Origin of the sequence: Dyella sp. AtDHG13 (assembly GCF_003201105.1) — a bacterium.
GTDB classification, from domain to species: Bacteria; Pseudomonadota; Gammaproteobacteria; order Xanthomonadales; family Rhodanobacteraceae; genus Dyella; species Dyella jiangningensis_B.
The window spans coordinates 1-57,671 of sequence record NZ_QICJ01000014.1 but is presented as its reverse complement, the minus strand read 5'-3'; the positions used below and the strand labels follow the sequence as shown (position 1 = coordinate 57,671).

Sequence of the window (57,671 nt, the reverse complement as noted above, 5' to 3'; positions counted from 1 at the left end):
CATCCTCAGCGCCGTACTTACCATCGTGAGCTATGTTCCAACCGCCGGGAGCACCTTCAGTCTCGGTGTCATCAACACGTCGATCAGTCTGACTGCGATCGCAGCAACTGCTTACCTCGCGCTGGCTACCGAGACCGCCCGCCAGACGGCTGAACGCGCGCAAGCGCACCTCGCCCACGTGGCTCGGCTGACAACACTTGGCGAGCTTTCCGCCTCAATCGCTCACGAGCTGAACCAACCCCTGACGGCGGTCATCACGAATGCGAATGCCGCCACACGCTGGATCCGCAGTGAGCCGCCAAATCCGCAGAAGGTCACGAGTTCGATCGAAAGCATCGTCGAAGACGCACGGCGCGCGAGTGAGATTATCGCTCGAATTAGAGCCCTGACCACACGCGCTGAACCCCAAAACGCATGGGTCGACATCAACGCGGTGATACAAGAGGTGCTTGTCCTCATCCAGTCTCAGTTGAACGAAAACCGCATCGTGGTCCGAGCTGAACTTAACAACGGCCTGCCGAGCGTCTTCGGTGACCGAATCCAATTACAGCAAGTCGTTCTCAACCTCATCGTCAACGCCATCGACGCAATCGGTGCTGCGCAAGCAGACCTCCGAGAAATTCGCATTAGATCCCGCAAGACACGGCCGAGTGGCGTCGAGGTCAGCATTGAGGACACCGGCGGCGGACTGACTACGACTGATGTCAATCAGATCTTCGATGCATTCTTTTCGACGAAGACCGGAGGCATGGGCATCGGTCTCTCGATCTGCCGCTCGATCATTGAAGCTCATCATGGCCGCATCTGGGCCGAAAAGGGCGAGCCTTCAGGAGCCACCTTCCACTTCACGCTGCCTGGGACTCAGGAGGCAAACCAATGAACCTCGGCGCTCCAGCCACCCGCACTCAGAAATCAACCGTGGCGATCGTGGATGACGATCCGTCCGTCCGGAAAGCCATTAGCAATCTATGTGAATCCGAAGGGTTCGACGTCGTGGCGTTCTCCTCTACGGCCGAATTCTTGCGCTGGTCGATTCCGGAGACACCCGTCTGCATGGTCTTAGACGTCCGCATGCCGGGCGAAAACGGGCTGGATTTTCAAGTCGAGCTAGCGAAGTCTCACGCTGAAATTCCGATCGTGTTTGTCACGGCGCACGGTGACATTCCCATGTCTGTCCGCGCCATGAAGGCTGGCGCCATCGAATTCCTGACAAAGCCGTTCAGGGATCAGGACCTCCTCGACGCCATCAACGGCGGCATGGCGAAAAGTCGTATGCGCCGTAACGCGCTCGAGATGAATGCCGAATTGGAAGCTCGATACCAATCGCTGTCCAATCGCGAGCGAGAGGTGATGGATCTGATTACAAAGGGTCAACTCACGAAGCAGATTGCGGCAACACTCAACCTTAGCGAAATCACCGTTAAGGTCTGCCGCCGGCAAATCATGACGAAGATGCAGGCGAATTCCATGCTCGACCTCGGACGCATGTCAGAGAAACTGGAAAGGATGAGAAGCGGACCTGCGGAGCACCAGTAGAAGAAGCCACGGTCGGATCGCTGCTGCTCGATATACCCGAGGATAGTTGTGCGACGAGCTGATTTGTCGCAACGCTCTATCGGAGTCGTACCTCCGAGAAGAAAAGGGCGGAGATCGTGCCCCACACCGCCACGTTAGGACATAGGGCCCAAGCGATCCTGGCGGTGTTCGCACAGCTCCACAAGAGCGCCGGCGATACTCTGAGATACGACGAGATCACCGATTATATTGGCGACGCTCACGTCCGAACACTCGGTCAGCAAGAGCTGACTCGCGAAGGCCTCGTTGTTGAACACCAATATACGCTTGAACTCACCTCGACCGGCCGAGCGGCGATCACCTCGCTATTCGGGCCGAGCGGCCGACTCGCTCCCAGGCTTTTGAACGGGATCGAAACAACGACCATCAACAACCATAAGATCAAGGCTTGGCCACGAGAACCTGATAATCCGAGCATCCGCTACGTCGTGAAGCGCTTTGCGTTAAAGCTCGCAATACTTCTCGTCTTTGCCCTTGCGCAAATACCGTCGCGATGGGGTTTCGGTTACGCCTTCGTCGCTTTGACGGCGTTATCGGGCATGATTTGCATTGGTCTGGCGCTCGTGCGTCGTGAGGCCTGGACGCTCGCGCGCCTGAACTACTGGCACGAAGCCGTCGCGTTTCTTGCTCTTGCATTGAGCGGCTGGACTACGATGCGCTGAACACCGGCGAATCCGCGCGGCGGACGGCCAAAGCGCCACGCCGAATATACCCGAGTATATTCTTCAGACACTTTTCGAGCGAAGAACGCCTCCGGGTATAAGTAGCGCAAACAACGATCGCACTCTATAGACACAGCAAATCTGCTTGGCGGGAATCGTCGATCCTCGTCCAGGCAGTTCTAGGAAACCGAACGATGCCGAACGACGGTAGTCGACAGCTTACGCCGCCACGGACGTTTCACCGAGCCTAGACAAGAGCTCGCTCGTGACGGCCGGCACGGCTGACACGAGGGCGCCATGGTCTTTCTTTCCAGGAGTGACGGCAAACACCGCCATTTCGATAGGAGCTTGGCGCCTCGTCTCGCCGGGCCAAGTTGGGCAGACCTCGCCGCCATCGCCCTTGTGGTAGTCATCGCATTGCTCGTCATTGTTGGGGTTGGCCAAATGCGCCAACCGCTGACGGCTCTCAATGCCGCGCCCGTCGACCTTCAGCTCCTGCACCTTCCTGAATATGCGCTTCTCTCGACCCTGCGCATGTTCGGGGCACTTGCGGCATCTCTGATATTCACTCTGACTGTTGCGACCCTCGCAGCAAAGAGCCGCAAAGCCGAACTGATCATCGTTCCTGCTCTCGACATTCTACAGTCGGTTCCGGTGCTCGGCTTTCTGACGTTCACCGTCATGTTCTTCATGAACTTATTTCCTGGGCGCCAGCTTGGGGTCGAGTGCGCCGCGATTTTTGCGATCTTCACAAGCCAAGCCTGGAACATGGCGTTCAGCTTCTACCAGTCGCTTCGCACGGTCCCGAAGGATCTCGACGAGGTGAGCCGGCAGTTTGGCTTTTCGTCCTGGCGCAGATTTGTGCGCCTCGAGCTTCCGTTCGCCATGCCAGGTCTGGTCTGGAACGCCATGATGTCGATGTCGGGAGGATGGTTCTTCGTTGTCGCCTCGGAAGCGATCGCGGTTGGCAACACGACGATCGCATTGCCCGGTATCGGCTCCTGGTTGGCGCTCGCAATTGAGCGGAAAGATTTCGGCGCTGTCGCCTGGGCAGTCTTCGCAATGGCCGTCGTCATCGTCCTCTACGACCAGCTCATATTCCGACCAATCGTCGCTTGGGCTGACAAGTTCAGATTCGAGCAAACCGCGTCGCGTGAACGACCACGCTCCTGGGTATACGACCTCGCACGCCGCACGCGCCTTCTGCCGTCGATCATCGAGCTTCTGCTGGTGGCTGGCCGAACCCTGAGTGCGCTGAGCTGGTCGGCCCCACCTGGACGTCAAACGCTTCGCGCCAACAAACACATCATTCGTGTCCCCGACGGCCTCTGGATCGGTTTCATCGCCGTGGTCTGCTCCGGCGCATCGCTCTGGCTGCTGCGCTTTATTTCGACATCCCTGACAGCGGCGGACATCATATCAATTGTTGGCCTGGGCTTCGCGACCTTGGTTCGTGTCGCCGTCCTCATTGCGATCGCCAGCATCATTTGGGTACCGATCGGCGTCTGGATCGGATTACGCCCGGCCTGGTCCGAGCGCCTGCAACCCGTCGCCCAATTCCTGGCCGCCTTCCCGGCCAATGTGCTGTTTCCCTTCGCGGTCGTGATCATCATCGGGCTGAGGCTTGATCCGAACATCTGGCTTTCGCCGCTCATGATTCTGGGCACGCAATGGTACATTCTCTTCAATGTCATTGCTGGAGCTAGCGCACTTCCTAACGATCTGAGGGAAGCGGCGCGGACGTTTAACATGCGCGGCCTGCAATGGTGGCGCCAAGTCGCCTTGCCCGGCATTTTTCCCTACTTCGTGACCGGCGCGCTCACAGCGTCAGGCGGGTCGTGGAACGCCAGCATCGTCGCCGAATCCGTTTCCTGGGGCGACAAACGTCTGCAGGCCACTGGTCTCGGCTCCTTCATCGCCGACGCGACCGCTGCTGGCGACCTGCCGCGGGTCGCCGTCGGCATCGTCGTGATGTCGGCCTTCGTCGTCACCCTCAATCGCACGCTTTGGCGCCCACTCTATCGGTACGCCGAGCGCCGGCTGCGGTTCGATTAAGAGGAGGATCAGTTCATGGTTGTCATTGAGAGCCGCAATTTAGTCGAAGTGCAGAAAGTTCGCCAGGTCTACGGAAAGTCCGGGGGACCCGATTTGCTGGTCCTCGACGACGTTGATCTCACCCTCAAAGAGAATGAAATCGTCGGGCTGCTCGGCCGATCCGGCTCCGGCAAATCGACGCTGCTCCGGTCCATTGCCGGCCTCGTGACGCCGACACAGGGCGTCATTGAGTTTCCCAAAATCGAAGACGGACAGCGCGCCACCGTTTCGATGGTATTTCAAACCTTCGCGCTTTTTCCATGGCTCACGGTCTTACAGAACGTTGAAGTCGGCCTCGAGGCGAAGAACGTGCCCCCGACTGACCGACGCAAGCGCGCGTTGGCGGCGATCGACCTCATCGGCTTGGACGGTTTCGAAAGCGCTTATCCGAAAGAGCTGTCGGGCGGCATGCGCCAACGCGTCGGCTTGGCGCGAGCATTGGTTGTCGATCCGGACATCCTGCTCATGGACGAACCATTCTCTGCCCTTGACGTGCTAACCGCGGAAACGCTGCGCACGGATCTTCTCGACCTTTGGTCCGAAGGGCGCATGCCAATCAAATCGATCCTGATCGTCACCCACAATATCGAAGAGGCGGTGCTGATGTGTGACCGCATCTTGCTCTTTTCCTCAAATCCCGGGCGCGTCATCGGCGAAATCAAGGTGGAGATTCCGCAGCCACGCAACCGACAGGACCCGACCTTCCGTGCGCTGGTCGAACAGATCTACGTCCGCATGACGCAAAAGAACGACGACAGTCAGCCCCGAGACGGCCTCTTTCCGGGATCCGGCATAGGGATGGCTCTTCCTGTTGTTTCGACGAATGCGTTGGCCGGTCTGATCGAGGCCATAAATGCAGAACCCAATAACGGCCGAGCCGATCTGCCCGAACTTGCGAGCGGTCTCCTCTATGAGACCGACGATCTATTTCCGATAGCAGAGGTTCTGCAGTTGCTCCGCTTCGCCGAATTGGTAGGTGGGGACATCAAACTTCTTCCGGCGGGCAGACGCTATGCACTGGCCGATGTCGATGAACGCAAGAAGATCTTTGCGCAGCAGCTTCTCAGTTATGTGCCCCTGGCCGCACACATCCGGCGCGTCCTCGACGATCGCCCAAGTCACAAATCCCAAGCCCGGCGTTTTCACGACGAGCTCGAAGACTTCATGTCCGAAAGCTACGCCAGCCGAACACTTAAGGCAGTGACGCAATGGGCGCGATACGCGGAGGTCTTTGCCTACCACGAAACCACCGATCTGTTCAGTCTCGATGACCCAACTTAGACGAAAACCGACCAGACACCGAAAACAACACAGAGTCGCACCTTGAATTTGGCGACGCATCCCGCACTTTGGGAGCATGTTATGACCAGCTATATCCGTATTGCGCGCAACTTAGCGACCGGCACTAGGCAAGCGCTATTTTCGTTCTTTGAGCCACAGTTACGCACGCTCTGTACAGCTCAGGTCAACACCCCGAATACAGTTCCACAACGGTGCGCGCGCGACGGTTTCGATTCCGCCCAGCGACTGGCGCGGTCCTCCCTTGGATCAGATTTCTACGACCGCGAGCCACCAAGACGTTCCGGCAACACGGGCCGGCGCGCCCGAGCAGGCCGTCGCCCCGTCCGATTACAGCTTTGGCTGGCAGGCGTCGTGCTGGCGAGTGCGGACCGTCTCTGTCATGCAACGCTGTGGCTGTACCGTCGCCGCTTGGTCGACGCACGCTTTACCAAGGCAACACTCCGCGCCTCGCATCGCATTCGCGCCTGGGGATTCAAGCTTGCATTTCGATGAGGCGCCGCAAGGCGGAAAGCTGCCATCTTGTGCGAGGTCATCATGGTTTCCAGGCCTGGTATTGGCACGCACGGGAACCTCGACCGCTCTTCTCGCGCAGGCGGTTCGCATACAGCCGCACAATATACCTCGGTATACGACTCGGTGCCCTCGGGAGGGCTAGCTAAATTGCGGGAAGGAATTGAAATCAATGCAACCCTATGAACGGTGGCACTCGACAGTTCATAGACTCTCTGAACGTTTGAGGCTGCTCGATACATGAGCAATCCGATAAACAATTCCAGCGGTCGGCGGGATGTCCCTGCAAACGATCGCCGCAACTCTCCGCGCCGGCGCACACTCCTCGCAGGCCGAATAATTTTCAATCAGCAATCCTCGGTCATCAATTGCATGGTGCGAAATGTTTCGGAGTCCGGCGCCCGTCTCGAAGTCGAGCCCTCGATCCACATCCCGGACAAGTTTGAGCTGGACGTACCGAGTGCCGGCATAACGATGTCATGCCGCATAATCTGGCGCCGCGGGAATCTCATCGGAGTTTCAAGAGAATGAGCACGCCTAAAGTGGTCTGATACGGGCGAGCAGGTAAGAGCGCCTCATCCCTCAGCGCCTGCGCATTCTCAGCAAGCCAGCGCAACAAGATGAAAGCGATCGCGATAGGGATTCGACAGTGAGTGCTACGCAAATAACGCTTGTTGCAAATCTTTTCACCATGATCGTCGTCGTTATTGCCGCCATAAAGCGCCCGATTCCAAGTTACATTGCCTTGGCTACATTGTCCGTCATCGTCTCGATTGTATGTGGGTACGAGGTAATTACGGGAAAGGCCACGATATTTGCGACGTTGGCCACCTTCGCTCTGGTTATCCTCATAATGATCCGAATAAGTCTAAATAAGTTGCGCCGGTAGGCAATCTCTTCTCGAATGCGGCCGGGTAGGCTGACGAGGCCGCCCCCAAGACGCGCAATATCACGGATCGGCGCCGACCGATTGGCGTGAAGGCGGGATGGGCCAAGAGGTCCGGGTGGCATGTCTCGTACGATGGCCATCCGATTTCTAGCCTCGCCTATCCTGCGGCCCCATCGCAATCAACAACGACTTCCCACAAGCCGCATCAACTCTCATCTTGCTCGTGCGCCATCGTGACGAGCCGGGACGAGCACCTCCACAATGTGACGGAGACATGCTCAGGCTTCCGCTCGATGCGCGACCGGTGACCAAATCCCCGGTCATAGTCTTGGATTTACGACGGAGGTGCAGATGGCCGAAGAGAAATTTCTGACCACCGAAGAGGTCTCCGAGCGATACCGCGGTCAGATCTCTGTCGGCACCCTTCGCAATTGGCGAGCACAGCGCGTCGGTCCGCCATACATCAAAATCGGCAAGTCGGTGCTTTACCCCGTGCCTGGACTCGAGGATTGGGACAAAAAGAATCTCGTGATCTGCCGTGCTTCGCATAAACTCATTGAGACAGAGGCTGAACGAAAGTGAATGTCACGCAACTTCACGATCTACCGACCCCAAACTCATACCCCCGCCCCCTCGAGCATTACTAGAAACTATCATTAATTCAACAGGTTACCACATGCGACGCGGTTGATGCACAACCACCCTTCCGGCGTGGCCGAACCCAGCGCGGCCGACCGCGCCATCACCCGCGAACTCAAGGACGCCCTGCAGCTGATCGGTGTGCGCGTGCTCGACCATCTGGTGATCGGCAGCGGAGAGCCGGTGTCCATGGCCGCGCAAGGCTTGATGTAAGCCCAAAAAAACAACGGCGCGGGGGGAGAGTCCGCGCCGTAGGGCCGTCTTGTGGGGAGAGAGGAGAGTAACGGCGTTCTCCTGTCCCCGTCGGCGGGGAGGTGCCTGGGGGACGGGGCGCAGTGTGGCGGTGCCGCATGACAGGGTCATGACGTGAATCGAGCCAAATGCCCGAGGCGGGCGAGCCGGCCGCGATCCGTCGACTTATGCACATTTGGCCTGAGACGGCACTTTCCGTTCACAAGCTCTTGTCACACTCACATGTGCAGCGTAATGCACTGACTGCAAACGACTTTTTTCATGACACCCTGATTTCCGCCGGGAAAACCGCGTAACGGCCCTCCGGTGGCCCGGTATTCCCCACAGAGTTATCCACAGATTTCCCCACCGCATCGCAGCACGCCGTTGCCGTGCACGACAGGCCGGCTGGACAGGCCTTCGTCTGATAGGATTACCGGTTCCATCGCCGTCCGACCCCAGAGCCTCGTCGTGAAAGAACAGCTGCGCGAACTGCTGCTGCAGGCCATCCGTACCCTGCAGAATGACGCCACCCTGCCCGCCGACCTCGACGTGCCGAACTTCGTGATCGAGCGTACGCGCAGCCGCGATCATGGCGACTTCGCCGCCAACGCCGCGATGCTGCTGGCCAAGCCTGCGCGCGCCAAGCCGCGCGAACTGGCCGAGAAGCTGGTCGGCGCCCTGCCCGCCAATGCGCTGGTGGGCAAGGTCGAGATCGCCGGCCCCGGCTTCATCAACTTCTTCCTGGCGCCCGGCGCCTATCACGCCGAAGTGGGCCGCGTGCTCGCCGACGGCAACGCCTACGGCCGCAGCAACGCCGGCAAGGGCGTGACGGCGGGCGTGGAATTCGTGTCCGCCAACCCGACCGGCCCGCTGCATGTGGGTCACGGCCGCAACGCCGTGCTGGGCGACTGCATTGCCCGCGTGCTCGATGCCGCCGGCTGGAACGTGAAGCGCGAGTTCTACTACAACGATGCCGGCGTGCAGATCCACAACCTGGCCGTGTCCACCCAGGCCCGCGCGCGCGGCCTGACGCCGAACGACGCCGGCTGGCCGGAAGACGGCTACCGCGGCGACTACATCGCCGACGTGGCGCAGGCCTACTTGAACGGCGACAGCGTGGAGGTGGAAGGCCACGTGGTCACCGGCGCGAAGAACGTCGACGACCTGGAAGCCATCCGCCATTTCGCCGTGGCCTACCTGCGCCGCGAGCAGAACCTGGACCTGGCCGCGTTCGGCGTCGGCTTCGACGTGTACTACCTGGAATCCTCGCTCTACACCCAGGGCAAGGTGGAAGAAACCGTCGGCAAGCTGGTCGCCCACGGCCATACCTACGAGGAAGGCGGCGCGCTGTGGCTGCGCAGCACCGACTACGGTGACGACAAGGACCGCGTGATGCGCAAGTCCGACGGCACCTACACCTATTTCGTGCCCGACGTGGCCTACCACATGACCAAGTGGCAGCGCGGCTACGTGAACGCCGTGACCGTGCTCGGCTCCGACCACCACGGCTCGCTGGCCCGCGTGAAGGCCGGCCTGCAGGCGCTGGACGAAGGCATCCCCAAGGGCTACCCCAACTACGTGCTCTACCAGATGGTGACGGTGATGCGCGGTGGCGAAGAGGTGAAACTCTCCAAGCGCGCCGGCAGCTACCTCACCCTGCGCGACCTGATCGAGGAAGCCGGCCGCGACGCGACCCGCTACTTCCTGATCGCCCGCAAGGCCGATTCGCAGCTGGTGTTCGACATCGACCTGGCGCGCTCGCAGAGCAACGACAACCCGGTCTACTACATCCAGTACGCCCACGCCCGCGTGTGCCGCGTGCTGGAAGAACTGGCCGAGCGCGGCCTGCCGCCGGTCGACACGCAGGCTGGCATCGGCCAGCTCTCGCGCCTGGACACCGAGCACGAACAGGCCCTGTTCACCGAGCTGTCGCGCTACCCGGAAGTGGTGGAAGCCGCCGCCGCCAATCTGGAACCGCACCTGATCGCGCAATACCTGCGCGAACTCGCCGGCGCGCTTCACAGTTACTATCACGAATACAAGTGGATCGTGGACGACGCCGAGCTGCGCAACGCGCGCATCACGCTGGTGCTCGCCACGCGCCAGGTCATCCGCAACGGTTTGGATTTGCTGGGACTCAGTGCCCCGGAGAAGATGTAAATGGCAGCACGCAAGGGCAAAGGCCGACAGGCCGTCCGCAACAACAGCGGCGGCATGCCCGGTTGGGGCTGGGCCGTTATCGGCATCCTGATCGGTGCCGTGCTGATGTTCGCCATGCGCGGCCACCTGCCCATGGCGCCCACCGCCAACGACGGCCCGCAGCCGAACGCGCAAGCCACCGCCCAGCGCGGCAGCGATGCCGGCGCCGCCGGCAACGAATCCACCTCCGCCACCGACAACAGCGCCGCCGCGCCGAAGAAGCCGCAGTACGACTTCTACTCCGTGCTGTCGGAGAAGGAAGTGCGCATTCCCGATGCCGTGATCAGCGCACAGGCCAAGGCCGAGCAGCAGCAGAAACAGCAGGCCGCCCAGCAGGCAGCGCAGGCCGCCGCGCAACAGCAGGCCCAGGCCGCCGCGCAAAAACCGGCACCGGGCCCCGCCGCCGTGAGCGAAGCCATCACCCCCGCACCGGAATCGGCCGTGCGTGCCCCGGCACCGACTACCGCCACGCCCGCGGCAACCGGCGGCAACGGCTACCTGCTGCAAGTCGGCGCCTTCCCCAGCCCTTCCGACGCCGAAACCCTCAAGGCCAAGCTGGCCATGCAAGGCTTCGTTGCCAACGTCTCCCCCGTCAACGTCAACGGCCAAACCTACAACCGCGTACGCCTCGGCCCCTTCCACTCCGCCACCGAACTGGAATCGGCCAAACAGCGCCTCGCCTCCGCCGGCATCAATGCGATTGCGTTGAAGGAAGGCAAGTAAGCAACACGCGTTTTCCAGGCGAACAGCAAAAAGGCCGTGTCTCGCGACACGGCCTTTTTGTTTGCATTGAGCAACGCAACTTGGTCGGCAAAAGCTTGCACGTGCAGCGAAGTGGGCGGCATCCAAGCCGCCCGTCTTCGCGGGGTCAGAATTGCCAGCGCACACCCATGCCCGCGCTCCAACCCTGTTCACCGGCACCGCCTGCATCGACCTGGTAGTCGGCATTGGCATAGACCGAAACCGCAGGTGTCAACGCTCCCGTGACGCCAGCCCCCAGCTGCCACGCCTGGCCCCAGCTGCCTGAGGTGAAGGTATTGCTGACACCCCAGGCGTCGCTGGCGACGGTGACGTTGCTCGCGCTACCCGAGCTCCATAGGTAGTTCACGCGCATCCACGGGCTCCAGCGCTGGCCGGTGCCGGTAACAAACGTCTTGCCCACGTTTGCTCCTACGCGACCCAGCCACGCACCAGTATTCCTCGATGTGACGCGCAGGCCATCGGCATCATTGAAATCGCCGGTTTTCAGGGACTGATAGATCACCTGTGCCTGCGGCTCCATGCGTACGTTGTTGCCGAACACAAACGGATAGCCGCCTTCCAGCGAGTACGTCCATCCGTGCGTCTTCATCGTGGCCATGTCATAACCGCGATAGGCCGTATCAACGCGCGTACTGTAGTAATTGCGCGCCACCACTCCATCCAGATAGAAGCCGCTTCCATGCACATACGTGCCCGTGGCCGCCACGCTGCTCGCATTCATGCGCATGGCACTGCTGCCATCGATCGCTTGCGGCGTGATATGCGACGTACCCGTGCTGCCGTACATGCCCAGTCGGAACGTCGACTTGTCGCCGTCCATCCGCAACCACGTGCCACCGATCTGGATACCGCGATCGTTCTGATCAAACCCGTAGCCGAACTGATCAAAGCTTCGATTGCTGTGGTACTGGTAGTTGCCGCCGAATACCCGCGCGTAGAACTCATCCGTATTGCCAGGTGTGGCGACCGCATCGCCATGGATCTCTCCGAGCCTGTCGTGCAGCGTGCCAACGTTGCGCAATCCATAGGACAGCATGGCGGTCGATGCACTGAGGTAGGCCGGAACCTGCGGCACAACTTCGGGCCGTGGCGCAGGAGCGGGGTCTGGGGTTGGGGTTGGAGTTGGAGCCGGTACCGGATCGGGCGTCGGATCCGGTGTGGGAGTGGGCGTTGGTGTTGGGGCGGGTGTAACCGCGTTCTGTAAACGGTAATCCCAGAAGCTGTTTCCCTGCCCCGCCACTACACGTTGTGCAGCATCAGACGTGCCTGGTTGATAGGCGACAAGGTCGTAGCGCCAAGGACCAATAGCAACGTAACCGCCGGCTAAGGCAAAGGATGCAACTGATGACGTACCCGCCACCTGCGCCAGCGAAATACCCTCGTTCGCCTCCATGACACCGTTACCGTTGATGTCAGTTGATGCACCCGTGCCCGAACCGCTTATCTTCAGATAAGTCGTGCCATTGGCATTGCCTTCTACCAAGACACGGTCCGTAAACTGATTGGTCAGCGGGCCACCGCCGTTTAGGACTGTGTTGAGGACGAGAGTACCGTTCTGGCCGACATAGTTGGACACCGTCCAATGTAATCATTGCTCCCATCTGAAATTTTAGGTCTGGTTTCAACGCTCACAACAAATCCCTAGGCGTCCCCTGAACCATGTATCAGCACACCGCCGCGCCTCGACAGGAACTATCAGAGGTGGAATCCATCGCACGGACGGTTCGTAATGGCCACTGGCGTGAGTCGTGTGCCTTGTGGGGTGGTCGTAAGTTCACCGATGCCATCAATGCAAAAGCCGCCGGCCCCTTGCCGCACTTCGTAGTCGTGGCCCGACTGCGGCGTGAAGGTTACGCGCGAGTTGCACATCCTGGAGTACATGCTGCCTACCGATTGCTGCATCATGCCGAATGTTATCGTCACGGGCGATTCGGCCGGCACGTATATCTCGGCGTAGTCGTCGTCGCCAAATGGAGCCTGTCGAGGCATACCGAGGCTGCGCTTACCCAGTTTGGCCCCAAAACCCCAATCCGCTAGGCGTCCGGAGGGCTTGGCCGCACTGGTCGGACAGTCGGCGGCATACACGCGAGGCGCCTGACCCACGACGCGCAGGCGCGCGCGCGGCCCCGTGGTCGGCTCTTCATAACGCGGCGAGATGTTCTTCACGGCGCTGCAACCGACACCCGCGCCGAGAGCGAGAAACGTGGACGTAATCAGGTGGATGAAAGGGCGAAGCAGGCGTGAAGTCATGGCGTAGCCTTAGGTAAGGGACGGCACGGGAGCATCTTCATGGCAGACGCTGGCCGAGGCGTGGAGCGGACGAACAAAATCCACCAAGCGGCGGAGATTCCTTAGTGCGTGGGCTGGTTTGATCACGGGTTGGTTTTTCCACCATGGCGTGGCAGAAGCACCATCCTCGCCGTGGCTGTCCGTGGGCACCGTGTCCACGGGCAGGCTGCCTGAAAGGCAGTGCGGCATAAGGATGGTTCTTAATCCGCCACCTTTGGCAGGCGTGATGCTCGTTGCTTGACATTGAAAAGCCGTCTATTTGGTCTGCATGCAGGCAAAAGTTGAACAGAAAAGAGACGGCTTTTGCTTTGGACGCTTTGGACGGGACACTGAAGTTGCAGAGATCAATGCGTCGAGATGCGACGCCCGTCTCCTGATCTGCCAAGCTCTTTTGAAAGCACCCCTTATATCGGCGTGTCGCGCGCTTCATCAAATCGAAAAGCCGTCTATTCTGCACGCTTCATTCAGTCCGCCTGAGTGCAAATCGCATCTGAACCGTACCAATTGTGTATGTCAACGCAAAACCGTCATTAACCTGCAAAGGCTTATCGCTCGGTACCTTCAGCATGACGGTTGACTTCAGCTCATACGGCTCAGATGCATAGTTAAACGCCACAAGGTCTGTAAGAGTACTGGGGTCATCCCTCTGGCAAAAAATGTCCTTCACAGGAATGCTCGAAGCAACAGGGCCACCAAATCTACATCCTTTTAAAATGTTGACCTTGCCCGGACGTCCATTTGGCAGCCAAAACGTCAACAAAAAGAGGTCGTCGGCGTTGGATCGACCAACTGTTACGCGGGCGTAGTTAGCAAAGTCCTTTTCTACCTGTACTTTGTCGACAATGTCATAACTGCCAAAGAACTGCGTCACACGGGCGTCATCAGTATTGACGCGCTCGGGTATTGCGCAGCCACTTAAGAGCACAGTAAGCACGCAGAACGTGGTGAGTTGTGCTCGACGGCCTAGGGAAGAAAGCATCATGCAGTTAGCTCTGAAGATCAATTCAAATGGCATCAGTGAGGCCGACTGAACATTTCGGGGAAGGCAATTGCCAATATTATAATCAGGAGAAAACACAGCAACCCAATGACGCGAGCTGCGACCAATAGGGATATGGGAGTAGAGTAACGCTGCAAAATCTCTCTGGGCAGCGTTTTCTTGTTAAAAAACAATTTCATGTAAACCAACTGCCCCCGAGGATCTAAGTTACTCGGGCCACCAATTTCTTTCCAATAGGAATGGAAATTACTTTTTATACCGTTGCTTATATGAAAGCCCAAGACAATATTCAGCACCACGCATATTATGAATACAATCGAAAATATTCGATGCATAATTATTATCATGGCAAGCATTTTCTCCGAACTTTCAGGATTGACACTAATGGCCTTCGCGAAAAATGAAAGCTCAACATCCCAAATTATTGATAATAATCCTGTCGTTGACGAGGGACCTGTACTTTAGGTGGCGATACCGGCTTATTGATTTCACCATAGTGAACGCCGCCGCCTACACCAGGACCAGCATCAATTGAAAAGCTGAAGTTGTATGGTGGCGAGTATGTCCCAGAAATGGTCAATCCTAAGGAGTCGTATATCGACGCGGAGCCCTTGAACTCCATCGGCACACTGGTTTTCCCGTTGTATCCAAACGTCAGAATATTGACATCAGCCGATGCGCGCCATCCATACGATACGGGCGAGACACCAATGCTGCTGGCGGCGTTGTAAAGCCCTAAGGTTCCTTGAACACCTCCAGCATATCCGGCCATTCCAGAAGCGGATATAGAAACGTCGCCTAACAGTAGCGAATTAAGGTACCAACCTTGCTTGGGGTTCCCTTGATTTGGTGTAGAGGCGTCAACAAACCCGTTCCATGTCGCTGCCGCCGGATCAATGTATTCATCGATCACATCTTGTTTGGCTTGTTCGGTGACGACTTGATTGGTTTTTAGTCCGAGCAAATCGTGTACTGTTTGGTTGAACAGATATCCCGCAGCACCAGTCAACGCGCCCTGACCTACGTTGCCATCGGTGATCCACGACGCTATCGCGCCAGCACCGGCATGACCCATCGTCTGTGTCCACTGGCCCCCTCCCATTTCATTCAAGTACGGGCTACTCCATTCCGCAAAGCCGCCGCTGATGGCGCCATTGAGGAAGCTGCCACCCGCAGCGCTGTTACTGATGCCACCCGCCGCCATGTGCAGGCCCGTCTTTTGCCAAGTACCGTCAGCCCAGTTATTGGCTACGCCTAGCTCGCCGGCGCCATAGAAGACGCCTGCACTGATCGCACCGGTATAGAAGCCCTTCCACGCAGCAGGCCCGATGTCGTAGCCCTGCACGCCAGCATTGACCGCACCGCTGACAGCACCGGTGATAGCGCCAGTCGCAATGACATTGCCGACGCCCGCAGCGGTGGCAGCGGTCGTGGCTGTGGCGGCCGTACCCGCCGCGAAGGTTCCGCCGCCGGCGCCCAGCGTGCTACCGACCGCCGCACTCGCGGTGCCGGCGGTGGCAGCGGTAACCGCCACCGTCACCACCATAGCCGCTGCCGGCGTCAGCCCTTCGTGGTGTTGGTGCTCATCGACATGCTGCTCATCCACGCTCTGGAAGTTGACGTTGGCGTTGTTCTTCGCCTCACCGATCCACTGCGTGCCTTCGCGCTGCTGCGCCGCGCGTGCGATGGCGTCGTTCTGCGTTTCGCCCTTCTTTTGTCCCACGCTGATGTTGATGCCATCGGTAGCGGCCATGGTGACGGGACCACTGATGCTTGTCTGGACTTCCGTGGTGTCCAGGCGCTGGCGATGGTCCTGCGCCTGATAGGCGACGTTGTGCTTGCTGGAATCGCGTGTGTAGCTTTCGCTTTGCGTGGCGGTTTCGAAGTTGATGGCGCCGCCGCTCACGAGAGCTGTGCCGGTGTCGCTCTTGATGTTGGCGGCCTGATAGGTCTGGTCGCCGCCGCTCACCACGACGATGGGGCCCTTGGCATCGAGGGTGCTGCCCTGGACGGTGACATCCTGGGTGGTGGAGGTTTTCTTCTGCGTGCCTTGCTTGGGGTTGGGCACCCATTCGATGCCGGAGCGCCGCACTTTTTCGCTGTGCTCGGTGGTGCGGGTGTCCTGCGCGGCGAGGAAGGCGACCTGATCGCCCGCTGTCACTGCGATGCCACCGGCGCTGCTTTCGAGCGTGGTGCCCACGCCCACGATATTTCTTCCCGCATCGAGGGCGATGCCGTCTTTGCCGCTAATCGTGGTGCCAACGGCGGTCGTGTCGTAGGTGGCATCGTGGGTGGTGGTTTCTTTCTTGTTGAGAAAGCCTTTCTTGGTGGTTTGGGTGTCGGTGGTTTCGCTGTGCGTGTTCTGGCCAGCCAGCAGGTTGATGTCGCGGTCGGCGTGCATCACCACGGCGCCGTCGCTGCTGGTGACGGTGGCGGCGAGGGCGTTGATGTCCTGGCCGGCGTTCATCGCGACGCCTTGAGCGCCGCTGATGGTGGTGCCGACCATGGTCGGTGTCGTCCGCTTCGTTGTGCGTGGTGGTTTTGGCGTTGCCGTGCTTGCTGCGGCTGTCGGTGGTTTCGGTGTGGGTGTTCTGGCCGGCACCGAGGTTGATGTCGCGCCCGGCGCTGATGCCTACGGCACCCTCGGCGTTGACGTTGGCAGCGGTGAGACTGATGTCCCTGCCCGCTTGCATGGTGACATCACCACCGCTGGTGAAGGTGCTGCCGCGCACGGTGTCGTCAGTGGTGGTGGTGGATGACCAGTTCTTGCCGTTCCGGGTAAATTGCCCCGAAGCGCTGTGGTCGGTGACCGTGGTGCTGACGATGTCGCGCCCGGCGACGACGCCGACACCGGTGCCCCCACTCACGGTGGCGGCGTTGAATGCGGCGTCGCGTCCCGCGTCGATGTAGGCGACCTTGCCGGCGCTTAATGTGCTTTGGTCGAAAATGGCATCACGACCGGCGATGACAGCGGCGTTGCCGTTGGCGCTCAAGCTGCCGGCAGCGGCGTGTGCCGTACTGGAGGACACGGCGGCGTTCTGCACGTAGTCCCGGCCGGCGACGATGTTGGCGTTGCCTTGGCTTTCGATCTTGCCCTGGTTGATCACGTCGTTGACGGCGACGATCTGCACGCCGCCGGTGCCGGCGGTGATGGTGCCGCCGTGGGCGGCAACGCCGTCGAACGCCGGCGCATTGATCACGCTGCCGCCCGCCACGATGCCCACGGCGTTGCCGCTGAGCGTGCCGAGGTTGAGCGTGTCGTTGCGCGTGGCGATGGCGAGCTGGTCGCCGGCCTTGATGGCGTGGCGGTTGATCAGCGTGTCGGCGCTGATCGTGACGTTCTGCGTGCCGGTGATGGTGCCGTCGTTGCGCACGGTGCCGCTGGCCTTGAGGTCGACGTTGTCGCCGGCGATGAGTGCGCCGTCTGAGCGCAGGCGCTCGGCGGTGTGCTTGCTCAGGTACACCACGGGCACCAGCACGTGCTGGCCGTCCACCACCTGATCCACCAGCCATACGATGTCGGAGGACAACGCGGCGATCTGCGAGGCGGTGAGCGGGGCGCCCAATTGCAGGCCCTGGCGGGCGGCCTCGGCGGCGGCGCCGTCCATCAGCGCCTGGTATTGCGCCAGGCCGTCGCCGCCGTTGATCACGCGGCGGCCGGTGAGTTGCAGTAGCTGGTCGAGCACCAGGTTCTGCTCGACGTAGGCGTCGCCCAGGCGCTTATGGATATTGCCGGGGTCCTGGCCCAGCGCGCGCAGCAGGTAGTCGGAGCTGGTGACGGCGCCGGTGGCGAAGCGCGGCGCGGTGGTGACGAGGAAGGGCGAGGCGGGGTCGCCGTTTTGGCTGTACCTGCCGCCGCTGGGCGCGACAAGGCCGGGCAGCGGTTGGTCGGCGCTGCCGATCACCTGCGCGCCGGCGCCGGCGACGGTGCCCGCGCCGTTGACGGCCTTGCCTTGGGTGCGGTCCACGCTGCCGATGCCGTTGACGGCTTGGCGTTGCACGCCGCCCACGTCGTTGCCGCCGCTGACGGTGGTGCCATGTGCGCCATCGGCGCCATTGGCGCGGCCGACTTGCGCGTTCGTGGCGACGTCCAGCGCGGTGCTGCCGGGGCCGGCGAGATTGTCGCCACTCCAGGTGGTGATGCCGCCGCTGGCAGCCACGGCGGTGTTGGTGACGTCGTGGCCGCTGAGTGAAACGTTGCGGCCGCTGATGGTGGCGGCTACGAGCACAGGGCCAGCAAAAGTCATGTCCTGCGTGACCGAGCCTTCTTCTTGTGCGGCGGGGTTGGTGGCCCAGCTGCCATCGGTCTTTTGGTATGCAGCAGGCGCGCCTTCTCGCGTCCACGCCGTGGTAGTGCGCTCACCCGTGTAGGAGCCCGTGATGGCGATGTTGTCGATGCGCGCGTCGGCGCTGCCGTCGTTGTGCTGGCCGTTGATGGTCAGGTCGCCGGTGGCCGCGATGGTGGAGGCGAAGTTGGTGAGGTGCGTGCCCAGGTCGATATCGAGATTGCCGCCCGTGAGGATCTGGCTGTCGGCGCTGGCACGGGTCACGCGCGTGCCGGTGAGGTAGGTATCGAACTGTTTGACGTCGGCCGCGACCGGCCCGATGAAATAGCCATCCTTGAGACCGAACTCGTTGACTGCGCGGTTGCGGTAGGTGGTATCCAACGCGGTCTTGAGCGCCGGATCAATGGCGGAAGCATCGTCGACATGCACCCAACCAAGCTTCGCAAAGAGGGCACGCTCGTCGGCCGCCGAGAGACCTGACGGTTTCGGGGGGTTCTGCCCCATATTGGCCAGCGCCTGCTGCTCTGCCGGGCTCAGCGAGGCGTAGACAGCGTCGTACTGCCGCTCGGAGCTGAGCGCGTACTGCTCGTCGGCGCTGAGCGTGTACTGCTCGGTTTCCACTACGCGGCGACGGTTGTTGATGGTGTCGGCGGCGATGCGGCCATCGCCATCGGCCTGGATGCGGCCGGAGACGTTGTCCAGCGTGGCTACGCGCGTACCGTCCGCGCGGCCGGCGATAGCAAGGTCGCCGCCGCTGTAGATATCGCCGTCGAGGTTGGCGAGGTGTTGGGCGATGCGCAGCTCCAGCGTTTGCGCGGCGCCGATAAAGCCTTCGCCATAGGCCTGCGCGGCATCGGCTTGCCCCAGGTCGCGGCCGTTGGTGAGGGTGTCGGCGTTGATGCGCACCGCGTTGCCGGTAATGCCCTGGCTGCTGGTGTTGGTGACGTCGGTGGCGTTGAGCGTCAGCGTGTCGGCCTCGATGGATGCGCCGGCCTGGTTGTCGATGCGGCCGGCGACGTTGAGCGTGGCGCGGGCGGTGCCGTCGGTGTTGCTGGCGTTGATGGTGCGCTGGTTGATCAGCTGCGCGGCGGTGACATCCAGCTCGCCTTGCGTCTGCAAAGTGCCCTGGTTGGTCAGGGTGCCGTCCACGGTGAGCGTCAGCGTGCCGTCGCTCTGCAACTGCTGGCCGGCGAGGTGGGTGTAGTCACCGAGAAAGTGCACATCCAGCGCGTCGGTGCCATGCAGCGTGCCCAGGCCGTTGAGAGTGGTGAGCGTGGCGTGCAGTTGGTTGGCGCCGATGTCGCCGCCGTCGTTGGTGAGCACGGGCGTGGTGAGCCACAGCGTGTCGGCCTGCACGTGGCCGCCGCTGTTGGTGAGCGTGGCAAGATTCAGCCAGGCGGTGCCGCCCGCGCCGAGCAACGTGCCGCCGGTGTTGTCCAGGGTGGCATTGGCGTTCTGAACACTTAAGTTGCGCGTGGCATACGTGGTGCCGCCGGTGTTGGTGAGCGATGCCACGCCATCCAGGATCAGGTCGCGCTGGGCGACCAGGGTGCCACCGGCGCTGTTGTCGACACCGGCCGCTTGCAGCGTGACGTCGCCACCGCGATTGCCCAGCGTGCCGCCACGGTTGTCGATGCCATTGGCCGAAGCCATGGTGAGGCCAGCATCGGGGCTGCCGCTGTTACCTGCGAGGATCTGGCCGCCGACGTTGCTGATGACGTTGGCGCTGATCGCGGCGGCTTGCGTGGCATCGATGCTGCCGCCGCTGTTGTCCAGCGTGCCCTGGGCGTTGAGGGTGAGCGAGCCGTTGGCTTGAAGCTGGCCGCCATTGCGGTTGAGCAGATCGCCGTGGCTAACGAGGTTCAGGCCGTGCCGCGCGAAGGTCGTGCCGCCGCTGTTGTCGATGAGGCCCGCCTGGAGGTTGGCCGTGCCTTCGGCGCCGATCAGGCCGCCGGCGGCGTTGGTCAGCGACTGGCTGATATCGACCGTGAGTACGCCGCTATCACCACGCTGCACCAGCTGGCCGCGTGTGTTGTCGAGCGTGGCGGCCGCCACGTTGACGAGCCCCGTGCCGTCGAGCACGCCGCCGACGTTGGTGAGCGTGCTCGCCGTGACGTTCAACGCATCGCGCGCCTGCACGTGGCCTTGCCTGTTGTCGAGGGTGGCCGCATCCAGCGTGACGCGCTGGCCATAGAGGCCGAGCGGCGTGGCCGAGGCGTCGGAGGAAAGCGTGTCGCGGTTGAACAGCGATTGCGCCTTCACGGCAAGGTCGCCGCCGGCCACCATGGCGCCGCCATTGTTGTCCAACGACCCGGCCACGTTGACGCCCATGGCCTGCTGGGCCTGCACGGTGCCGCCATGGTTGTTCATGGCGCCCGCCGTGAGCGCCAGCGCGCCATTGGTCACCAGCGTGCCCTGGTCGTTGATCAGCGCTCCATCGGTCGTGACGGTGAGTACGTCGCTACTCGCTGCCTGGATGACGCCCGCCGTGTTGTCGAGCGAACCGGCATGCAGCGTGGTGGTGCCGGTGGTTGCCAGCAGGCCGCCCGCACTGTTGTCGAACACGCCACGGATCGACAGAGCGGAAGCGCCGCTGCCCGCGGCCGAGAGAATGCCGCCCTGGTTGCGCAGCGACTCGGCGCTGAGCATCAGCGCGCCGTTGGTAAGCATCTTGCTGCCGCTGTTGTCGAGCGTGTCGCGCACGCGCACCGTCAGCGCGTCGCTGCCGAGTGCTTGCAGCGTGGCCCCTGCCGTGTGGTCCAGCGAGGTGGCGTCGATGCTGATGGTTTGCGCCTGGGTGGTGGCGCCACGCAGGTCGAACGCGCCGCCGGTGAGGGTGAGCGCGCCGTTGCTGGCCAGGGTGCCGCCTTGTCCGTGGAGCGTGCCGGCGGTGATCGTGGCGACGCCTTGACCTGCGTGCTGCATGGCGCCTTGCGTGTTGTCGAGCGTGGCCGCGTGGACAGTGAGGTCGCCGGTGGCGATCACCTTGCCTTGCTGGCTGTTGTCCAGCAGGCCGTCCGCAGTGAGGCTGAGCGCGGCATCGCCGTCCACCTGGATCACGCCGCCTTGGTTGATCAGGTCACCGGCGTGCACGGTGGTGGCACCCTTGGTGCTCAACTCACCGCGCGTGCTGTCGAACACGCCTGCCACGGCGATATCCGTGGCGCCGGTGCCAAAGAGCCAGACTTTGCCGCCGGTATTGGTGAAGGCGCCCGCGCTGAGTTGCAGCGCACCCTGGTCGTTGACGATCCAGCTGCCGCTGTTGTTCAGCGTGCCGCGCACGCGCAATGTCAGCGGCTCGCCGCCCAACGCATGCAGCATGGCGGCGCCCGAGTGATCGAGGGTGTCGGCGTTGACGGTGATGGTCTGCGCCTGGGTGGTGGCGCCACGCAGATCGACCGCACCGCCGGTGAGCACGAGCGCGCCCTCGCTGGCGATGGTGCCGCCTTGGCCGTTGAGCGTGTTGGCCGTGACGGCGGCCGTGCCCTGGCCGGTGTGCCAGATGCCGCCGCCCGTGTTGTCGAGCATGGACGCGTTGACGGTGAGGTCGCCGGTGGACGTGATGTTGCCCTTGGCGCTGTTGTCGAGCAGGCCATTGGCCTGGATGCGCAGCGCAGCGCCATTGCCCACCTGGAGCGTGCCGCCTTGGTTGACGAGGGTGCCGCCGTGAATCGTGGTGGCGCCCATGACGGTGAGTTCACCGCGCGTGTTGTCGAACAGGCGGGCGACCGTGATGTCGGTGGCGCCGTTCCCATTCGCGGTCAGGTGGCCGCCGGTATTGATGAGTGCGCCGGCGCCGAGTTGCAGCGCGCCGTTGTCGTTGACGATGTTGCCGTCGCGGTTGTTCAGCGTACCGCGCACGCGCAACGTCAACGGATCGCTACCCAGCGCATGCAGCGTCGCACCGCCCGAGTTGTCCAGGGCATTGGCAACGACCGTGATGGTCTGCGCCTGGGTCACGCTGCCGCTCAGGTTGACGGCGAGACCGGTGAGGTTGAGCGTGCCTTTGCTGAGGATGGTGCCGCCCTGCCCGTTGAGCGTGGACGCTTGAATGGCCAACGTGCCGTTGCCGCCGTGGCTGATGTTGCCCAGCGTGTTGTCGAGCGTGGACGCGGCGAGGGCGAGGTCACCGTTGCTGAGCACCTGGCCGTGTTGGCTGTTGTCCAGCAGGCCATCGACGGCGAGCGTCAAGGGTGCGCCGTCGGTGGCCCGCAGCAGGCCGCCCTGATTGAGCAGCGAGCCGCTGTGCACGGTCGTGGCGCCCGCGGCGCTCAACTCGCCACGCGTGTTGTCGAGCGCGCCGGCGCCGGTGATGCGCGAGGCGTCGCGGCCGGCCGCGATCAGATGGCCACCGATGTTGGTGAGCGCGCCGACGTCAAATTGCCATGCGCCGTTGGCGATGAGCGTGCCGCCGCTATTGTCGAGAAGACCCTGCACCGTGAGCTGCAGCGGCGTGCCGCCCAGACTGGTGAAGCTGCCGCCAGCCGTGGTGAGCGCATCGACGTTCGCCGCGATGCGCTGCGCCTGCGTGGTGCCGTTCGCCAGATCGAACGCGCCGCCCGCCAGGCTCAAACCGCCTGCGCTGAGCAACTCGCCGCCCCGCCCCTGGACCGCGCCGGCCTGGATGGCGAGCATGCCCTGCCCTTGCTGACGCACGCTGCCGCCGGCATTGCCCAGCGTGTCGGCTGCGATGGACACGTCGCCTGCGGTCTGGATCCGGCCGCCGTTGCCGTTGTCCAGCGTACCGGTGACGTCCAGCGTGTTGTCCGTGGCGCCGGAAGTGACGAGGAAACCGCCGCTGTTGTCCAGATTCGCCGCGTGGAGCGTCAGCTGCGTGGCGCTGAGGGTGGCGCCTTGGTGATCGATGGTGGCGGCGGTGACGTTGGCGGCGCCCCCGGTCACCACCGAGCCCTTCGCACCCAGCCAATCACCGGTGTGCAAGGTGAAGCCGTCGGCGCCGGCGTGATTGAGCGTACCGCGCTCGTTGATAAACGTGCCGGCGTTGAGCGTGAGTGCGCCGGCGTGGCTCGCGAGCGTGCCGCCGGTGTTGTCCAGCGTGCCGGCCACCGTCAGCGTCATGGGCGCAGCATCGGCCAGCGTGAGCGTGCCGCTACGGTTCGACAGGCCCTGCGCGTCAAGCGCGACAGCCTTGGCAAACGTCAGTTGTCCGCCGTCGTTGTTCACCTGATTGGCATGGACGGTGGACGCGCCATCGATGACCAGCGTGCCGCCACGATTGCTCAGGTTGCCGCCGGTCAGCGTCAGCGCGCGCAGGGCCAACTGGCCGCCGTCGTTGGCAAGGCCGGTGCCGCTGGAAAGATCGAAACCTGCTGCCGCGCGGATGTTGCCACCGTCGTTGTCGAGCAAACCGGCGATGTGCAGTACACCGTCGGCCAGCGGAACCGGTGGCACAACGGCAGGAACGTCGCCGCCGGTGGCGGGCGTTTCGCCGGAGCTGCCATTGCCAGGCGTACCCGTTGCCGGGGAAGAAGGATCGGATGGGGTACCACTTGATCCGCCGCTCCCGGCATCGGCCTGCACCATGCCAATGCGGCCGCCGTTGCGGTTGGACAGCGCACCGGCGTCCAGCGACATGCCCTGCGAGCCGGTCTGCTCGATGGTGCCGCCAGCGTTGCGCAGCGAGGCCGCGTCCACGGCGACACGCGCGGCATTCAAGGTGCCACCGCTGTTATCGACATCGGCCGGGGTGTAGATGGTCAGCTCGCGCGAGGCGCTGATCATCTTCGCGTTGCTGACACCGCCGCTCGCGGCAATCTGCGTATTCGCCTGCGATTGCAATGAGCCGGTGTTCTCCAGCCGGCCGTCGACGGTCACCACGAGATCGCCCGCTTGCGCGCCGATGCTGCCCGCGTTGCGCGCACCCACGCCGTGTTCGGTGCCCAGCAGCACGATCTTGTTCGCGTACATACCGCCCAACGCACTGACGTCCAGCGCAAAGGCGGGCTTGTCGCCGGTGCCGTTGATGGCGGTGACCTGCGTGTGGTCCGCGCTCACCTCGTTGGCGCCGGTGGTCACCTGCAACTGTGGCGACCAGATGCTACCGTTCACCTGCACGGCGCGAGCGATGATGTCGGTGTAGTCCGCGCTCGTTGCATCCAGGCCCTTGCCGTTGACCTGGACCGTGCCACCGGACACGCGGTAGCCATCGAGCGCGCCACCGTTGAGGATGGGTGTGCCGGTGGTAAGCGTGAAGCGGTTGGCGTTGATCACGCCGCAACCGTCGCACGAGATACCTGCGGGGTTGGCGACGATCACCTGCGCACGGTCGCCGGCCACTTCGATGACGCCATTGAGCGCGCTGGGATTCGGCCCGTTGACTTCGTTGAGGATCACCTTGGCGGTGCCGGTGGCGAGCCAGGGATTGCCCGCCACCGTGCCGGCCAGCTGGGTGGCCGTATTCGTACGCGAGTTGTTGAGCACGGCGCCGTCGCGGCCAACGTTGAAATCGCTGTACGTGTTGCGGCTGACGCCGGCTTTGCTCGGCGTGGTGATGTTGATCAACGGCGCGGCATTGGATGAGCCCATCACCGTGGGCCGCTGATTGCCCGGCGCATGCATGTCGGAGGTTATCTGCGCGCTGGCTACGGAAGCGATGCCTATCCAGCCGAACGCGGCCCACAGACCAAGGCTGACCGGTCGCACCGTTACCGCCACGAGGCCATCGCTTCGCGATGCGCCACGTCCCGGACGGCGAACCAGCTCCGACACGGCCTGGAGCAGGCCAAGGGCGCGGTTGAAAACGATGCGGTAGAGGTGCTTGTTCATCCGACACTTCCTTTGAAGACGGTGCAGCAGGCAGATAGCGACGAGAAATGGGAGGGCGCGCGGGTCAGAGCGACCAGCTCACGCTGAAACCGGTGGTGGGGTTGGCGGTGGGGAAGCCATGCGGCTTGCTGACGGGTGCGCCGACGAAGACATCCCACGCGAAACCCCGCCAGCCGCCGCGCAGGCCGAGCACGGCGCCGGCCAGCGTCTGGCCCAGCTCCCACGGCGTGGGTTGTCCGCCGACGTGGCCCACGTCGGCGCCCAGGTACAGTTCCTGCCCGGCGCCCACCATCCAGCCGAGGTCGTTGCGGATCAGCCAGCCGCGATCGCCGGTGAGCTGCAGCTCGCCATCGAAACCGCGCACGGTGTAGCGGCCGCCGATGGCGAAGCGGTCTTGCGGAACGAGCAGGTTCTGGTTCCATTGCGCACGCCAGCTGCCGATGTAGCGGAAGCGCTGGTTGCCCCACTGGAAGGGCGCGGTGAGCTGGGCGTCTGCGGTGACGATCTTCGGGCGCGAGGTGCCGTCGCCAAACATTTCCTCTGGCGCATGCAATGCGTTGAAGGCGCCGGTGCCGCGACGGTAGCCTGCGTTGGCGTCGAGCGTGGCGGTGCCGATGAACTGCTTGTAGTTGAATCCCGCTTCCCAGCCACCCTGGCGACGGCGTTGCACCAGCACTTCGGTGTCGTCGATGAAGTTGTTGGAATCGCGCTCCCATGCGCGCGCATAAGCCGTCAGCTTGATGGTGGCGTCGCGGTAGAGCAGGCGGCTGAGGCGCACGTCGGCGTTGTGGCTGGTGCCGCTGTAGACGTAGTCCTGGGCGTAACCGGCCACCGTCTGGTGATAGTTGTAGCTGCTCGCGGTGGCACCGAGCTGCCAGTAGCCGTAGGGCACGTCGTAATGCAGCGTGTAGCTGCGCGTGCCTTTGCGGTCGCCGTCCAGCACGCCCTGGCCGAGGTTGGCGTAGAACAGGTCGTTCCAGGTCAGCAGGTTGTCCAGCGACAGCGTGGTGCCGCCCTGAATCTTGCCGGTGGCCTGGCTGCCGGAGTCGTCCAGCGTGACGGCCAGGCGCATGGGCGAGGATTGTTTCCACGCGATGAGCAGGTCGCTTTCGCCGGCCTTGGCGTCGCCATCGGCGGGCACGATGCGGATGTCCGCGTCGGCCGTCGGCACGCGCTTGAAGTTTTCCAGTGCCTGCTCGATGTCGCGCAGGTTGAGCACATCGCCGGGGCGGGCCGGCAACGCATCCCGCCAGGAGGTGGCGCGGACATCGCTGTCCGGCGTAAAGCGGATCGCACGGATGCGCCCCGGCACCACGGTCAAGGTCAGCACGCCGGCGTGCAGGTCCTGCGGCTTCGCGAGCACGCGCGTGGTGACATAGCCACGCGCCACGATGGCGTTCTGCACGCGCTTCATCACCACGTTGACGCCCGCCGTGCCCAGGCAGCGCCCGACAGCACGATCATGGGGCGCATTGGCGGCTTTCAGCGCCCACTGGAACGCTGCCGCATCGTCACCCTCCAGGCGGATACGCTGGATGGGAAAACAGGGACTTTCGTTGCCGGGAATGACGCTTGCCGGTGCTTCGGCAGGCGTGGGCAGGCGCACGTCGGGCGTGTTCTGCTGCTGCTCGCGCAGTGCGCGCTCACGCTCTTGCTGGCGCAGGAGCTCCTGCGCTGACGTATCGAAGGTCTGCGCCGATGCCCATGCCGGGACCCACAAGCCGAGCAGCACAAGCCACGACCACCAGTGACATGATTTGTTCTCTTCCTGAACCACAAACACGCCTTTCCACAACGAGCACCGGCGGGCCGCGACGGTGTCACGGTCCGCTCGTGCATCAACTAGAAATGAAAGGCGCGTCCCTTCGGGACTGTCTTGTTGCAGCCACGCCTCCCCACGTACAGCACCTTCAAGCGCGGCGGTCCTGCCGGATCGGGGGGAGTGAAGCCGCAGCGCTTGAAGGCGGTGGGAAGCTTAGATACGTGGGCGAATGGGCCACATCAGACGGGTCTTATCTCGGCTGTCAGGTTTTCTCTTGTTTGTGTGAGTTTTTGGCTTGCCCGATGGCAGCGCCAGATGATGCCTGTCTGGCTGATATATGCCTAAGAGCCTGTTCAAAAACTTCGCAAAAATTCATTCCCCTCACCGTCATTCCGGCGCAGGCCGGAATCCAGTGACTTCTATGTGCGGCTTTCGCGGAAGCGCCAAAGGCTTTTGACGTCACGCGATAACCGACCACCACCGTTACTGGATTCCGGCCTGCGCCGGAATGACGGTGAGGGGGTATAGGCGTTCATGCGAGATTTTGAACAGGCTCTAAGACGGGAGGCGGTCACCGAACGCAAAAGGGCCACACAGAGTGCGGCCCTTTTACCTGCCACATGGCATCAACCCTTGCGCTTCAACCGAATCAATCCAGAGATGTCGTCATCGCCGTAACCCTGGCTCATCAGCTCCGCGTAGTCCGCCAGCGAGCGTTCGATCACGCTGCGGTTGGTGCCGGCGCTTTCGGCGATGCGGCGGACGATGCCGAGGTCCTTGTGCAGCAGGCCGAGTTTGAAGCCGACGCTGAACTCATTGCGCAGCATGGTGGCGCCGCGTTTTTCGAGGAACCAGTTGCCGGCCGCGCCGGCGCCGAGCGTGGGCAGCAGGCGTTCGGGGTCCAGACCCAGGGCTTCGGCGAGGGCGAGGCCTTCGCATACGCCTTGCGCGATGCCCGCGACGAGTACTTGGTTCACCGCCTTGGTGGCCTGTCCCGCGCCCACATCGCCCAGGTGCGTGATGCGCAACGCGTAGGCTTCCAGCACGGGGCGTGCGCGTTCGAGCACTTCCGCATCGCCGCCGACCATGACGGACAACTTGCCGTTCTTCGCGCCTTCCACGCCGCCGGACACCGGCGCGTCGAGGAAATGCGCGTCGACCGCCGCCAGCTTGGCCGCGGCCTGCTTGGCGGTATCCGGCGCGACGGTGGAGTGGTCCACCACGATGGCGCCTTTCTTCAGGTGCGGAGCGAGCGCATCGACGGTGCCGAGCACGTCGGCGTCGGCGGTGACGCACAGCGCGATCACGTCGCACTGCTGGGCGATGTCCGCCAGCGATGGCGCGGCAACACCGAGCTCCTTCGCCACGGCGTCGGCATTGGATTGCGTGCGGCTGGCGACGGCATGGAGCAGGCCGTGGGCCTTGAGGTGGCCGGCCATCGGCGTGCCCATGGCGCCGAGTCCGATAAATGCTGCCTTGAGTGTCATGGAGTTTCCTGCAGGGTCAATCTTCACTGTGGACGTCGTGCGTCACGAAGGGGTGCTCAGGCGTCGGCTTGTCGAACCACTGCGGTTCGTCCAGCGTGCTCTGCATGTCTTCCAGGCCGCTGCTCCAGTGCTGGCGCATGCTGTCGACGCTGAATTCGTAGTCCTTGTAATGCCCTTCGTACGGCTTGTTGCGGTAAATCAGGTGGAACAGGTTCACCACCGCGCTGTTGGAGTAGATCTCCGCCTGGCGGTAGGCGCGGTGCTTGCGCTGGTCTTCCGGCACCAGGGCCATCAGGTCGTGCAGTATGCGCTGCTGGCGCTGGCGTTGCGCCATGTATTCGGTGATCAGGCGCGTGCGGCTGGAATACTGGATGTCCTTGGCGCGCGAGGTGACCTCGGCCAGGTCGCACGGCACCTGTCCGCGCGCGCTCCACAGGTCGACCTGGAAGATCAGCGAGTCGCGACACGAGGCATCGGACAGCACCTTGTAGAGCGGCGTGTTGGAAACCATGCCGCCGTCCCAGTAGAACTCGCCATCGATCTCGATGGCCGGGAAGCCCGGCGGCAACGCGCCGGACGCCATGAAGTGCTCGACGCGCAGCGGGCCTTCGGTGTTGTCGAAGTAGGCGAAGTTGCCGGTGCGGATGTTAACCGCGCCCACCGACACGCGCATGGCGGTCTTGTGGTTGATGCGGTCGAAATCGACCAGGCGCTCCAGCGTGGTCTTCAACGGCGCGGTGTCGTACCAGCTTGCCGTGGTCGGCGAGGCGCGCCACGGCAGCAGCGGAAACGGGCGTGGCGTGAAGAAACCGGGCTGGCCTTCCGTCAGCGCGCGCCATGCGGCCCAGCCGCTCAGGCCGTTCTGCCAGGGCAACTCCCACGCGCCTGGGTCGAGCGGTGGCGTGGGCCATACGGGGAACAGGGGCTCGCGCGTGATCGTGCGCCAGAACTCGCGCAGGCGTTCGACGCGTTGCTCCGGCGGGTTGCCGGCGATCACCGCCGCATTGAGCGCGCCGATGGAAATGCCGGCAATCCAGTTGGGGCGGATGCCAACGGTATCCAGCGCTTCGTATACGCCGGCCTGGTACGCACCCAGCGCGCCGCCGCCCTGCAGCACCAGGGCGGTGGTTTGGTATTGCTCGTGCAGCTGTCGCAGCCGTTCGCGATCCGCCGGCTTCGATTCCGATGATTTCTTGCGGACGTCCATACGGAGCCTCGGCGCTCAATGGGCCAGATAGTCGTACACCACGGTGCCCAGGTCGAGGGTCAGGTCGGTGATGAAATGCATCGCCGACTCCACCTTCAACACCGGCAGCTCCGCCACCGGGGCTAGCGCGTGCGGGTGCAGTTCCAGCGCGCCCGGCCCGGTCCAGGCGCCTTTGAGGGTGACGTTGGTGGTGTAGTAGCGAACCAGCTCGCAGATGCGCGGCGTTCCGTCCACGTGCGGGATGATCTTGAGCAGGAAGTTGGGCGCGGCCAGCGAGGCCAGCACGGCCTGGTGATCCGCTGCGCGATGCTTGAAGCCCATGGTGCCCTTGGCCACGCGCACCTTGCCGTAATCGAGCGTGCCGACCAGCGTGTCGATCTCGGTTTCCAGCACAGGACTGGCGAGTTTCTTGGGAAAGCCCCACAGCTCGCGCCCACCGGCAATCGGCGGATGATCATTCAAGTACATCGAATGCACATAGCCGCCGTGCTGCCCCTCGAAACTGACGGGAATGACCTGGCCCGATTCGGTGTAGTCGCCAAAGCCGGTGGAGTCAGGCATGCGGATGAATTCGTACTTGACCAACGGTTCAGTCACCTGCAGCGGCTCAGGCACCACGGCGCGCAATGCATCCATGTCGGTGCGGTAGGTGATGACCAGAAACTCGCGGTCGACGAAACGGTAAGGCCCCAGCGGAAACGCGGGGCTGGTCAACGGCATGGCGAAGGCGTTGGCCTTCACGTCGGCAATCTTCATGGCAGCAGTGCTCCTGGCAGCCTGCCCGCACAGTGCGCCGTGGCCCGCGCGGACCGGTATCGGTGGGTACAGCAGGTCCACCCGTTCCGGCAAAGCCGGAACGGGGCACAGCGACTTACTGCATGTACCAGCCGTGGCTGACCACGATGGACTGGCCGGTGAGCGCCGCCGACGGGAACGTCGCCAGGTACAGCGCCGTCTGCGCGATGTCGTCCACGGTGGTGAATACGCCATCCACCGTGTCCTTGAGCATCACGTTCTTGATCACCTCGTCCTCGCTGATGCCCAGCTCCTTGGCCTGCTCGGGAATCTGCTTCTCCACCAGCGGCGTGCGCACGAAGCCGGGGCAGATCACGTGCGAGCGCACGTTGTGGGCCGCGCCTTCCTTCGCCAGCGTGCGGGCCAGGCCGAGCAGGCCGTGCTTGGCGGCGACGTAGGCGGACTTGAGCTTGGAAGCTTCGTGCGAATGCACCGAGCCCATGTAGATCACGACGCCGCCGCGATCATCCTTGTACATGTGCTTGAGCGCGGCGCGCGTGGTGAGAAAACCGCCGTCGAGATGGATGGCGAGCATCTTCTTCCAGTCCGCGTAGGAGAACTGGTCGATGGGGTTGATGATCTGGATGCCGGCGTTGGAGATCAGGATGTCCAAATGACCGAACTCGGCGACCACCTTGTCGGTGCCGGCGTTGACGGCCGCTTCGTCCGTCACGTCCATCGCAATGCCGATGGCCTTGCCGCCCGCCGCGTTGATCTCGGCGGCGGCCGCATCGGCGGCCTGCTGGTTGATGTCGGCGATGGCCACGGCCGCGCCATTTTTCGCATAGAGCTCGGCGATTGCCTTGCCGAGGCCACTGGCCGCGCCAGTGATGAGTGCCACCTTGCCGTCGAGACTTGCCATAACCACTCCTGTCGATGGGGAACGGGGAAAGCAGAAACGGAATCAGGTTGTGTGACCGATGCCGTCGTTGACGACACAGGCTGTCACAGCTCGTGGGTGGGCAGCCATGCGACGAATGGACAAATCAGCCAAGTCTCTCCTACTCCGTCATTCCGGCGTAGGCCGGAATCCAGTAGCCGACGCAATCGGCTTTCGCGAGTGGTTTATCGGATTTCTTCGCGAAAACCGTGCGATACCGCTACTGGATTCCGGCCTGCGCCGGAATAACGAGCTAAAGAGCGATGCGTTATGCCTTACCGCCTCAGCGCACACCCTCGGAAAGGTAGGTATAGCCGGTCAATCCTTCGTTCAATGTGACGAACAACTGTTCCGCCGCCTCGCCTTCCACGCCGGCAGCGGCGATGCGCTCGCGGTAGCTGCGGCGCAGAGCGTCCAGGTCGTAGCCCACGTAGTCGAGCATCAGGTCGGTGGTGTCGCCGCGGCGCTTGTGCGCGAAAACATACGAATCGCTATCGACGCGCACGTTCACCGCGTCGGTGTCGCCGAACAGGTTGTGGATGTCGCCCAGCGTTTCCTGGTACGCGCCGACCATGAAGATGCCGAGGCGGTAGCTTTCGTCGTCCTTCAGTGCGTGCAGCGGCAGGCTCACGTCCACGCCTTCGGCGTCGACGTAGTCGTCGATGCGGCCGTCGGAATCGCAGGTGAGGTCCACGATCACGCCGCGGCGGGTGGGTTCTTCGTTCAAGCGCGCGATGGGCGCGATCGGGAAGATCTGGTCGATGGCCCAGATGTCCGGCACGGATTCGAACACGGAGAAGTTGACGAAGTACTTGTCCACCAGCTTCTCGTCCAGCTCGTCCAGCGCCTGGCGATGCGAGCGCTCGGCCGGCAGCAGGCGCGTGCGCACTGCGTTGGCGATGGCGTAGTACATGTCGTCCAGGCGCGCGCGGTCTTCCAGGTTCAACTGGCCCAGCGCGTACAGCGCCTGGCCTTCGGCCAGGTGGTGCTGCGCTTCGTGGAACAGTTCCAGCGCGGGACGCTGGTCCAGTTCGTCCCAGGTTTCGCGCAGGCGTCGCAGCACGGCGGGCTCGTGCTCGTGTGCCGTGGGGATGTTGCCGGCCGGCACTTCTTCCACCTCGGTCACGTTCACCACCATCACGGCGTGGTGCGCGGTCATGGCGCGGCCGGCTTCGGTGATGATGTGCGGCGCGGGCAGGTTGGCTTCCGCCACGGCCTCGGCCAGCGACTGCACGATGGTGGAGGCGTACTGCTCGATGGAGTAGTTGATGGAGTTGTGGCTGCGCGAGCGCGAGCCTTCGTAGTCCACGCCCAGGCCGCCGCCGACGTCGACGATGTCCAGCGGCACGCCCAGGCGCTTGAGTTCCACGAAATAGCGCGTGGCTTCGCGCATGCCGTTGGCGATGTCGCGTACGTTGGAAATCTGCGAGCCCATGTGGAAGTGCTGCAGCTTCAGCGTGTGCTTGAGGCCGGCCTTTTCCAGGCGCTCCACCAGCGTGAGCACCTGGCTGGGCGAGAGGCCGAACTTGCCCTTGTCGCCGCCTGTGTTCTGCCACTTGCCCGCGCCGATGGAGGCCAGGCGCACGCGCACGCCGAGCAGCGGCTCGACGTTCAGGGCCTTGGCTTCGGTGAAGACGTGGTCGAGCTCGGAGAGTTTCTCGATCACGATATGCACGCGCAGGCCCAGCTTGCGGCCGATCAACGCGAGGCGGATGTATTCGCGGTCCTTGTAGCCGTTGCAGATCACGATGCTGCCGGGGCGCGCCATCGCCAGCACGGCCATCAGCTCGGGCTTGGAGCCAGCCTCGAGGCCAAAGCCGTGTTCGCCCGCGGCCACCAGCTCGCCGGCCACGCCGCGCTGCTGGTTCACCTTGATCGGATAGACGGCCGTATAGCCGCCCTGGTAGCTCCACTCGCCGATGGCCTTGGCGAAGGCGTCCTGCAAACGCTTCAAACGATCGGCGAGGATGTCCGGGAAACGGACCAGCAGCGGCAGCCGCAGACCTTCGGCGCGGGCGCGGTCCACAATGGCCGGCAGCGACAGGGCCGGGCCCTTGGCACCGTGCGGGCGCATCACGATGTGGCCGGCGTCGTCCACGTCCACGTAGCCGTCGCCCCAGTGCGGGACGGCGTAGGTATGGCGGGCAGCGTCGATGTTCCAGTGCTTCGACATGGAGGGTTCCTTGTTCGGCGGGTATTACACCCTGGACATGTCGTCGCAGCGGCGGAGCCTTGACGAAACAAAGTCAGCCGGCCGGAAGCCTCGCACGCCGCGGGGCCGGACTGACCTGGGAACCGGAAACCGCGTGGCGCGGCGGTTCGGACGGCTATTGTAACGGCCTCTTGTGACAATGTGCCGAAGATCGCCCCGGCCCCCGGCCGCCCCGGGGACCCCGTTCGGCTACAATTCCCGTTCTTTGAACCCATCGATCGTCAGGAACATCCCCATGTCGCAGCACCCCAGCTGGTTCACCGAAGCCCACCAGGCCTCCGGCTCCTCCATCGGCTACCGCGTGGAGAAGCTGCTGCACGCCGAGAAAACCCCGCTCCAGACCATCGAGATCTACCAGACCACCGATTGGGGCAATCTGATGGTGATCGACGGCTGCGTGATGCTGACCAGCCGCGACAACTTCCTCTATCACGAGATGATGACCCACCCGGCGCTGTTCACCCATGCGCGCGCCAAGCGCGTGGTGATCATCGGCGGCGGCGACTGCGGCACGCTGCGCGAGGTGCTCAAGCACGAGGAAGTGGAACACGCCGTGCAGGTGGAGATCGACGAGCGCGTGACGCGCCTGGCCGAGCAGTACTTCCCGGAACTGTGCGACGCCAACAACGATCCGCGCGCCGAGCTGCTGTTCATCGACGGCATCAAGTACATGGCCGAGGCGGAGCCCGAATCGCTGGACCTGATCATCGTCGACTCGACCGATCCGGTCGGGCCGGCCGAGGGCCTGTTCAACGCCGCCTTCTACGCCAGCTGCTACAAGGCGCTGCGCCACGGCGGCATCCTGGTGCAGCAGTCGGAATCGCCGATTGCCCATCTGGAGCTGATCAAGTCCATGCGTTCGGCCATGCGCACCGCCGGCTTCAGCGCGGTGAAGACCCTGCCGTTCCCGCAGCCGTGCTACCCGACCGGCTGGTGGAGCTGCACCATGGTGCGCAAGGGCGGCGACCTGGCCGGCTTCCGCGAGCGCGGCGCGCTGAGCAAGAACTTCCCCACCCGCTATTACAACGCCGATATCCACAAGGCGGCGCTGGCGCAGCCGGAATTCATGCGCGAAGCGCTGGGCGAATAAGCCACTCCTGTGTCACCGGAAAACCGGCGTGGCCTCCACGCCGGTTTTTTCTTGCCTCCCCAACCCCTGGCAGAACCTGCCGACGGTCAGAACAAGGTCTGGCGAGGCTTGGGCAGCAGCACCAGCACCAGCGTGGCCAGCGGCCCGAACACCAGCGACAGCAGGAACCACAGCAGGCCGCTGCGGTTCTTGCCCTGGGCCAGGCCGGCGTTGATCAGTGCCAGCGTGCCCCAGCCCACGAACCAGGGTGCGGCGCGGCCATCGGCCAGTACGGAAAGATTGTTCACGTGGTTTTCTCCTGTGCTGCGCAGGATGACGTGTCACCCCGGGGCGTCGCGAAGCGGCCATGCTAACAAGGCAGGACGCGTTCTCCCGCCCTGTGCGTCCCGCGGATCAGGCGAGCTTAATCCTTGGGCGTTATCCTGATTGTTGGCTTTGTGTAAGGACCACTCGATGCTTGGACGGCGCCTTCTTTCGTTCGCCCTGTTGCTGGCCGCGGCTTCTGGCCCGGCGCTGGCAGCCAAGACCCCTGCCAATCCCGATGCGCAGCAGGCCGCCCGCCACAAGGCGCTGCTGCAATACCAGAAGGATCTGGTCAGCGTGACTGCCACGCAGGCGGACCCGATTCCCCTGATGGGCGCCGCCCTGCTCGCCCGGCCGCTGCAGGACCAGCCGGATTTCAACAGCTACCACACCCTGATCGACCGGGCCGCCGCGGCCCAGGGCGCGGGCCCGGAGATCAGCTGGGTGCAGCTGAGCGACTGCGACGCCAAGGCCCAGGACTGCCCCAATACCGATGCGCTGGCCAAGCTGGTGCAGCAGGCGCCGGACAACGCCGCCGTGTGGCTGCTCAAGCTGGGCCAGGACATCCGCGACGGCAAGAACGACGACGCCCGCCAGGATCTGGCCAAGGCCGCCGCCGCCAAGGTCTACGACGACTACACCGGCGCCACCCTCAAGGCGCTGTCCAACACGGTGACCACCTTGCCCCCGCCGACCAACGTCGTGGGCCCGCTGTCGTCCATGAACGGCGCGGACGTGCAGCTGGCCCTGGTGTTCGGCCTGGCTGAAGGCCAGCCCCAGCCAGCCCTGCAGGCCACCTCCCGTCTGTGCGAAGAAAATGCCGACAAGCCCAGCGTGAAGGCCGACTGCCTCAAGCTGGGCAAGCTGCTGGAATGGGGCTCGAGCCCGCTGGCGCGTTCGCTGGGCCTGCACCTGCGCGAGGTGCTGGACGATGACACGGCCCAGCAGGAAGACGCCAAGCGCCTGCGCCGCAACTTGGTGTGGCAGGTGCAAAGCTTTTCGCAGCTCTCCATGCGCGCCAAGGGCGACACATCCATCGCCCAGCACCTGCTCAAGCTCGCCCGCAGCGGCGGCACGCAGATGAGCCTGGTACTCACCGCCCTGCACGACTACAACATGCCGGTGGACGCGCCATCGGACTGGGAGCCGGGCAAGGCCGGCTGATCCCGTCGATGCTTCCATGGCACGGGCATCGTTTCGCGATGCCCGTGCTTGCATCGGCTCCCCGGCCATCATGTAGGCTTGGCCCCGGCTTGGACACTGGGGCGGCATCATGCTGACGGTACTGGTAGCAAGCAGCAAAGGCGGTTGTGGCAAGAGCACGCTGGTCACGCAACTGGCCTCGCATTGGGCGCAGGATGGCAAGCACACGGCCATCGTCGACGCCGACCGGCAGCAGTCCGGTTTCCGCTGGGCGGCCAACCGCCCCGACAACGTTCCCGGCGTGCTGGCCATCGAAGGCGGCCGCAAGGCGCTGGAGAAGATCCCGCCCGACACGCAGCGCGTGCTGATCGACACGCCCGCCGGCTCGCAGGAGCGCGACCTGGAGCCGTATCTGGAAAAGGCCGACGTGGTGCTGGTGCCGGTGCTGCCATCCACCTTCGACCTCGATGCCACGTTCGGCTTCCTGGAGGAACTCCGCCAGGTCAACCGCATCAAACGAGGCAAGCTGCCCGTGGGGCTGGTGGGCAACCGCCTCAAGCCGTGGACCAACGCCAGCCAGGACGCCATGGCCCAGCTGTCGGAGCAGGCGCCGTTCCCGGTCGTGGCGCAGCTGCGCGACAGCCAGGCCTATGTATTGCTGGCCGCCCTCGGCAAGGGCATCTTTGACTACGCTTCGGAAAACGTCCGGAGCCACCAGGAGGACTGGAAACACCTCCTGCGCTGGATCAAGCGCCAGCATTGATTACGCGTGATACACCGGCCGTACGACCTGGGAGCCACACATGCACGAACTCATCCTGTTGCGACACGCCGAAGCTCAGCCGGCCGCCTCCGGTGCCAGTGACCAGAACCGGCGCCTGAGCGGGCGCGGGGAGGCGGAAGCGAAGGCCGCCGGCAAATGGCTGGCGTCGCACGGAGTGAAGCTCGACCGCGTGCTGTGCTCGCCCTCCGAACGCACCCGCGCCACCGCCGAACTGGCGCTCAGCGCCTACGGCAAGGCGCCGGCCACCGAGTACGCCGACGACATCTACGAAGCCACGCCCGGCGAACTGCTGGCCCTGCTCGACCAGCATGGCGACGCCGGCACGGTGATGCTGGTGGGCCACAATCCCGGCATCGAGCGGCTGGTGGCCCTGCTGGTGGAAGGCCGTTCCGACGAATTCCGCGGCATGCCGCCGGCCGGCCTGGCGGTGCTGCATCTCAATGGCGCGCTGGAACCGGGCAACGCCCGCCTGGATGCCTTCTGGTCGCCATGACCCGTTCCCCATGACGCTACCGTTCGCCAGCTGTTGCCTGCTGCTGTTGTTGCTGACCGTGCAGCCGGTGCAGGCGGCGGACTATCGCATCGACCCCGCGCGATCCCACGCCGATTTCGGCGTGAAGCTGTTCTGGCTCAGCCAGATCAGCGGCCGCTTCCAGGAAATCGACGGCGACGTGACCCTGAGCCAGTTGCACGACACGGCCACCGTCGATGCCCGCATCACCGTCGACAGCATCCACATGGGTTCCGAGCGCATCCGTCGCTGGGTGCTGGCGCCGGAATTTTTCGACGCATCGCGCTTTCCTTCGATCCACTTCGTGTCCGAACCCATCTCGCTGGCCATGCTGGAGAAAGGCGGCGACCTCGACGGCACGCTGACCCTGCGCGGCGTCACCAAGCCCGCGCACTTCGAGGTGCTTCCCTCGCATTGCCCGCTGGAGGCGCCGCAGCAGTGCGTGATCTCCGTGCGCGGCACCATCCAGCGCAGTGATTTCGGCATGAGCGCCCACCACACGGCCATTTCCGACCAGGTGCAGCTGGGCATGATGATCAGCCTGGACTACGCCCGGCGTTAAGCGGGAATAGGAACGATCTCCCGTATCATCGCGGCATGCGCCAGCGATGGATCGCCGTCTATGCCCTGCTTCTAGCGATCCTGATGCTGTCGGGATGCAGCGTGTCGCCGACACGCATCCATCGCGCGGACGCGGTGGTGGCCAGCAGCGTGCAGCGCCAGCTGGACTGCGACCGCGACGACCACTGCCCCATCGACTCCCCGCTGCTGGACGCCGCCCAGCAGGCCATGGCCGACTCCACGCCCGAGCAACCGGTGCACGTGGTCACCTTGCTCAACGACAGCGAAGCGGCGATGGTCGCGCGGCTCAACCTGATCCGCGCCGCCCAGCACAGCATCGACGTGCAGACCTACATCTGGGATCAGGACGATGCCGGCCAGCTGGTGCTCAACGAGCTGATCAAGGCCGCCCGGCGCGGTGTGAAGGTGCGCATTCTCGCCGACCAGCTGTTCTCCTTCGGTGACCCGGTGCTGCTGGAACGGCTCGCCACCGTGCACCAGAACCTGGAGATACGCCTGTACAACCCGACCTTCCACGAGGCGCAGACCTCGGTGGTGGAGTTCAGCGCGAGCATCGTGTGCTGTTTCATGACCTTCAACCAGCGCATGCACAACAAGCTGCTGCTGGTCGACAACCTGATCGGCATCACCGGCGGGCGCAATTACCAGGATCGCTATTTCGACTGGGACAACGACTTCGACTACGTCGACCGCGACGTGATGGTCGGCGGGCCGGCGGCGCGCAAGATGGCGTCGAGCTTCGAGACCTTCTGGAACCACAAGCGCTCCACGCCGCTGACGCACCTGCGCGACGTGAACCGCCATCTGCTGGACGACAGCCACCCCGGTCCGCTGCCCGAGCCGCATTACCTACATCCGCAACGCTTGGCGCGCGTGCAGGAGGAAGCCGGCGACGGCGACTGGATCGACGATGTACTGGTGTCGGACACGCTGCGCACCGGCCGCGTGGATTTCTTCAGCGACCTGCCGGCCAAGACCGACCAGCCGGACAAGCGCGGCGCCCGCGAATTCACCGCGCACCTCATGCGCATGGTCGGCGCCGCGCAGCACGAGGTGGTACTGCAGACGCCGTACCTGGTGATGAGCGACCGCGCCAAGGCCATCTTCGAACGGCTGCACCAGGGCGACTCGCCGCCGCGCATCGTGGTGTCGACCAACTCGCTCGCCTCGACCGACGCCTTCGCGGTGTATGCGCTCTCGTACAAGCACCGCAAGCGCTATCTCAAGGATTACGGCTTCGAGATCTACGAGATGAAGCCGCACGCACAGGGGCCGGCGGAAGCCAACGCCGAGTCAGCCGCCGACGATGGCCCGCCGCCGTCCGCCACGCCCGCCGGCACGCTGCCGAAGCGCCGCGTCGGCACCGAGCGCGGCCTGCTCGGCAGCCGCAGCAGCGGACGCCGCAACCGTCCCGCGCCACTGACCACGCCGGGTCGCCGCTTCGGCCTGCACGCCAAATCCATCGTGGTGGACGACGACTTCGCGATGGTGGGCTCGCACAACTTCGATCCGCGCTCGGACCACTACAACACCGAGGCCGGCGTGATCGTGTACGACGCGCGTTTCGCCAGCGCGCTGCGCGAAAGCATCCTGCGCGATACGCGGCCGGAAAACGCCTGGGTGATCGCGCCACGCCAACAGAGCAGCCTGAGCATGGCCATCGGCGACGTATCCGCCAGCCTGCCCATCTTCGACCTGTGGCCCTACCGCTACGCCACCAGCTACGACCTCAAGGCCGGCTGCACACCGATGCGCCCCAGCGACCCGGCCTTTTTCAGCTGCTACACGCCGGTCGGCGACTTCCCCGATGTCGACGTATCGCCCAAGTTGATCTACACGCGGCTGATCACGGCGTTCGGTGCGGGGGCGCAGGGTGTGCTGTGAGGGCGAGGAGTGAGTGAAGAGGAGTGAGAAAATAGAGAAGGGCGCGGGCTCTCTCTCGTTTCTCACTTCTCTTCACTCACTCCTGGGCTCTCGTCAAAGCGCATCGTGAGCAGGCCGCTCAGGCCATCGGGATGACCGCTCGGCACGGCGAAGCGCCAGCGCTCAGCCGTGCGCAGGGCGCGGTCATCCAGTCCCGTGTTGCCGCTGGATTCGGCCACCGTGGCCTGGTTCACCCGGCCTTGGCCATCGATGGTGAGCTGCAGCACCACCCGGCCGCTGGCGAAAGCCGTGCGTTGAAACCACGCGGCTGGCAACGGCGGCATGTCGATCGGCGTGAGGGTCGGCAAGGTCTCCGCTGGGCGTGCCGCCGCGGCCGTGGACCGCGTGGGAGCAACCGCCGTCATCGGTTCGCGCGATGCGGGAGGGCGGGCATGGCGCCGCAGCATCATGCGCACCTTATCGGTGCGCGCGGCCGACGTGGCCGGCGGCCCGGCCCAGTCGCCGGTGAGTGTGCTCAGCCACGCGGTGCCGGCCACGCCGATGGCCAGCGCGAGCAGGCTCAGGCTGGCGGTGGTGCGCAGGCGGAACATCGGAGGGACGGCGGCGAGCGAGCCCGCTCAGCGTTCGAGGATGGCGGTGACGCCCATGCCGCCGGCCGTGCAGATGGAAATCAGGCCGCGGCCCGAACCCTTCTGCTCCAGCAACTTGGCCAGCGTGGCGACCACGCGTGCGCCGGTGGCCGCGAACGGGTGGCCCGCCGCCAGGCTGGAGCCGTTGACGTTGAGCCTGGCCGGATCGATCGCGCCCAGCGGCTGGTCCAGGCCCAGGCGGTTCTTGCAGTAGTCCGCGCTTTCCCACGCGCGCAGCGTGCACAGCACCTGCGCCGCGAAAGCTTCGTGGATCTCGTAGAAATCGAAGTCCTGCAGGGTCAGGCCATGGCGCGCCAGCATGCGCGGCACGGCCACGGTGGGCGCCATCAGCAGGCCCTCGCCGTGCACGAAATCCACGGCGGCCACTTCCGCGTCGCGGAACCAGGCCTGCACCTTCAGGCCACGCCTGGCGGCCCACTCCTCGGTGCCCAGCAGCACGGCGGCGGCGCCATCGGACAACCCCGTGGAATTGCCCGCCGTGAGCGTGCCGTGGCCGGAGGTCTTGTCGAAGGCCGGCTTGAGCGCGGCCAGCTTCTCCAGCGTGCTGTCCGGACGCAGGAAGCCGTCGCGTTTCAAACCGCGGAACGGCACCACCAAATCATCGAAGAAACCGGCCTCGTACGCGGCGGCGAGCTTGTGGTGGCTCTCCAAGGCCAGCTGATCCTGCGCCTGGCGGCCGATGTGCCACTCCTTGGCCATCTTCTCGCAGTGGTCGCCCATCGACATGCCGGTGCGCGGCTCGGCCACGCCCGGGAAGGCCGGCTTGAACTCCTTCAGCGAGAAGCCCTGGGTGGCGGCGCGCAGCTTGTCCTGCCAGCTCTTGGCGCGGTTGACGGCGAGCAGGCGCTTGCGCAGGCGCTCGCTGAGCACGATGGGCACGTCGCTGGTGGTGTCCGAGCCGCCCGCAATGCCGGCCTCGATCTGCCCGGTGGCGATCTTGTTGGCGATGATGATGGCGTTGTCCAGCGAGGTGCCGCAGGCGCGGGCCGTGGTGATGGCCGGCGTGGTGGGCTTGAGGCCGGAGGAAAGCACCGCCTCGCGGGCCAGGTTCCACTCGGAGGAGTGCTTGATCACCGCACCCATGGCCACTTCGCCCAGCTCCTCGCCGTGCAGGCCGTACCGCTCCACCAGTGACCCAAGCACTTTTACCGACATGCCGAAGTTGCCGACGTCGGCGTAGGCGGTGTTGTTGCGGCAGAACGGGATACGTACGCCGCCGATCACACCGACGCGCTTGAGCGTGTTTTCCATGGCTGGAGCAGTCCAAGATCCGAAAAAACCGAGTCGTCAAGGCTAACCCGGCCGGATAGCGCGCGGAAGCCCAAAAGTCCCCAAATGCTAGAATTCGGTTCCTTACTGTTCGGGTTCGTGATCCGTGGAAGCACAAACGCTCGTCGCCCTCCCCGTGGTTCTCGCGCTGGAGCTGTCCGGGGGCGACGTCCCCGCCCGCCGCACCCTGACCCGCGACGAAGCCGCCGAGCTGGCCGCGCTGGTCGCCGCCGACCTGCACACCTTGGTGCCCCAGGTGGACGAGGCCCGACTGGCCGTGGCCGGCGCGCTGTTCGATGCTGTGGAGCTGCTGCGCCCCGGTTTCCCGGTGTGGGCCACGCTGGACGAACTGGCCCGCCGCGTGCCGCGCGGCCACGTGGAGAACGTGGTGGCCTTCGGCACCCATGAGGGCCGCATGCCTGCGCAGCCGCTGGAGCCGGAAGCCGCCTTCGCCGATGGCCCGATGCGCCTGCTGCCGATCTCGCTGCTCGCGCCCGAATCCATCGCCGAAAGCCTGGCGGAAAAGCTGGAAGTGGAACTGGTGGGCCGCGGCGAAGCCGGTGCGCGCACCGCCGACTGGTTCATGCGCACGCTCGGCATCCGGCTGGAGCACGCGCGCTACCTCAGCCGCAACGACCTGCTGGCGCTGACCTGCGTGCAGTACGAACACGTCAACCTCGCGCCGCTGTGGACGCTGCTGGAGGCGGCCCTGCTCACGCCGTATCGCGACGAATCCACCCTGAGCGCGCGCGGCCTCGCGCTGCGCTATCACGATGGCAAGGTGGAGGCGCAGTCTCCGTCCGCATGGCTGCGAGCGCAGTCCGGCGACCCGAACCAGCGCGCGCACGACTTCGCGGGCGCCGTGTTCGAACTGCGCCAGTACGCCGCGCTGCTCGATGCGCATCACCTTCCGCTGAAGCTCGCCGATGGCGAACCCGCCGCGGGTTTCTTGCTCGAGACTTTCGGTGGCACCGACGCCGGCTATGACGCGCCCGCGCTCTACGCCCACGAAGCACCCGGCCTGGGCGTGGTGGCGGTGACGCTGGCGCAGCGTGGCGAGGGCGGCCGGGCGCGCGTGCTCGCGCACGGTTACCCGCTGCATCCGAAGGCCTTGGGTCCGCTGGTGGCGCAGCTGTCGGACCGCTACGGCATCTCACCGGATCTGCACGCGCTGGGCCGCATCCTGCTCGACGCGAACGGCGAACTGGGCGCGCCGGCCGACGCCTTGCACTGAGGATGAACGCGACCCGGCGCCAATGCGGCCGGGACCACTGCACTGTCGACCTCACTTGGCGCATGATGCGCCGGTGAGGCGCGGGGGTGCGCCAGCGGGCCGTAACCCAGATGCGCCAAACCGATCACGAGTTCGTCCCTGCAGGAGGCGAGGCCCAATGGCCCGCCCATGTACTGCAAGGCGCACCCGCGCTGATCACCTACATCGACCCGCAACGCCGCTTCCGCTTCGCCAACGCCACCCATCGCGCCTGGCTCGGCATCGATCCACAGCGCATGGTCGGCCGCACCGTGGGCGAGATACTCGGCGACTGGAACCTTGAGCGCGCCGGCGGCTGCCTCGACCAGGCGCTCGCCGGCGAACCCACGGTGTACGAGGGCGAGCTGTTCGCCGGAGCCGCGCGCGTCTACGTGCACGGCAACTTCCAGCCCGACATCGACGAAGACGGCAACGTGCGCGGCGTGTTCACCGTGTTCATCGACATCACGGCGCGGCACGCCCTGGAGCTGCAGCTGCGCGAGAGCGAGCAGCGTTTCTTCGGCGCGTTCCAGCATGCGCCCATCGGCATGGCCCTGGTCACCAGCGACGGCCACATGCTGCGCGTCAACGCCGCCCTGTGCGACATGCTCGGCTACAGCGAGCAGGAGCTGCTCGCCCGCGCCCTGCCCGACCTCACCCACGTGGACGACCTGCCCGCATCGCGCGAGCTGTCGCGTTCGCTGCGCGAAGGCCGGCGCGAGACCTATCAGCTGGAGAAGCGCTACATCCACCGCGACGGCCACGTCGTGCACGTGCTGCTCAACGTATCGGCGGTGCGTCCGATGAATGGCGAGGCCAATCATGCGGTGGCGCAGATCCTCGACATCAGCCAGCGCAAGGCCTACGAGGAAGCGCTGTTCCGTGAGCGCGAGCTGGCCGAGGTGACGCTGCGCTCCATCGGCGACGCCGTGATCACCACCGACCTGCAGCACCGGGTGACCTCGCTCAACCCCATCGCCGAGGCGATGACGGGCTGGAGCCAGGCCGAAGCCGTCGGCCGGCCGATGAGTGAAGTGTTCCGCCTGATCGACAGCCGCACCCGCGAGCCCTTGCACAGCCCGCTGCTGGATGCGATCGCGCGCGACGCCATCGTCGAGCTGAAGGGCAATGCCGTGCTGCTTCATCGCAACGGTTTCGAAACGCCCATCGAGGATTCGGCCGCCTCTATCCACGATCACGCCGGCAGCGTCATCGGCGGCGTGCTGGTGTTCCACGACGTGAGCGAAACGCGCGCGCTGGCGCTGAAGATGGCGCACCTGGCGCAGCACGACACGCTCACCGGCCTGCCCAACCGCAGCCTGCTGCAATCGCGCCTGGAGCAGGTGCTGGTGGCCGCCGTGCGCCGCCACGACGAGGCGGCGCTGCTGCACCTGGACATCGACCACTTCAAGCAGATCAACGACGCGCTGGGCCATGCCGCGGGCGACGAACTGCTGCGCGCCTTCGCCGAACACCTGCGCCACCATCTGCGCAACGAGGACACCGTCAGCCGCATCGGCGGCGACGAATTCGTGGTGGTGCTGTCGCACGTGGACGGACGCACCGGCGCCAGCCAGCTGTGCGAGAAGCTGATGCGCCTGTGGCAGGCATCGCCCGCCAGCAAGATGGGCGAATTCAACATCACCTTCAGCGTGGGCATCAGCGTGTATCCCGATGATGCGCTCGACGCCGAGGCCATGTTGCGCAACGCCGACATCGCCATGTACGAAGTGAAGATGAAGAACCGCGACGACTATCGCTTCTTCACCCCGCAGATGAGCGAGTTGCCCGCCGCGCGCCTGCGCATCGAGCAGGACCTGCGCCGCGCGCTCAAGCGCGGCGAACTGGAACTGCACTACCAGCCCAAGGTCGACGCGCGTTCCGGCGCCATCGTCGGCGCCGAAGCGCTGTTGCGCTGGCAGGTGGACGGACGCGACATCTACATGCCCGACCAGTTCATCCCGGTGGCCGAGGAATGCGGCCTGATCGTGCCCATCGGCGAATGGGTGGTGCGCGAGGCCTGCCGCCAGGCCGGCGAGTGGTATCGCGCGGGCAAACCGATTGTGGTGGCGGTGAACGTGGCGGCGCCGCAGTTCCAGCATCCGGGCTTCCACGCCACGCTCAAGCAGGCGTTGGAAGACGCCCAGCTGCCGCCATCGTTGATCGAGCTGGAACTGACCGAGCGCATGGTGATGTCCGCCGGCGACCAGAGCCGCGCGCTGATGCAGGGCATCAAGGACCTGGGCGTGAGCCTGGCGCTGGACGATTTCGGCACCGGCTACTGCAGCCTGTCATACCTGAAGTACTTCCCCATCGACGCGCTCAAGATCGACCGCACCTTCGTGCGCGACATCGCCATCGACGCGGACAACGCCGCCATCACCGATGCCATCATCACCATGGCGCGCGGGCTGGACATGAACGTGGTGGCCGAAGGCGTGGAAACCGCCGCGCAGGCCGAGCATCTGCGCCGGGCCGGCTGCTCGCTGCTGCAGGGCTTCCTGTTCGGCACGGCGATTCCGCCGGAGGAATTCAGCCTGCAGCTGCTGGTTGCCTGAGCGCCTTTTCGAAATCTCGCGTGAGCGAGCGGTCACTCCTCACCGTCATTCCAATGACGGTGAGGGATACAGGCGTTTGCGCGAGATGTTGAACGCGTCGTGACGCAAATTGCTCGCCCAAGGCCTGCACGCCATCCGTCAAAACTCCGCTTCGTACATGAAGTAGTGGCAGCGCTCCATGCCCAGGCCCGCATACGTGCGCTGCGCCCGTTCGTTTTCCGTTTCCACGTACAGGCGCAAACCCACCGCGCCGGCCTGTGCCGCGCGCTGTTTGGCGTCTTCATAGAGCTGGCGGAACACGCCCTCGCGGCGCGCGGATTCCACCACGTACACGCTCTGGATCCACCAGAAATCGCCGGCGCGCCAGTCGCTCCATTCGTAGGTCACTAGCAGGCAACCCACGGGTTCGCCGCTGCGCTCCGCCACGAGGTAGAAGCCGCGGCGAGGCTCGTCGAACACGGCGGTGACGCCGCGCTCGAGCACGGCGGGGTCCAGCGGCTTGTTTTCGGTTTCCCACGCCATGGCCCGGTTCCATTGCGCGATGTTCGCAATGTCGGCGCGGGTGGCGGTGCGGACGGTGATGCTCATCGATGCTCTCTCATGACTTGGACGGCCGCCGCGAACGCGACGAACCCAGCTTGCGCGTAAGGGTGTTGCGGCCCACGCCCAATGCAGCGGCGGCGTGCTGGCGATGGCCTTCGTGGGTTTCCAACGCGACCTGTAACAGGGTCTGGTCCAGCGCTTCGCGGGCGCGCGTGTGAATGTCCACTTCGCCATCCGCCAGCGCCTGCGTGGCCCATTCGCGCAGGGCGTCGGTCCAGCCGCCGGCCGTGCCGCCCGCGCCAGTCGTACCCAGATCCGAAGGCAGGATCTCGTTGCCCGGCGCCATCACGGCAAGGCGGCGACACAGATTTTCCAGCTCGCGCACGTTGCCGGGAAAATCCCGTTGTCCGATCGCCTTCAACGCCGCCTTGGAGAAGCGCTTCGGCGGTAGTCGAAGTTCCTGCGCCGCGCTGGCGAGAAAGTGCTGCGCGAGCAGCGCAATGTCGCTGCGGCGCTGGCGCAGCGGCGGCAATTCGATGCGCACCACGTCGAGGCGATGCTTGAGGTCCGCGCGAAACTGGCCCGCGGCCACGCGCGCATCCAGATCCTGATGCGTGGCGGCGATGATGCGCACGTTGCCGCGGATCAACTCGCGGCCGCCCACGCGATAGAACTCGCCACCCGCCAGCACGCGCAGCAGGCGCGTCTGCAAGGCCAGTGGCATGTCGCCGATTTCGTCGAGAAACAGCGTGCCGCCTTCGGCCTGCTCGAAACGGCCCGCGTGGCGACGCGTGGCGCCGGTGAAGGCGCCGGCCTCGTGGCCGAACAGTTCGCTTTCCAGTAATTCGCTGGGGATGGCCGCCGTGTTGAGCGCGACGAAGGGTTTGTCGCGCCGCGCGCTTTCCTCATGCAGCGCACGTGCCACCAGCTCCTTGCCAGTGCCGGTTTCGCCGGTGATGAGCACGTTGAGGTCGCTTGCCGCCACGCGGCCGATCACGCGGAACACCTCGCGCATGGCCGGGCTTTCGCCGAGCAACGCGTGCGTCGGCGCAGGCGATACCACGGGCGCCGCCGCGGCGGGTACGTCGGCCAGCGCGCGCTGCACGGCGGCCACGGCCTGATCCAGATCGAACGGCTTGGCCAGATAATCCACCGCGCCGGCGCGATACGCCGCCGCCGTCGTGGCCACGTCGGTGAACGCGCTCATCACGATGACGGGCCCCGCACCCTGCGCCTTGAACGCGGCGACCAGGGCGAGGCCGTCTTCGCCCGGCATGCGCACGTCGGTCAACAGCAATGCTGGGGATGATTGGCGCAAGGCCGCGCGCACTTCTTCCGCATCGCCAAACTCGCGCGCCGGCAGGCCGGCATCGCGCAATGCCTCGGCCAGCACGAAGCGGACGCCGCGATCGTCGTCGGCGATCCAGATCTCGGAACCAGGCTCAGTCGTCATGCGAGCGCCCCATGGGCAGATAGAGGGAGAACGTGGTTTCGCCGACACGTCCCAGATGACGCAGTTCGCCGCCGTGCTCGCGCGCGATCTCGCGCGCCAGCGCCAGCCCGAGCCCGCTGCCGTCGGCACGGCCGGACACCAGCGGCTCGAAGAGCGTGTCGCGCAGATGCGCGGGCACGCCCGGGCCGTCGTCGATCACGTCCACGCGCAACGCCATGCGCGCCATGCGCTCACCCAACCGCACCGCAGCCTCCGCACGCGTGCGAAACGTCAGCGTGCGCGCGCCGGCCTCGATGGCGTTGCGCGCCAGGTTGAGCAGCAGTTGCAGCAGGCGATCCGCATCGCCGTAGATGTCCGGCAGGCTGGGATCGTAGTCGTGGCGCAGCACCGGCGGCGATGGCTCGGCCTGCAGCAGCTCGCCCAGCCGTTCGAGTTGCTCGTGGATATTCACGGCGCCGAGCTGGGCCGCGCCGTCATGGTGCAGCAGGCGATTGGCCAGCGCGGCCAGTCGATCGGCCTCCGCGATGACCAGGCCTGCGAGGTTCTTCAATTGCTCGTCCTCCACCCGGCGCTGCAACAGCTGCGCAGCGCCGCGCAAACCGGCGAGCGGGTTTTTCACTTCATGCGCAAAGCCGCGCAAGGTGGCCGAGAGCGGCGCATCCGAAGCGGATGCCGGCGCCAGCGCGTGCACTTCCAGCAGCAGCTCGCCATCGGCCAGGCGCTGCATCGACACGTCCACCCGCACCGTCTCCCCACGCGCCGACGGTACGTCGATGCCGCGCAACTGATGCGGCGAGGGCTCCTGCAAGGCGCGTTCGGCCAGGGCCATCCATTCGGGCCGATGCAGCAGCACCGCCAGCGACTGCCCCACGGCGCTGCGCGGACCGATGTCCAGCAACTCCGCCAGGGCCGGATTCACCCACAACAAGCGCAGCCCCCCATCCGCCAGCGCCACCCCGGTCGCCAACGGCTCCGCCCACGCCCGCGCTGCCGTATCGTTCATTGCACCATCATGGACAATGCGCCGCGATGGTGCAACTTCCGTCACATTGTCAGGGTGACTCGGCAAAGAGCTGTTCCTAATTACATAGTTTGTACGGGTTGTACAAACTATGGCCTTTGGCCCTTGGACAAACTATGCCGTTCGAATTTTTGACCGAAAGACCAGTAAATCAGTAAGTTATGGATCGTCCGTAGCATAGGTTTCAAGCCAACACGACAAACTACCTTGTCGGGGGTGGTTAGCCGGCGATAGGGGCCAGACGGCAGGTAGTCGATGACTGTGACGACATCGCCCGCAACCACATCATTGCGCTGCCGCGCAAAACGGGGAAACCAATCGAGGAGGCGACTCGTCCCTCGGCGTGCCGGACCTTCAAATAGGCTCCCGCAAGCGCAGACACTCCTGGGTGTCGAGCTGGCCACCGGGCAATACCCCGCAGCAGCCGCGAAGGAGGATCACGGCGCCTTCGATTCTGGAAGCCTTGGAACAGCCCTAAGCTCTGAGCCAATTCCAAGCATCGATCAAATCAACCAGGATTCGCAGTTCCGAGCTACGGCCATCGACGGGACAGAATTCGAGCGGCTATGGTCGTCTCGGGAGGTCTAGAGCTAAGGTCCGCTTGCGACCCAAAGCAATGAGATGGACTCCTCCCCGTCTTCGGCATCGAGTGCCAGACTGGAAGCGATAGAACCAGTCGCTGGCGAAGAGGAGCCCACCCATAAAGCTTACGCGCATTGGAGTCGACGTGGCCAAGCAGGTCTTCCAGGTCCACGGGGTTGATCGGCACGAGCAACCGATCTGGCGTCGCCGCCTGTCACGAGATCGTTGGTTAAAGGCCGTGCAAGAGGTCGCCGAGCCGGGCTGCGAGATCGGTATGGAGGCGTGCGGTGGCGCGCATCACTGGGCACGTCAGCTGCAGGCCATGGGCTATCGCGTGAAGCTGATCGCGCCGCAGTTCGTGAAGCCGTAAAAGAGCAACAAGAACGATGCCAAGGATGCCGAGGCCATCTGCGAGGCGATGAGTCGTCCGAGCATGCGCTTTGTCGGCGTGAAAAGCGTGGCGCAACAGGACATACAAGCCATGCATCGCGTGCGCGCGAGCTTGGTCGAGCAGCGGACGGCCAAAGGGAATCAGATCCGTGGTCTCGTCGCCGAATATGGCCTGGTCGCTGCGAAAGAGATGTCCTCGTTGCGCAGTGCGATCGCGCACTGGCTGGAAGATGCCGACAACGGTCTAAGCATGGGCTTCCGCTATTTGCTCGCCGGTCTGTGGCGCGACTTGCGCATGGCCGACGAGCGCATCGCCGAATTGGACGGCCAAATCAACGCGGCAGCGAAGGCTGATCCCGATGCGCGTCGGTTGCAGCAGTTGCGCGGCGTTGGCCCCGTGGTCGCCACCGCCTTGGTCGCCTGCGTCGGCGACGCCCGGCAGTTTACCAATGGCCGCCAGATGGCCGCATCGCTTGGCCTTACACCACGGCAATGCAGCTCCGGTGGCAAGGAGCGTTTGCTCGGCATCAGCAAACGCGGCGACGCCTACGTGCGCTCGCTGCTGGTCCACGGTGCCCGCGCCATGTTGCGGACCGCGCCGCGTCACGACGATCCCCTGAGCCGATGGGTGACTCGACTGGCGTCGCGATCTCACCCGAACGTGGCCTGTGTGGCGATGGCCAACAAGACGGCGCGCATGGCCTGGGCCATGCTGCGTCATGGCACGAACTACCAACCGGCGCTGGCGGCCGCCTGAGCGAACCACTGAAGACATCCCTTCACGATTGCGAAGCGCTCTGAGTGATGACGAACCGGTCGAACCGGCGTTGGCAAAACCCTGAAAGGTCCGTGTGCTGAAAAGCACGCCAAAGCGATTGGGAGCCGACGCGCGACTAGCTCATCATGGCCCGGCGCCGCCTGACGGTGCAGCAAGTAGAGGCCGGATATACGTGTGCAGTCGACACGGACGCCAGAGCTAAGAGATGCTTGGCAAAGGGGAGGAGTCCATATACGGACGTTTCGGTCACCTACTTGGGTCAGGATTCGCCGCCCACATTGTGGCTTTACATGGCACGCGTCCTGGGGAGTGCATGAGCACACAGAATGCAGACCTCACCAACGAGGAAATCGTGCTCCACAACATGGAGTTGGGTTTACGGCGCCTTGAAAAGCTCGTGCCCCCACCTAGCGACGTTTTACTCCATGGCAACAAGGTTCTGCGCTACACGGAGCAAACCATTCAACAGGCGATAGTGGCCAAGCTGGCGCGCTACATGAGCCTTTTGAACGGGGCACGAATCCTCATGGAGCATGGCCAAGTGCATGAGCAGGCCTTGCTCCAGCGCTGCTTAGATGAAAGTGAGTCAGATATTTTCTTCTTATCGCTTGCATTGATTAAGGACGCGCGCGCCCCGCTTCACAATGAGTTCCTCACCAAATTTTGGAAGGAGGAGTACGACGCGCCAAAGGCGATAGACTCCTCACAAAACCGTGCACCGCCAAACCGGAAAAAGATTCGCGCATGGATCGCTAACACCGTCGGTGATGATCCAAGCACCGCAATCAAGGCGGATCGCTCGCTCTATAAGTCGTTCTCGGGTTACATCCACGGCGCCGCCCCGCACATCATGGATTTGCACGACGGCCAGCGCTTCCATGTCACTGGTGTCCATGGCACGTATCGCCACGAGGAACACCGGCACGACTTATGGAACTACTACTACCGGGGGCTTTGTGCGGTCGCATTCGCTGCCAAAGCCTTGGGTGATGATGTGCTGTTCCAAAGCATGTACAAGCAGCGTGATGAGTTCGCCGTCGCAACGGGGCGGCCTGACCTATAGCGGAAAGGGTTGGAGCCAAGATGATTGCCCCCCGGATCGGCCAGCAACCGCTATCGAAAAATGGCACTGGGTGACGACCTACCTCGTGCCGCCCGGGGCATACTCAGGGTATCGCGGCGATCAGCACCAGCGATGCGTTCACACCTAACCGGAATCGGTGTTCAGTTCGACCGAAATTCGCAATCACCCCGAGCACCGTGTACCCGCGAAAACTTCCTACCTTTCGGTAACTCCGCTAACGCCTTAGATTTTTCCGGCTGCTCCATGCCAAAATCCACAATCTATTGGGTTGACCAGGCCGGATTTGCCCGATATGTTGCGCCCATCGGTGCCACTCTCAGACTTGATGTCGGAATGGCTTAAAAGGGAATCCGGTGGAAATCCGGGACTGCCCCGCAGCGGTAAGCGGAAACGAAAGCCCACAACGCACTGGCCCTCAGCGGCTGGGAAGCGGGAGCGAGTAGGCGGGTCGAGAGACCCACGTCCGCAAGTCCGAAGACCTGCCGAAACGTTGCGGACCTGTGGGTCGCAATAGGTCAAGACGATGCAGTGGCGGTGACGCCACAAAGTGCAGCAGCTCGTCGATTTTTTCCTCGCGCGCGGGAGCGAGTTCGGCCAATCATCCCTTTGGAGCATATCCATGTTCCTTTATCTGTTCCTGTTTCTGCAGTGGCTGCGTTCTTTGCGCTCGTTCAGCTGCGCCCTTGCTTTGCGCCTGGGCCCAGCGAGTATCGAGATCAGGGTAGAGACCGCCCGCCGTAAGTGAGTGTGTGGCGCCGGGATCCATCGGATCCCGGCGCCATCGTTCTACATCTCTCTCGCCTTGGCGTATCGCGCCATCGTCTTGGAACCCTTTGTGTATGGAGAGCGAACACGTGCGGATGGTGATTGACTCGAACTTTCTCGTCCCGCTGCCCGGGCAGCCATCCAAACTTCGGGAATATCTGGCGAGGAAGGCAACCAATTTCGCGGTACTGCCGGATTTCCTGTTTCTGGAGGCCTACAAAACGGGGTCTGTGGCCGGGGTGTGCCGAAGCATGGAGGTCCTGTGTGAGTTTCCGAGGCAGGTCCTGGTCCTTAAACCAACCAAGGTGTGCTCAGGTCTCCGCGGTAGAGAGGCCGGGCTTCAGCGCCGCATGATCGCCGAAGAACACACGCGCCAGTTCCTTCAGTATCCGCGTCTGCTTGAGCAGGCAAGTGCTGGCGACGCGAGCGCGGTCCGGCATATTTTGCGTGACAGCAAGTCTCCCGCTGAGCACATGGGTGGTTTGGCTGATGAGGCTATTGGTCTAGGGGAGAGGATTGATGAATTCGCGAATGGCTTCTCTCGCGAAGATCGCGCATGCATCCGCAAAGGCCAGGTGCCTTCTGCCAAGGGGGTGGCCCATATGTTCGAGAGAGTGGTAACTCAGGTGACCGGGACCCTGCGGGGGCATCCCAATGTGGGTCGTTGGCCAAAGAAGGAGGAAGTGAGGAACACTCTCATTTTCAGGGCGTGCCTGTGCCAGGTGCTTCTGGCCATGGATCTAGGCGCGCAAGGTGAGCAATCAGGAACGCGTATCGAGAAAATGGTGAACCACCAGGTTGATGCCTTCATCGCTGCCTATGGGACATTCTTCGATGGAGTCTTCTCGAACGACAAACTGTTGGTGAAGACGTATGAGGCGGCGCGCATCTGGCTCGAGGTATTCCGCCGAGCTGGATAACGGCACCACTGTTAACGTGGTATTTCGATGTTATCCATCCATCTGAAGTTCTGAGAGGAGTGGCGTGTTATGGAGCATGATCGGCCGGTTTACGTCACACGGTATATGACCGCCCTAAGCACGCCCGCAATGGCGCGCTGGGCCAGTAGTGACGCTCATCGAGAACTGGCCAAAGAGCGCAGCTTGAAGGTCATAAATGCTCCATGGAAGGCAGAAGTCGCTCAGGTCGATATCTCCCGTGAGTTCGGCTTTCTACGGGACTTCTGGAATCTATTTCACGAATGTATCCAGTCGTGCCAGGCGCTTGACCTGATTCGGGAGATGGCATCGGACGCCATGGACTTAGTTAAGGCAGACCGCCACACGGCTACCGTCACATTTTGGGTAGAGAGCTATTTGAATGAGGTCTACATCTTTCAGTCAAGGTTGCTCGATCTCATCACGTTCATCCAACGCCGCTACAAGAAGGACAAGGATTTCACGGAGTTTGTCTCGGAGGTGGGTGATTCGCTTGCGGGCTTTGTGAAAGAACAACTGGAAGCGTTGGTTACCGATCGTGGCGCCCATGTCCACGAGCGGCGCCATCGCCTAACCGACCCTGAGCTAGTGCGGCTGACGCTGCTCGACACAATGATCGACGTACTTGGCGACGTCGAGCTCAATGAAACGCGGGACCAGGCGCGGAAGGATGCCGCAACCTGGTTGTCAAAGCAGCTTCGCCATGCTTCCGGTCTGGTATGGCATTTATTGGATGAGGTTTGCAGAGGATTCTCTGATGGCATCCTTTTGGACAACGACAGGATCATCGTGCCCAACCACCTGAAGGATGACCTCACTGCATTTCGGAACGCTCAGGCGAACGCCGTTCCAGAATCGAAGGCGCCGTGATCCTCCTTCGCGGCGGTCGCGGGGTATTGCTCGGTGGCCGGCTCCACGTTCAAAGGCGCCATGTCGCCTCCACAAGCCAGATTCGCCAGTTTTCCAAGTGGTCCGCAATGGCGCGGTAGCGGACGTTCCGCCTATCTAGTGAGAGCCGAAAATAACGCCCGTTACGGCGCGCCAAAACACGAGCCGGTCATGCGGCCGGCTCGTGCGTGAACATCGACGTGCTCAATGGCGGGTGGTCAGGTCCCCGATCTTGGTCGTCACCGGTGCAAAGACGCCGGCCTCGGTGAACCACAGCCGGCCTTTCCTCGCGTCCATGGCGATGTTGTAGTAGCCACTGTTGGTCGACGGAATCGCGTACTCGGTGAAGCGCGCCGCGTACGGATCGAGGCGGCCGAGGAAGCCCGCGTCCTCTTCGAACCAGACGTTGCCGAAGACGTCGACACGCATGTCTTCCGCCTCAGCGTTGGCCGTCGGCAGCGGAAATTCGATCCAGCCGCGCGTCACCACGGGTTGCACCGTATGCACGACAGGAGATGCGGCCGTCTGCGTGGGGGGCACACGCGCGCTCACCGTGCGCGTTGACGGTGCAGATTGGCCGGTGGCCTTGCGCGTGTCTGGCGCTACCGTTTCGTCGCTGTGCGGGGCCACCAGCGGATCGAGCAGCGCCAGGGCATTGGCGTAGTACTCCGATACCCAAACCGTGCCGTCGGCATTGGCCACCACCCCGGAGGGCGTGCCGCCGAGCGTGGGCACGGCGTAGGTGCTGACCACGCTGGTACGCGGGTTCAGGCGACGCACTTTGTTGGTGCCCGCGGCGCCGGCGCCATCGAAGTTGCGCTCGACGAACCAGACGTTGGCCCACGGGTCCAGACTCAACTGCTCCATGTTGTCGTCCGGATGTTCCAACGTGAACGTCCATTCGGTGATGGCGCCCTGCGGCGAGAGCCGGCCCACGCCGGCGGTCTCGGTGAACCATTTGCTGCCGTCGGTGCCGATCTGGATGAAGAACGGCGAAGCCCCGGAGGGTATCGTGTGTTCGTCGATCTCGCCGCTGCGCGGATCGAGGTGGCCGATCGCATGGCGAGCGCTATCGGTGAACCAGATGCCGTCGGCGGCGGCCTTCACAATGAAGGGCTGGCCACCGTTGGGTACTAGGAATTCGGACGAGGTGCCGTCCGGATGGCGCACCGCGAGCTTGCCTGCGGTGGTTTCCGCGTACCACACGCTGCCATCGGCGGCGACGTCGATCCCTTGCGGGGAGCTGGAGTGGGATGGCGTCGCAAACTCGGCGATGGTGGCCGGGCGCACATCGGTGGCGGGGCATGCGCTGGAAGCGCCGGAAAGGATGGCGCCAACGATGGCCGGGAGGGCCAGGCGCAACAACACATGTTTCATCACGATCTCCTTGTGATAGTCGCTGTTTTTGCGGCGCCGCGGTCGGGCGTACGCCGCGCGAGACGGTATCACAGCGTTGGCGGATTTCCCGTGACGTATGCGCTGCTGCACGGGCGGTCCGCCACGCCGTCATCCGTGCCGCTTGCAGCGCAGGGGATTACCCTCCCTTCTCCAGAATCACAGGGCCGGCCTGCCGTGACCGCATGAGGCTGCCCGTGGCAGCGCCTTGTCAGTCGCTCACACAGTCGGCCTGGGAAATCGGCGATTTGCAGAACAGCCGTGAGCACCGGGAGGCAGTGGTAATCAAATGGCCAAGGCAAGCCGCTTGCCGATGTTAGAGCCTCTCTTAAACCAACTCCGCATCAATGCGCTCGATCTGCCCGCCAGCACTCAGCGTGAAATCGAGTAGCCCGATTTCGTGGCCAAAGTCACCTCTGAAATCGACCCGCACCCGCGCATGCCTGTCACCTCTGCGATGCAGAGAGAGCAGTGTGGTGACGGTGCGGTAACCAATGAAATAGTGCTCCACATTAGTCCGGACGCCGGCGTGTCCATCGAAGCGAAGCCCGGTGACAGTCTCGGGAACTCCTCCCAAAGACGCTCGCCGAGGCACGCCTCTCTAATGGAGCTCTGCAGGGGCGAGTCGCCTCTCGATGCATGCGTTGACTTCCCGTTCTATGGAGAGGCGTGCAGCGATTTCCGGATCCGCCGGAAAACGGCCATGGAGGGCAAGGACCGGGTCGTTCTGGCTTTGTACATTGACGCTCCAGATGATCACGCCGTCTCTTACCTGATAGGAGCCTCGATATCCGAATCCGTTATGGGTGCCGGCGAACAGGGCCATCTATCCATTCCTATTGGAACGAGAAGGATTGCAGTTGTTCGTCAGAACTCCATGACCTTTTGGGAGGCTCCAAAACAGCTGGAGGAATGTCGATCGGTACACGTGCTGGTGAATAATTCCACTGAACATCCTCACCCTCTTGATCCTGCGGGCGTGGGCGAGGCGAGTAGTGTTCCTCGCAAGAGCAGGCGAAGTGTGCCCAGCACCACGATTGCAAGGATGAGATTCGCACCGACAAAGAGGTAGGGCGCGAGCAGCGTGATCGGACCTTGATCACCTATCTCGACCAGTCGCAGGGGAACGGCAGCCAGGGCTGTGACGCCGAAGGTGAATCCCCAGTAGCCGGCCGAGAACGGCTGGGCACGGATCCATGGCAAGAGACGGATCAGAATCAGCGCCTGGAGCAGACCATAGCCAAACATCGCGTGGACCAGGAATACCGAAGCGGGTGGTGTACCCAGGCTCAGCAGGGCGAATGAGCCCACAGTTGGGGGCGCAAGTTGAATACCAAGCGTCGGGCGTACGGCAACCGCAAGCGGTTCAGCGGTAAACAGGCGATGGATCAGCACGGACTCGATGGCCAGCCACGAGAAGAACCCAGCCCCAAAAGCCAACTGCGCCCAATCGGTGTAGCCGAGTGCTGATGCAACCGAGGCCATGACAAAGGAGCCGGCCACCGTGGGCAGATAAAGGACTGCCGTCGTGTGGGCAGCTTCGCGACCTCCGCCCCAAAGAGCACCCGTTCGCCATACGGCGAACGTGAGCGTGTAGATGCCACCGAGGATGAAAAGACAGAAAGCCAGGGGCCACGCATAAGGAAGGGCGGCTGCGGCCACAAGCATGGTCGTAACACCAATGAGGCCGACAAAGCAGCATTGAATGGGATGGTCTAGCTCGGCAATGGCGTGCGCACGGGCCGAAAACCACTTGGCCACATAGAGGACCAGCAGGACCAACCAGACTGCGGTCGCCAAGAGAAGTATGGACTCGCCGACGGCGGAAGGCAGATGCCAGACGCGGTGCGCGATTCGCCATGCACCACCTAGGCCGGCCAAGCCAAGTACGATCCCAAAGAAGCTCGCGGGAATCAGGGGTAACTTGCTCGTCGACTGCATAAAACCGACCTCACGGGTGAGTGGGTACATGATTGCGCGCACTACACGAATTGCGATCAACAGTTAGAAACAATGATCAAGCTGGCTGTTTCATTCCATTGTGGCGAGTTCTTCCACGCTGGACCTGGAGTCGCGGCGAAGCGATTGGGGCGCGACGCCAAACGCCCGTACGAAGGCCTCGCGGAGATGCTTTCTATCCCGGTGACCTGCCCCCAGGTTTCCGTGCCAATCTGATCTAAGTAGAGTCCGTCATAACGACGAGGACGGACATGAAGAAGCGTTTTACCGACGAACAGA

The 57,671-nt window shown here is 63.7% G+C and carries 40 protein-coding genes, 3 pseudogenes and 1 riboswitch (1 of these 44 running past the window's edge); of the genes and pseudogenes, 21 read left to right on the top strand and 22 right to left on the bottom strand.

All coding sequences use genetic code 11. The annotated features are described in order from the left end of the window. From BDW41_RS19840 to BDW41_RS19790, 9 genes and pseudogenes are all read left to right on the top strand, one after another. A protein-coding gene (locus BDW41_RS19840) for an ATP-binding protein (RefSeq protein ID WP_199535385.1) crosses the window boundary here: on the top strand, nt 1–880 show its 3' portion. The gene continues 311 nt to the left of window position 1, outside the view; only the last 880 of its 1,191 coding nucleotides appear in the window; its start codon lies beyond the left edge, outside the window; the stop codon is at nt 878–880. Next, complete coding sequence (locus BDW41_RS19835; protein ID WP_074551708.1) at nt 877–1,536, top strand: response regulator; 660 nt, start codon at nt 877–879, stop codon at nt 1,534–1,536. The genes BDW41_RS19840 and BDW41_RS19835 overlap by 4 nt, the downstream gene beginning before the upstream one ends. Before the next feature lie 164 nt (nt 1,537–1,700). Continuing rightward, entirely contained in the window at nt 1,701–2,237 is a 537-nt protein-coding gene (locus tag BDW41_RS19830; RefSeq protein WP_146217392.1) for a hypothetical protein, read from the top strand. Nucleotides 2,238–2,534: 297 nt separating this feature from the next. Then, on the top strand, nt 2,535–4,292 hold the full coding sequence (locus tag BDW41_RS19825; RefSeq protein WP_083337773.1) for an ABC transporter permease subunit: 1,758 nt from the start codon (nt 2,535–2,537) through the stop codon (nt 4,290–4,292). A 15-nt stretch (nt 4,293–4,307) separates the two neighbouring features. Beyond that, nucleotides 4,308–5,612 carry a nitrate/sulfonate/bicarbonate ABC transporter ATP-binding protein gene (locus BDW41_RS19820; protein WP_074551711.1) on the top strand — a complete coding sequence of 435 codons (1,305 nt, stop codon included), beginning with the start codon at nt 4,308–4,310 and terminating at the stop codon, nt 5,610–5,612. Between the two features lie 1,771 nt (nt 5,613–7,383). Beyond that, entirely contained in the window at nt 7,384–7,614 is a 231-nt protein-coding gene (locus BDW41_RS19805; RefSeq protein ID WP_004620414.1) for a helix-turn-helix domain-containing protein, read from the top strand. Between the two features lie 111 nt (nt 7,615–7,725). Next, a pseudogene (locus tag BDW41_RS19800) lies at nt 7,726–7,884 on the top strand (JAB domain-containing protein); the annotation flags it as partial. A gap of 489 nt (nt 7,885–8,373) precedes the next feature. Continuing rightward, on the top strand, nt 8,374–10,065 hold the full coding sequence (gene argS / locus BDW41_RS19795; RefSeq protein WP_074551715.1) for an arginine--tRNA ligase: 1,692 nt from the start codon (nt 8,374–8,376) through the stop codon (nt 10,063–10,065). Further along, entirely contained in the window at nt 10,066–10,827 is a 762-nt protein-coding gene (locus BDW41_RS19790; RefSeq protein ID WP_074551717.1) for an SPOR domain-containing protein, read from the top strand. It abuts the gene before it with no gap. A gap of 145 nt (nt 10,828–10,972) precedes the next feature. Here the strand turns inward: BDW41_RS19790 and BDW41_RS19785 are convergent, their stop codons facing one another. The 11 genes and pseudogenes from BDW41_RS19785 to speA all read right to left on the bottom strand — a co-directional run bounded on the left by BDW41_RS19785 (nt 10,973) and on the right by speA (nt 33,531). Beyond that, nucleotides 10,973–12,442: an autotransporter outer membrane beta-barrel domain-containing protein gene (locus BDW41_RS19785; RefSeq protein ID WP_083337774.1), complete on the bottom strand. Its 1,470-nt coding sequence runs from the start codon at nt 12,440–12,442 to the stop codon at nt 10,973–10,975. 119 nt (nt 12,443–12,561) lie between these two features. After that, the gene (locus BDW41_RS19780) at nt 12,562–13,116 is read right to left on the bottom strand and encodes a hypothetical protein (protein WP_074551718.1); all 555 of its coding nucleotides are present in this window, start codon (nt 13,114–13,116) and stop codon (nt 12,562–12,564) included. Nucleotides 13,117–13,615: 499 nt separating this feature from the next. Continuing rightward, entirely contained in the window at nt 13,616–14,137 is a 522-nt protein-coding gene (locus tag BDW41_RS23240; protein WP_146217391.1) for a hypothetical protein, read from the bottom strand. 439 nt (nt 14,138–14,576) lie between these two features. Continuing rightward, nucleotides 14,577–16,661: a hemagglutinin repeat-containing protein gene (locus BDW41_RS19775; protein WP_074551720.1), complete on the bottom strand. Its 2,085-nt coding sequence runs from the start codon at nt 16,659–16,661 to the stop codon at nt 14,577–14,579. 43 nt (nt 16,662–16,704) lie between these two features. After that, nucleotides 16,705–25,227, bottom strand: a pseudogene (locus BDW41_RS23795) (filamentous hemagglutinin N-terminal domain-containing protein); the annotation flags it as partial. A gap of 64 nt (nt 25,228–25,291) precedes the next feature. Continuing rightward, on the bottom strand, nt 25,292–26,959 hold the full coding sequence (locus tag BDW41_RS19765; RefSeq protein WP_074551723.1) for a ShlB/FhaC/HecB family hemolysin secretion/activation protein: 1,668 nt from the start codon (nt 26,957–26,959) through the stop codon (nt 25,292–25,294). 656 nt (nt 26,960–27,615) lie between these two features. Next, nucleotides 27,616–28,476 (bottom strand): NAD(P)-dependent oxidoreductase, encoded by an 861-nt coding sequence (locus tag BDW41_RS19760; protein ID WP_074551725.1) that lies wholly within the window; start codon nt 28,474–28,476, stop codon nt 27,616–27,618. Nucleotides 28,477–28,492: 16 nt separating this feature from the next. Continuing rightward, entirely contained in the window at nt 28,493–29,683 is a 1,191-nt protein-coding gene (locus BDW41_RS19755; protein WP_074551727.1) for a patatin-like phospholipase family protein, read from the bottom strand. A 15-nt stretch (nt 29,684–29,698) separates the two neighbouring features. Then, the gene (locus BDW41_RS19750; protein WP_074551728.1) at nt 29,699–30,439 is read right to left on the bottom strand and encodes an acetoacetate decarboxylase; all 741 of its coding nucleotides are present in this window, start codon (nt 30,437–30,439) and stop codon (nt 29,699–29,701) included. Between the two features lie 115 nt (nt 30,440–30,554). Then, nucleotides 30,555–31,340, bottom strand: coding sequence for a 3-hydroxybutyrate dehydrogenase (locus BDW41_RS19745; protein WP_074551730.1), 786 nt, complete (start codon nt 31,338–31,340; stop codon nt 30,555–30,557). Between the two features lie 301 nt (nt 31,341–31,641). After that, nucleotides 31,642–33,531: a biosynthetic arginine decarboxylase gene (gene speA / locus BDW41_RS19740; protein ID WP_074551732.1), complete on the bottom strand. Its 1,890-nt coding sequence runs from the start codon at nt 33,529–33,531 to the stop codon at nt 31,642–31,644. A 274-nt stretch (nt 33,532–33,805) separates the two neighbouring features. Between speA and speE the strand changes: the two genes are divergently transcribed. Next, a complete protein-coding gene (speE, locus tag BDW41_RS19735; protein WP_074551734.1) occupies nt 33,806–34,660 on the top strand; it encodes a polyamine aminopropyltransferase in 855 nt (284 codons plus the stop codon). 86 nt (nt 34,661–34,746) lie between these two features. Here speE and BDW41_RS19730 read toward each other — a convergent pair whose 3' ends face one another. After that, a complete protein-coding gene (locus BDW41_RS19730; protein WP_074551736.1) occupies nt 34,747–34,947 on the bottom strand; it encodes an antitermination protein NusB in 201 nt (66 codons plus the stop codon). A 166-nt stretch (nt 34,948–35,113) separates the two neighbouring features. Between BDW41_RS19730 and BDW41_RS19725 the strand changes: the two genes are divergently transcribed. The 5 genes from BDW41_RS19725 (at nt 35,114) to BDW41_RS19705 (ending at nt 39,867) form a co-directional block, all read left to right on the top strand. Then, entirely contained in the window at nt 35,114–36,127 is a 1,014-nt protein-coding gene (locus BDW41_RS19725; protein WP_074551738.1) for a hypothetical protein, read from the top strand. 109 nt (nt 36,128–36,236) lie between these two features. Further along, on the top strand, nt 36,237–36,869 hold the full coding sequence (locus BDW41_RS19720) for a ParA family protein (RefSeq protein WP_074551739.1): 633 nt from the start codon (nt 36,237–36,239) through the stop codon (nt 36,867–36,869). A 40-nt stretch (nt 36,870–36,909) separates the two neighbouring features. Then, nucleotides 36,910–37,383, top strand: a complete 474-nt coding sequence (locus tag BDW41_RS19715) for a histidine phosphatase family protein (protein ID WP_074551741.1) — start codon at nt 36,910–36,912, stop codon at nt 37,381–37,383. Between the two features lie 10 nt (nt 37,384–37,393). Continuing rightward, on the top strand, nt 37,394–37,963 hold the full coding sequence (locus BDW41_RS19710; protein ID WP_074551743.1) for a YceI family protein: 570 nt from the start codon (nt 37,394–37,396) through the stop codon (nt 37,961–37,963). A 35-nt stretch (nt 37,964–37,998) separates the two neighbouring features. Continuing rightward, nucleotides 37,999–39,867 (top strand): phospholipase D family protein, encoded by a 1,869-nt coding sequence (locus tag BDW41_RS19705; protein WP_074551744.1) that lies wholly within the window; start codon nt 37,999–38,001, stop codon nt 39,865–39,867. A 62-nt stretch (nt 39,868–39,929) separates the two neighbouring features. On the opposite strand, the gene BDW41_RS19700 is transcribed toward BDW41_RS19705, so the two are convergent. Beyond that, nucleotides 39,930–40,457, bottom strand: coding sequence for an energy transducer TonB (locus tag BDW41_RS19700; RefSeq protein WP_074551746.1), 528 nt, complete (start codon nt 40,455–40,457; stop codon nt 39,930–39,932). A 27-nt stretch (nt 40,458–40,484) separates the two neighbouring features. Further along, a complete protein-coding gene (locus tag BDW41_RS19695) occupies nt 40,485–41,768 on the bottom strand; it encodes an acetyl-CoA C-acetyltransferase (RefSeq protein ID WP_074551747.1) in 1,284 nt (427 codons plus the stop codon). 124 nt (nt 41,769–41,892) lie between these two features. Here BDW41_RS19695 and BDW41_RS19690 point away from each other — a divergent pair, with 124 nt between their 5' ends. Continuing rightward, nucleotides 41,893–43,020 (top strand): hypothetical protein, encoded by a 1,128-nt coding sequence (locus tag BDW41_RS19690; RefSeq protein WP_074551749.1) that lies wholly within the window; start codon nt 41,893–41,895, stop codon nt 43,018–43,020. Nucleotides 43,021–43,130: 110 nt separating this feature from the next. Continuing rightward, entirely contained in the window at nt 43,131–45,596 is a 2,466-nt protein-coding gene (locus BDW41_RS19685) for a GGDEF and EAL domain-containing protein (protein WP_074551751.1), read from the top strand. Nucleotides 45,597–45,734: 138 nt separating this feature from the next. Here the strand turns inward: BDW41_RS19685 and BDW41_RS19680 are convergent, their stop codons facing one another. From BDW41_RS19680 to BDW41_RS19670, 3 genes are read right to left on the bottom strand one after another with little or no spacing between them, the layout of a single operon-like run. Then, nucleotides 45,735–46,184 carry a GNAT family N-acetyltransferase gene (locus tag BDW41_RS19680; RefSeq protein WP_074551753.1) on the bottom strand — a complete coding sequence of 150 codons (450 nt, stop codon included), beginning with the start codon at nt 46,182–46,184 and terminating at the stop codon, nt 45,735–45,737. Between the two features lie 10 nt (nt 46,185–46,194). Further along, nucleotides 46,195–47,592, bottom strand: coding sequence for a nitrogen regulation protein NR(I) (gene ntrC, locus BDW41_RS19675; protein WP_074551755.1), 1,398 nt, complete (start codon nt 47,590–47,592; stop codon nt 46,195–46,197). Continuing rightward, nucleotides 47,582–48,595, bottom strand: coding sequence for an ATP-binding protein (locus BDW41_RS19670; RefSeq protein WP_074551756.1), 1,014 nt, complete (start codon nt 48,593–48,595; stop codon nt 47,582–47,584). The genes ntrC and BDW41_RS19670 overlap by 11 nt, the downstream gene beginning before the upstream one ends. A 718-nt stretch (nt 48,596–49,313) precedes the next feature. On the opposite strand from BDW41_RS19670, the pseudogene BDW41_RS19665 reads away from it, so the two are divergent. From BDW41_RS19665 to BDW41_RS19645, 4 genes and pseudogenes are all read left to right on the top strand, one after another. Further along, nucleotides 49,314–50,342, top strand: a pseudogene (locus BDW41_RS19665) (IS110 family transposase). Nucleotides 50,343–50,676: 334 nt separating this feature from the next. After that, nucleotides 50,677–51,426: a hypothetical protein gene (locus BDW41_RS19660; protein WP_074551757.1), complete on the top strand. Its 750-nt coding sequence runs from the start codon at nt 50,677–50,679 to the stop codon at nt 51,424–51,426. 309 nt (nt 51,427–51,735) lie between these two features. Then, nucleotides 51,736–51,949, top strand: a riboswitch (cobalamin riboswitch). A gap of 337 nt (nt 51,950–52,286) precedes the next feature. Then, a complete protein-coding gene (locus BDW41_RS19650) occupies nt 52,287–53,132 on the top strand; it encodes a hypothetical protein (RefSeq protein ID WP_074551759.1) in 846 nt (281 codons plus the stop codon). A 69-nt stretch (nt 53,133–53,201) separates the two neighbouring features. Beyond that, nucleotides 53,202–54,020, top strand: coding sequence for a hypothetical protein (locus tag BDW41_RS19645; RefSeq protein ID WP_074551760.1), 819 nt, complete (start codon nt 53,202–53,204; stop codon nt 54,018–54,020). Between the two features lie 222 nt (nt 54,021–54,242). Here the strand turns inward: BDW41_RS19645 and BDW41_RS19640 are convergent, their stop codons facing one another. The 5 genes from BDW41_RS19640 to BDW41_RS23790 all read right to left on the bottom strand — a co-directional run. Then, nucleotides 54,243–55,415 (bottom strand): antibiotic hydrolase, encoded by a 1,173-nt coding sequence (locus BDW41_RS19640; RefSeq protein WP_074551761.1) that lies wholly within the window; start codon nt 55,413–55,415, stop codon nt 54,243–54,245. A gap of 346 nt (nt 55,416–55,761) precedes the next feature. Further along, nucleotides 55,762–55,944, bottom strand: a complete 183-nt coding sequence (locus BDW41_RS19635) for a hypothetical protein (protein ID WP_199535384.1) — start codon at nt 55,942–55,944, stop codon at nt 55,762–55,764. 90 nt (nt 55,945–56,034) lie between these two features. Next, on the bottom strand, nt 56,035–56,259 hold the full coding sequence (locus tag BDW41_RS23235) for a hypothetical protein (protein ID WP_146217389.1): 225 nt from the start codon (nt 56,257–56,259) through the stop codon (nt 56,035–56,037). 131 nt (nt 56,260–56,390) lie between these two features. Beyond that, on the bottom strand, nt 56,391–57,404 hold the full coding sequence (gene tehA / locus BDW41_RS19630; protein ID WP_074551773.1) for a dicarboxylate transporter/tellurite-resistance protein TehA: 1,014 nt from the start codon (nt 57,402–57,404) through the stop codon (nt 56,391–56,393). Nucleotides 57,405–57,430: 26 nt separating this feature from the next. Continuing rightward, on the bottom strand, nt 57,431–57,671 hold a 241-nt coding region (locus BDW41_RS23790; RefSeq protein ID WP_233496944.1), incomplete at its 5' end, for a hypothetical protein.

Excerpts from the sequence above, each read along its gene's own strand:
- BDW41_RS19685 (WP_074551751.1), top strand. The coding sequence starts at position 43,131 with ATGCGCCAAACCGATCACGAGTTCGTCCCTGCAGGAGGCGAGGCCCAA.
- BDW41_RS19660 (WP_074551757.1), top strand. The coding sequence starts at position 50,677 with ATGAGCACACAGAATGCAGACCTCACCAACGAGGAAATCGTGCTCCAC.
- BDW41_RS19835 (WP_074551708.1), top strand. The coding sequence starts at position 877 with ATGAACCTCGGCGCTCCAGCCACCCGCACTCAGAAATCAACCGTGGCG.
- speE (WP_074551734.1), top strand. The coding sequence starts at position 33,806 with ATGTCGCAGCACCCCAGCTGGTTCACCGAAGCCCACCAGGCCTCCGGC.
- BDW41_RS19715 (WP_074551741.1), top strand. The coding sequence starts at position 36,910 with ATGCACGAACTCATCCTGTTGCGACACGCCGAAGCTCAGCCGGCCGCC.
- BDW41_RS19700 (WP_074551746.1), bottom strand. The coding sequence starts at position 40,457 with ATGTTCCGCCTGCGCACCACCGCCAGCCTGAGCCTGCTCGCGCTGGCC.
- BDW41_RS19710 (WP_074551743.1), top strand. The coding sequence starts at position 37,394 with ATGACGCTACCGTTCGCCAGCTGTTGCCTGCTGCTGTTGTTGCTGACC.
- BDW41_RS19650 (WP_074551759.1), top strand. The coding sequence starts at position 52,287 with ATGGAGAGCGAACACGTGCGGATGGTGATTGACTCGAACTTTCTCGTC.
- BDW41_RS19825 (WP_083337773.1), top strand. The coding sequence starts at position 2,535 with ATGGTCTTTCTTTCCAGGAGTGACGGCAAACACCGCCATTTCGATAGG.
- BDW41_RS19745 (WP_074551730.1), bottom strand. The coding sequence starts at position 31,340 with ATGGCAAGTCTCGACGGCAAGGTGGCACTCATCACTGGCGCGGCCAGT.
- BDW41_RS19775 (WP_074551720.1), bottom strand. The coding sequence starts at position 16,661 with ATGGTCGGCACCACCATCAGCGGCGCTCAAGGCGTCGCGATGAACGCC.
- BDW41_RS19820 (WP_074551711.1), top strand. The coding sequence starts at position 4,308 with ATGGTTGTCATTGAGAGCCGCAATTTAGTCGAAGTGCAGAAAGTTCGC.
- BDW41_RS19750 (WP_074551728.1), bottom strand. The coding sequence starts at position 30,439 with ATGAAGATTGCCGACGTGAAGGCCAACGCCTTCGCCATGCCGTTGACC.
- BDW41_RS19805 (WP_004620414.1), top strand. The coding sequence starts at position 7,384 with ATGGCCGAAGAGAAATTTCTGACCACCGAAGAGGTCTCCGAGCGATAC.
- BDW41_RS19755 (WP_074551727.1), bottom strand. The coding sequence starts at position 29,683 with ATGGACGTCCGCAAGAAATCATCGGAATCGAAGCCGGCGGATCGCGAA.
- BDW41_RS19645 (WP_074551760.1), top strand. The coding sequence starts at position 53,202 with ATGGAGCATGATCGGCCGGTTTACGTCACACGGTATATGACCGCCCTA.
- BDW41_RS23240 (WP_146217391.1), bottom strand. The coding sequence starts at position 14,137 with ATGATGCTTTCTTCCCTAGGCCGTCGAGCACAACTCACCACGTTCTGC.
- speA (WP_074551732.1), bottom strand. The coding sequence starts at position 33,531 with ATGTCGAAGCACTGGAACATCGACGCTGCCCGCCATACCTACGCCGTC.
- BDW41_RS19780 (WP_074551718.1), bottom strand. The coding sequence starts at position 13,116 with ATGACTTCACGCCTGCTTCGCCCTTTCATCCACCTGATTACGTCCACG.
- tehA (WP_074551773.1), bottom strand. The coding sequence starts at position 57,404 with ATGTACCCACTCACCCGTGAGGTCGGTTTTATGCAGTCGACGAGCAAG.
- BDW41_RS19790 (WP_074551717.1), top strand. The coding sequence starts at position 10,066 with ATGGCAGCACGCAAGGGCAAAGGCCGACAGGCCGTCCGCAACAACAGC.
- BDW41_RS19720 (WP_074551739.1), top strand. The coding sequence starts at position 36,237 with ATGCTGACGGTACTGGTAGCAAGCAGCAAAGGCGGTTGTGGCAAGAGC.
- BDW41_RS19670 (WP_074551756.1), bottom strand. The coding sequence starts at position 48,595 with ATGAACGATACGGCAGCGCGGGCGTGGGCGGAGCCGTTGGCGACCGGG.
- BDW41_RS19705 (WP_074551744.1), top strand. The coding sequence starts at position 37,999 with ATGCGCCAGCGATGGATCGCCGTCTATGCCCTGCTTCTAGCGATCCTG.
- BDW41_RS19640 (WP_074551761.1), bottom strand. The coding sequence starts at position 55,415 with ATGAAACATGTGTTGTTGCGCCTGGCCCTCCCGGCCATCGTTGGCGCC.
- ntrC (WP_074551755.1), bottom strand. The coding sequence starts at position 47,592 with ATGACGACTGAGCCTGGTTCCGAGATCTGGATCGCCGACGACGATCGC.
- BDW41_RS19760 (WP_074551725.1), bottom strand. The coding sequence starts at position 28,476 with ATGACACTCAAGGCAGCATTTATCGGACTCGGCGCCATGGGCACGCCG.
- BDW41_RS19725 (WP_074551738.1), top strand. The coding sequence starts at position 35,114 with ATGCTTGGACGGCGCCTTCTTTCGTTCGCCCTGTTGCTGGCCGCGGCT.
- BDW41_RS19680 (WP_074551753.1), bottom strand. The coding sequence starts at position 46,184 with ATGAGCATCACCGTCCGCACCGCCACCCGCGCCGACATTGCGAACATC.
- BDW41_RS19695 (WP_074551747.1), bottom strand. The coding sequence starts at position 41,768 with ATGGAAAACACGCTCAAGCGCGTCGGTGTGATCGGCGGCGTACGTATC.
- BDW41_RS23235 (WP_146217389.1), bottom strand. The coding sequence starts at position 56,259 with ATGGCCCTGTTCGCCGGCACCCATAACGGATTCGGATATCGAGGCTCC.